Below are 57,671 nucleotides of genomic sequence, written 5' to 3' on the forward strand. Positions count from 1 at the left end.
TAAAAGTGAATTTGGACCGAGCGTCTCGACCTCTGCTTCCTTCTCTAAATAATTCATCGTATAAATTTGTGCTTCTACACTTAACTTTTCTAAAGAATTTGCCGCATTATGATACATATTCTTTTCTAACGTAATATAAACAACTGCGTACAAAAGGACAAAAATCGGGATTAACAGTCCAACGATTCCAAACACCATATTTCTTTTTAAAGACATACCATCACCACTTAACAATCCAGTTTATAGCCAACGCCATAAATCGTCTTAATATATTCCCCGCTCTTCCCGAGCTTCTTCCGCAGTCTTTGCACCATAATATCAACCGCTCTCGTATTTCCGATATACTCAAATCCCCATACCTTCTCAAGCAACTCATCTCTCATAAATACACGTTGCGGATTTGAAACAAACAACTGACATAAATTAAACTCTCGGTACGTTAACTGAACCTCTTGTCCACTCACATGCACCTTTCTTTCCTTAGGACAAATCGTTATCTCTCCCGCCCCGATTACTTCATGGCTTACCGTTACCTCTTTCTTCTTCACGCGGCGCGCCATATTCTTAACCCGAAGAATAAGTTCCGCATAATTAAATGGCTTCGTCACATAATCATCAGCGCCCAGCTGCAAGCCAAGCAATTTATCATTCATCTGACTCTTCGCAGTTAACATGAGCACTGGAATATCCCGATCCTTCTCCCGGAACAAACGAAGTAACTCATACCCATCTGTATCCGGAAGCATAACATCCAAAATCAAAACATCCGGCCCTTCCTTCCATCTCTCTAAAGCTTCTTTCCCATCAGCCGCCGTAAGTACTTCATACCCTTCCATCTCAAGCTGCATCCGAATCAAATTACGAATACTCGATTCATCATCAACTACAAGTATTTTCATTATTCTCCTCCTTCCATCTCGTATTATAAGTACATTTTAGTATAGCAAAAATCTTATAAAAAAAGAGAGGGTATTGTCGAACATATGTTGAACGACAATACCCTCTCCTTCACTTATTAGTCTTACTTATCATACCCATTAGGTTTCTTCTGATGCCAATTCCAAGCATGCTCAATGATTGTCTTCACATTTACATACTGAGGATCCCAACCTAACTTCTCTTTCGCTTTCTGAGAAGAAGCAACTAAACGTGCTGGATCTCCCGCACGGCGCGGTGCTACCTCAGCAGGAATTTCATGATTTGTAACCTCACGAACTGCATCAACGATTTCTTTTACGCTGAAACCATTACCATTTCCTAAGTTATAGAAATCACTCTCTCCGCCGTTCTGCAAGTCTTTAAGACCTAAGAAGTGAGCTGCTACTAAATCTTCAACATGAATATAATCACGGATACAAGTACCGTCTGGTGTATTATAGTCATCACCAAACATCATAATCTTCTCACGTTGACCTAACGCCACTTGCAATACAAGAGGAATTAAATGCGTCTCTGGACGGTGATCTTCCCCAATAATACCATTTGGAGTTGCACCCGCCACGTTAAAGTATCTGAAAATCTTATAACGTAAATTAGAAGCTTGGCTATACCAATGAAGCATCTTCTCGATTGCTAACTTCGTCTCTCCATACGTATTCGTTGGATTTGTCATCGTTTCCTCAGTAATAAGGTCTACATCTACCTCACCATACGTCGCCGCAGTAGAAGAGAAAATAAACTTATCTACCTTAAACTCATCCATTACCTCTAATAAACAAAGTGCACCATACACGTTATTATTATAATATTGAAGAGGCTTCTCCATACTAACTCCAACTAAAGAATCAGCTGCGAAATGCATAACAGCCTCAATATTTTCTTGTGTAAACACATCTCTTAAAAATGCTTTATCACGAAGGTCACCATTATAAAACTTCGCACCTTCCGTAATTGCATCCTCATGACCCGTTTGCAAGTTATCTACTACTACTACAGATAAACCTTCGTCTACTAATTTTTTCACAGCGTGAGAACCGATATAACCAGCTCCGCCGCAGATTAGGATTGAACTCATTGTCTTCCTCCTACTATATATTAGGATTTTTTATTCACTCTCTTATTATAAAAGGTATACGATTGCTCGTATACCTTTTGTGTACCTTTATTACTTAGCAACGAAATAATCCGTTACATATTGTGCCCAAACTTCATGACCTTTAGCAGTTGGGAAACCAAACTCTTCTTTTAAGTATGGTAGGATAGCCTTTGTTGTTGCATCTGGCCACGCTCCCCAATGATCAATATATGTATAATTATTTTGCATCGCAAATTGCTTTAACGCCTCAATTGCCTTCGGATAATTCTTCGCACCATACACTGGGTTTGGTGGCTGAATCATAATCGTAGCACCCTTCGCACTAGTAGAAAGTGCTTGTACAAATTTCTGCGTACTCGGAACTGAGTTTCCATTACCAGTCTTACCATTGTCGGTAATAAATGGTGGCTCGAATAAAATCACATCTGGATTTTCTTTCGCAATCTCTTTATCACGTTTATTCGCAATTAACTCTTCTGTACTTTCACCCTTATATTCCTTTACCGTCACATTCCATAACCCTTTACCATAAGAAGCATCTAGGTTAGCAGTTAACTTAGCTGCCCAAGCATCTTTTGCAGATGAAGAAGCTTCATCACCAACAATAACAAGATTTACTGCCTTTTTATCCTCAGCAGCTTTCTTTACCTTCTCTTTCACTTCATCTGGTAAATTCTTCGCATATGCTTCATTAAAAGATGACTTTGCATCTTGTTTCTTCTCTGCTTTCTTCGCCCCACTATCTTTCACTTCAGACTTCGTTACCTCACTCGTCTGCCCTGTCGCATTTGCAACCTTCTTATTCCAATATAATTTACCGCTCACAACCGAAGCGACAAACAATACAAAAATAACTAGGACAAGTACTGCTTTCTTATTCATCGATTCACCTCATCTATTATTCTCACAACATATAATACTAATATAAATTCACGCAAAAATAAACCCAACTCCTACCAAAGGAGTTGGGTTATTACATATTACTTAGTCACTTCAAGATGCGCTCTTAACTTATTCGTTAAATCTTGTTTCGCTGCATCTGGAACATAGTAGTACCAAATACCATCAGCGGCTTTGTGACCGTCACCTGGAATTTGAATATCCTCACTATTTTTCAAGCAATCTTTATAATTCTTTTGCATATCAAACATTTGATCTTGTGTTAAGTTTGTCTTCACATTCTTTTGAATCGCTGTTAACACATCACCGTAGCTTGATAAAGAAGAGAAGCTTGCACCTTTCTTAATAACAGCTTGCATCACTTGACGTTGACGCATTTGGCGTCCGAAGTCTCCGCGAGGATCTTCTTTACGCATACGTGTGAATGCTAGAGCTTGGTCACCAGTTAAGTGGATATTCCCTTTTTGGAAGTGCTTTCCTTCTAGAGAAAACTCTAAATCATTATTTACATCTACACCGCCTACTGCATCGACAATATCCTTAAATCCTTCCATATTCACTTCAATATAGTAGTTAATAGGTACATTTAAGAACTTTTCTACAGTTGCGACAGACATATCTACTCCACCAAATGCATAAGCATGGTTGATTTTATCACTTTTACCTTTTCCAACAATTTCAGTATACGTATCACGAGGAATACTTACAGTTTTCATTGAATTATTTTTAGGATTTAAAGTGATAACCATTAAAGAATCTGAACGCCCTTTATCTTCACCACGTTCATCTGCTCCTAATAATAAGATTGATACCGGTTCAGATTTATTGATTTTTTCTTCTTGTTTATTACCTTCATCACGCTTTAATGGTTTATGAACTTCATCTAATGTTTTTGAGACTTTGGAATATACATTATAGGCATATACTCCACCACCTATAATTATTACTCCTATAATCCCTAATATCCATAATAGGATTTTCTTTTTCATTGCTATAGACCTCTTCTTTCCGTTACTCTTAATTTTTCCAGATAACACAAATACTAATTTAGTCTATTATACTAGGAATGACATTCTATAACTAGCATATAAGGATTTTAATTACTTTACTTTATAATAATCTACATACCAATTGGTAAACTCTTGCAATCCCTTTTCAATAGATGTCTCTGGTTTAAAATCAACAGCTTTCTGCAATAAATCCGTCGATGCATAAGTAGCCGGTACATCCCCTGGCTTAATAGGTTCAAATTCTTTTTTAAACTCTACTGTTCTTCCTAAGGAGTTACTCAAGGCTTTCTCTAATGCTTTAATAAATACCATCAACTTTTCAGGGTTATTATTACCAATATTCAATACTGTATGCTTTACATCTTCTATAGGTGGATTGCTTAAAAGACGTTGAATCCCCTCAACAATATCATCTATATAAGTAAAGTCACGATATAAATCATTTTCAAAGTCACCATTATTAAATATCTTAATGGATTCATCATTGAAATATTTATTTGTAAAACCAAAGTAGGCCATGTCCGGACGCCCCATTGGCCCGTACACTGTAAAGAAACGCAATCCAGTTGCAGGAATCTTATACAAGTGACTATACGTATGTGCCATTAACTCATTTGATTTCTTAGTAGATGCATACAGTGATACTGGATTATCTACAAAATCTGTTTCCTCAAATGGAACCTTTTTATTAGCTCCATAAACAGAACTAGATGATGCATATACAAGATGATCTACTGGATAATGTCTACATGCTTCTAGGATATTATAAAAACCGATAATATTACTTTGAATATATACATCTGGATTTTCAATTGAATATCTCACACCAGCTTGTGCTGCTAAATTCACTACAATATTTGGCTTGTACTCTTCAAAGAGTTTATCAATTGTATCCTTATCCGAAATATCGCCTTTAATAAAGGTAAAGTTCTCATATGGTTTAAGGTTCTCTAAACGGGCGTATTTCAGATTCACATCATAATAATCATTTATATTATCAATACCTATTACTTGACAACCCTGTTCTAGTAGTTTTTTAGAAAGAAAGTATCCTACAAAACCCGCAGCCCCAGTAATAAGATATACTTTACTAATATCTAGAGGTTTGTAATTCAATATTCTTCAACTCCTTCATACGTTCTCTACTTGTTGATTTTCTGCCAATAGAATGATACTCTATCCCGGTTTCTTGCATAGTTTGAACATCATAAATATTTCTTCCATCATAAATTAATGGTGTTCTCATTAATTTTTTATAAATCTCTGGAGTTAGTGCTTTCACTTCTCCCCACTCGGTGAAGATAAAGCAAACATTCGCTCCTTCTAAAGCTTGTTCAATATCTGTAACGTATGTGATATTTCCGTTCTTATTTCTTCCCTCTGGATACACTTTCGCAAAGTTATTGACACCGACTGGATCAAATGCATAAATATCTGCACCTTGCTCTAGTAGTAGAGGAATATTTTCAAGAGAGGCAGCTTCTCTTAAATCGTCTGTACCGGGTTTAAACGTTAGTCCTAATACTGCCACCTTAAGACCATTAAAAGTAATTAATCTTTGACTCGCTTTTTTGTATAATAAAGTCTTTTGATCTTTATTCACATCAATTGCAGCCTTTATGGTTCTTAGTTCATAACCATTTTGTCGCGCTAAATACTCTAATGCTTTAGTATCTTTAGGGAAACATGAACCACCAAATCCAATGCCTGCATTTAGAAATTTACTTCCAATACGCTCATCAAAACTCATACCTTTTGCAACATCTTGAATATCCGCACCAACTAGCTCACAAAGGTTCGCAATATCATTCATATAAGAAATTTTAAGAGCTAAGAAATCATTGGAAGCGTACTTAATCATTTCAGCGGATCGTCTATTAACTGAAACGATAGGTAAATGAAAGGGCTTATAAAGATTCATTAATACTTCTTCTGCCCATTTACTTTCAGTACCGATAACAATTCTTTCTGCATATAACGTATCATGAACAGCGGAACCTTGTGCTAGAAACTCTGGATTTGATGCTACCTCTACTTTAACGTCATTAACTAAAAAGTCTTGAATAAACTGCTCCACTTTATCATTTGTTCCAATTGGAACGGTTGATTTTACAACAACAAGACAATCTCTTTCTACACTTTCAGCGATTTGTTTTGCCACGGTTGCAATATATGAAAGGTTTGCAGAACCATCAGCTTGTTCTGGAGTCCCAACTCCAATAAAAATAGCATCTGCATCTTTGTATGCTGATTTATAATCCGTTGTATAATTAATTCTTCCTGCAGTGTAATTTTTCTGCATCAGTTCTTCTAAATCCGCCTCATAAATGGGTGAAACCCCAGATTTCATTAATTTCACTTTTTTTTCATCTATATCAACACAAGTTACTTGATGCCCAACTTCCGCAAAACATACACCTGCTACTAAACCTACATAACCTGTGCCGGCTACTGCTATCTTATACATTAATAAACCCCCTTAGAATATAATTTGAAACAAGAAATTCCAGTTCAATGTTCACAAATTTATTGAAAAATTAAACCCTAACTATCCTGCTTATGCTGAATGCTTAGATTTTAATTTACCTTTCTTTTTTAGGACTTGCTGAATTTTTTCAGTGTTCACAATTTTTTTGATAATCTTCCTATTTGTTAAATATGCATATATTAGGTATAAAAGAAATATACATATCTTATAAAATAAGTTACTCCAACTAAATACCGTCATATACTTTGTGTAACTAAAATATAACCCTACTCCCATAAAAATAATGCTAGAAATGATAATCCGTAACATACCCTTAACTCTATAACCAATATCATCATATCTTTTACTTAATAAGACTACAATTGTGACAACTATCATTTTAGCAATTAAAAAAGAAATAGCCGCACCGTACATTCCATATTTCGGAACTAACATGTATGCAGATATTATATCCGCAAAACTCCCTATTATAGTTGCAATAAAAATAAATCTCACAGCACTTTTATGATAAAATAAAACATTAACATAAAAGTAATATATTGATTTCAAAGAAAATGCAATGACTAATATAGGAATTATTGTCCAAGCCAATATATATCCTTTATTCGTCATAAGTATAATCACTTCTTGTGAAAAAAGACCAATTCCTAAATATACTAGTGAATATAATAAAAGTAAAAAGCTTGAAAGGTTAACAACTTCTCTCTTACTATTCAAATTATCTTTATTCATCATTTCATAAAACCAGGGTTGAAAAGCCCTATTAACAGAAGACTGTACTGTATCTATTAGTGCCCCAAATTGTGATGCTACACTATACAATCCAACTGAAGCCAATGATCCATTCACATTTATAAAAATACGCGATGCAAAACTAGCAATCTGAGTTGATGAATCATGTGGGATAAGCGGTAACGAATACGCTAGTGCAGCTCTCAGTATTTTTACATCAATGCAAAAAGTTATTAAATTATTTCTTTTTAAATCAAATACCATATAAATAAAATAACCAATATTCAACAAACATGTTGTAAGCAGGACACCTATTGCTCCAAGCTTTAAAATCCCAATAAAAAATAGTGTCAGACATACTTGTAAACCAAAGAATATTAAATTTATCAACGTTAATTTTTTACCTTGCTGCATACCTTGTAACATACTATGATGTAAATTACGTAACGAAAAAAATGTTACAGATAACAGTATTATAAAAACTGCTGGATAAAAAGAAATACCATCAAAAAACCACGAAATTAATATTTCATTAAAAATCAAACCCAAACTAACTATTACCATACCTGAGATACCTGTAAAAGTTACAATAGTTCCGTAGAATCGTTTTACTTTTTCTATGTCATTCTTAAAATCCGCATAAAATCGGACAACTGCCGAATATAATGAAAAGGCAATAGCAAATATAGTAACTTGAATAAAATTATTGGCAAGGTTAACAATCCCATAATCCTGTGGAGTTAAAAATAAAGTATAGACAGGTAATAGAAAAAAGCTTACCGCGTTAATTAATAATGAACTAAATGTATATAAAAATGAATTTTCTAAAACTCTCTTTTTCGTACTCATTATAATTTTTCCTCACATTAATGGTTTAGATCTGTCATCTTTAATTTTGATTTATAAACTAACGATTCTATAGTAAGGAATATTAAATGTTTTCAAATCTAATATTCAATATTAACTACATTTAATAAACAAGATTTCCTTTTATAAAAATTAAACTTAATTTATATAAAATACATAAGGAAAATCTAAATTTTCCTTATGTGTTTCTATAAAAAATATTCCAAAGTAAAACAAGTTAAATTAACTCTATACAAAACTAGGAACACCCAATATATCCATCAAAATCTGCTTATCTAGTCTATTAACAGTTCTTCCACTCTTCCTAAAATCAGTTTTTAAGCATGCCGAAGCAATATCTATTAGTGAAGAACAAACTGGAGTCTTAACATTCAACACTTCCCCTAAAGATTCTAGTAATACTAATCCTTCTGGTACATCTTCTGTAATATATCTAGAATTACTAACGTTTGGCCCTGATGGGGAGTTATTCCTCGCATAATCAAAAAACACTTCTTTAGCATCAAGATTTAAATCCGCAGAATTTCTAAATTTACATGCCTCCACATATGGGACTGCTTTTAAATTTAATGCAGCCAAGATTTCTAATTTTTCATTATCTAAATTCTCAACTAAATTCCAGATGCTTGGTGTAAACACTTCACGATACATCCAGTACTCTCCTTCTGAAAATTCTATACGTGGTATACTCATGATTGCACCCACAGTATGGACTATTAAGTTTGGATTATGAAGTGCAGCTTCCACCACTGATTCTAGAGGTGTAAAATTATAATCTAGTTGGTTTAAAATGGACATTCCTTCCTCCCTACGATATCTAGGATAGATACCAATAGGATTACGGACATTTTTGAATAACACCTGTACCTCTCCTGGCGCTATTATCCTACAATCGATTGGGGAGCTCTCAGCTTCAGCAATAATTAAATTTAAGTGTCCACAATACTTCTTAAAGAAAGTTGTACTTAAATATCCAGGTTCTATTAATATTGTTTGATTATCTTTTAAATATGGAGCCATTTTTTTTATAACTTCTTCATGATAGTTGGTTTGAATAAATAAAATAATTAACTCTGTATTATCACAAAACGCTTCTTCAAAAGACGTAGTTACTGTATTAATTTTTATAGAATTTGTTTTATCCAAATCCTTAAACAATATCCTACCCTTATTGTTTAATAGATAATTAAAATTCTTATTATGAAGCTGATTTGAAGTTTTTAATAATGTTACCTCATGACCTTTAAGGGTTAAATCTGCTGCCATCGTAGTTCCACCATTACCGGCTCCAACAATAGTAATTTTCATTATATTAATCTCTCCCTCTCTAAGTTTTTATCAATCCACCTTTTCATCATTTCCTGCATCATTAACTCTTGTAACCAAAAACGCCCTGGTTCAAAGGTGAATTTTCCATCCTTTTCAATATACCGTCCAGCAACTTCATCTACGACTAGCTGCTCACACGAATCAATGCTAATAAAAATTGAGGTTTCTATAATATAATACTTATCGTTACGTGTATCTTGTAAAAAATCAACGGCTAATAAATACGAATCAGGAAGGCTCTCACGAACTTTTTTAGCCAACTGTAATACTTCCAACGGAATATCTTTTTTTGTAACAACTCCAGACCCAGAAGCCCTATAATCATTAGCTTTAGGGTATCTGTAGTAACCAAAATATGAGTCCCCTACCATAATAACCCGAAGATCGAACCCTTTATTAGGTACAAATTCTTGGAATAACACATAATTTTTTTGTCTTATATAAGAATTATTTAATTTTAGTCCATGGTGAAAAATTTTACGCCATAACTTCCTTGCTTGTCTTTTATTTTTTATTAAATGGACACCTTCTGAACCTGAGCAAGTTTTATCCTTAGATATAAAAGGATACTCGCAATTCTCAATATATTTCGCTGTTTCTTCTTTTGAATAGGATATAAATGATTTAATAGTAGGTAGTCCATTTAATTCAAGTAACCACTGCAATCTAATTTTATCTTCATACATCCATAAAGCCTCTTTGGATGGTAAAACAAGTTTATCAAGATAGTCTTGTATGTAATCAATTTTATCTGCAGCTTCCCATTGCTCAACATATGTTGATGGGGTTCGCCAAACAACAACATCAAATTTTTTACACTCTACTATAAAGTTTGATGCTTTAATATCTAGTTCATCATAAGGAATATTATTTTCTTTTAGAAACCGCTCAAATTTCGGCCAATATGCCTTATTCCCTTTTTCTGACTTTACTAACCCTACATATGGTTTAGTAATAGATGATGGCCATTCAAAAATTAATGGTGGTGCACTTTCTAAATACTCATTTTCTTGTAACTCCCTTTTTGATTCCCTATACTCACGATTTTTATCTATCCAACCAAATTTGTCATAAGGCTCACAAGCACTAAGAACTCTAGATATATTTTTTCTAAATTTGGAACGTCTCATATTGTAGAAATCCTCTCCTATACATTTCTGAAATTCACTTTAAACATCGATGATATACAAGCATTTGAAATATAGTCATACTTGTTTATATTTTAGACCTCTCATCCGTCTCATATAAAATATACAAACCAATTATCAAAGGATTAGTCTATTTTTTTATCAATTCAGCCCCATTTAATTCTGCTTTACTAAATATATACGCTAAGAATGCAACAGATACGATATTTAAATGAATTGGCGCTGCAAATCCACCTAAAATAATAGTCAAGCTACACATAATTGCAGTAGCATTCTTCTTTACACTATTTATAAAGAGAGAAGACATTAATACACCAAAGAAAATACAAAAACCTAATACTCCTGAGGTGTAAAGTATATTAATATACATAGAATCTCCAACAAATGCATCCCCAATTTTGGATGGCCCAACCCCAAAAATTAAATTCTGATTTATTATTTCGTACGTTTCTGTTAAAATCCCTGTGCCAGCATCATATCTTGTCCCAAAGGCTTCAAAAGGATTCTTTAGAAACCTAACGTACCAAGATATCGCGAAGCCTGCCTTCTCTAATAAATCCACCATAAAATAACCAATGGCTATTGTAAAAAATGGAATTATTAATACCTTTTTATTTTTAATTTCAATAACCCTAAAGATACCTAGTATAAATATAATTATCATTAACATCGGCATCCCTAATATAGCTGTTTTTGACAATGCAGTTAAACCACATGAAACTGCCATTAATATCTTTAGAATTAAAAAACGGCAGGGCCTTTTTTCTACGTAATATCCAAGATATAGTGCAAACGCAAACAATGCAAATACGCCTAATAATACTGGGGTACCAAATGTACCATATGCTCTATTAAAATAACCAAGGCTCAATACTTCTTTTAATGGTGTCATAGAATCCTTAAAATATAAATCATAAAATAACTGTACACTTCTGGGGGTCGATAACTGAATAACAGATACTATTAAGTTAATAATTAATATAGGTGAAATAATAGTATCTAGATGTTTCTCAGGTGTTTCTCTCAATACATACTGAAGCATATAAATAACACAAATAACCCTAAAATATCCAAAAATACCTATCCAACTTATCGCAATATCATACTTTATTACCGCTATCAGTGACGATATTATAATTAGGAAGAAATAAATCCATATCCACTGCCTATACGGCCAATTTTTATATAAGCTAAATATCTGACTTCTTTTAAATATTAAAATTAAAAATATCATAAAGAATGCCACTATTTCAAAACTTATTTGTATTCCTTTTAAATGAAGATTTGGTGAAACTAATGAAAAAATCACATATATAATAATGCCCTTTTTTTCATTTAAAAATCCTATTATTATTAGTGCTAATAATAATAGTATAAATATAACTATGCCAAACACTTGGAATCACTTCCTAATCTATTAAAAGAATATATCTTTTTCCTATCGCCAACCTAATACATTAGGTTTAAAAAAATATTACACGTTCTTTAAAAGAAAACCCCATTTTAATGGTGGATTATTTCCATTAACCGTTCTGCCTCAGAGGTAATGTCGTATCCCTTTGCAATAAATTCTTTTCGAACATTTTTTCTTTCATAGCCTTTTAAATAACTTATGGCATGTTTAGCCCAGTTTTCTGCTGAATCATTGATAGAAAGATACGTAACATCTCCTGTTATATCTGATTCCTTAGTAATTGTATCTGAAATAATGCAGGGCAATCCTGTCCCTTGTGCTTCAATTACTGTATTAGGCATTCCTTCATATAGCGATGGAAAAATAAATACATCCATTGCCATCATAATATCGGGGACGTCAGATCTAACTCCCGTGAAAACAACTTTTTCGACTAAACCCAGGATTTCTATTTTTTTCCTTATGTTATTCTCAAGCGAACCTTTTCCTGTTAAAACTAATATGCTATCGGCATTTCTTTTTACTATTTCTGAGAAAACATCGATTAAATAACTATGATTTTTCTGAGCATCAAATCTCCCCACATGACCAACAACAAACTTATCATCTAGGTTAAGCTCTTTCCTAAGTTTCTCTCTTCTTGCTTTATTAAATAGAAAAGAATCCAAAGGAATGGCATTTTTAACAAGTATTGCTTTTCCATGCTCCACACAATTTTCACCAAAAGTATATTCTGCAGCTTCTGTAGATGGTGCAATCTTAACATTGGGAATTGTCATGGGTAGCCATTTAAATAGATTATGTAATACTCTACCAATTTCACTAGCGGCATTAGAATTACTAGACCTTTGTACCAATGTTTTTGCTCCGCCCATTTTTGCTGCAATTAAATCAAATGTTGCCAATGAGTGCTGTGAGACTCTCATTACACATTCATACTTATTTTCTTTCACAACATTTTTTAATGTAAGAAAAGCCTTAATCCAGTTTTGAGATTTAGGTACTGCATAATAAACCTTTCCACCTAACTCCTTTATTTCTTCTTCATAATATCCTTTTTCTAAGGACATACAATAAAAGTCCATTTGATATTTTGTTTTATCCAACGCGCGATATAGCTTCATTAAGAAGGTTTCCGCACCACCTGCGTTAATTGTATTTACAATACATAAAAGTCTTTTAGGTTGATTTTCTTTTGTCATTCCAAACATGCCCCTTGCTCGATGCTTAATTTACCTTATATATGATCCGTCTAAATTAAATTTAACCTTAACAACACTTGATTTATCCTTTTGACATAAATACAGAATTATTTACATATTTCGGATAAAATCACCAATAACCTTTTCTGGTAAAAACTCCTCGGCTCTCTTCAAACAATTCTCTTTCATATTTTCCATATTTTCAGGGGCATCTAATGCTGAATTTAAAAGCAATTCTAATTCTGATAAATGCATAAAATTATATATATGCCCTGTTACTCCTTCAGTAATAACTTCATCTGCTGAATTCCATTTTGATGCTATCACTGGAATTCCAGCAGCATATGCATCAATAATAGTGCCTGGTATCCCTTCAGTTTTAAAATGTGTTGGAAATAGTAATACAAAATAATCTTTCAAAATCTCTACACTTTTATCAAAATCTACACTACCTTTATATGATATATAGTCTGGGAAACTATGTTGCAGCTCTTCAAATCTTTCTTTATAGCCTTCTTCAATTTGCCCATATATATCAAGTGTAAGCTTCACTTCCCCCCTTAAGGTATTAATATTCTTTACTACCTTTACCGCATCCTCAATTCCCTTTTCTTTCATTACCCTAGAAAAAGTACACAACTTTAATGGCTTTCCATTCGAGAAACAAAGTTCATTTTGTGGGAGAATATTTAAACGCTTAAAGTTCACAAGCTTTTGCACATTATTTAGACCTAGTTGCTGAAGCGATTTTATCATACTGTTTGTTTCTGCATATACTCCATCTAACTTGCTGACTTGGTTTTTAAGTTTTTGTTTTTCACTTAGCAAATTAGGTAACCATCCACCAATAACAACATAATGTAACTTCCTTTTATATAGCTTATTTAAAAATAAGAACAATGGCACAAAGATACTAACTCCATTTTGCGCAGGTAAAATGATTATATTCTCACAATTCCGGATTAAAAAATAACAATCCAAAAATAACTTAAAAGGATTTTTTTTCCACCCATGAGTATCAACTATGTTTACATCTTGTGTCCCAAGGGCTATTCTTAATTCTTTAGTTAATAATTTCGTTTTTACCGTCTGACCATTAAGGAGATTTTTTTCGCCCCCAAAGTGTCCACATACACCGACTTTATACATAAAAGCACCTCAATAGATAATTTCCATATGTCCCTAATTTTCTAAAGAAATTTTCACAAAAAATGTTTTTAAAAATAATGCTTTTTCACTGCATTAATCCCATAAAAAAAGAAATAGTAAAGACATTTGGGCAATGATAACTTCTCAATATTTCTACAGTTATTCCAATGATTTTTAGCAGCCTTAAATTTATCATTTGAAATTGAACCTTCAACTTTTCTATAATAAGCTAAGCTTTCATCTAAACCATATGCTAGGTTCCCTTCCCTGAGGATCTTAGCCCATGTCATCGAATCATGATCTTTCTTTACATTAACCAATCTTACTTCTCCTACAATGTCAACGTTAATCATAACAGTCAATGTACCTATAATTGTATTTTTCATAAATTGGCTATAATTGAGCTGAGAAGGAACCTTAATAACTTTATTTTCTTCTTCTTTTAAAATCTCATATCCTGTAAACGAAAATCCTATATTATCCTTAATCATGAATTCTAATTGTTTCTGCAATTTATCAGGCTTCCACATATCATCTGCGTCTAAGAATGCAATAAAATTTCCATTTGCTTTTTCTAAAGCTTTATTTCTTGCCACCGCAGCGCCAGCATTTTCATCCAACTTAAAGTATTTAATCCGCTCATCTTTAAATTGGCTTATAACTTCTGCAGTGCTATCTTGGGAACAATCATCAGCAATAAACATTTCCCAATTTTCATGTGTTTGCGATAGCACACTTTTGATAGTATCACCTATGTATTCTTCAGAATTATATACAGGGGTGATTATTGAAACTAAAACATCTTTTCTATTCGCATTTATCATTTCCGCACCATCTCTCTTGTCAACCTAATTTTCTGCTCTCTTCTATTTTTCTAATGTACATTTCTTTATCAATCTGACCTATTCTTAACAAATAATCACCAAGATCCTCAGCTGTTTCCATACCTTCAGTACTTATTCCATCCCTCTTAAACACCTTAGAAATTGTTATAAAAATTATTCTCCAATCTCCTAAAAAAGAAATACCATTAATATATTGCAAATCAAAATTCAATTTTTCTTCCCAAGTAACACAATTTCGACCATTAACCTGAGCCCACCCAGTAAGCCCTGGCAAAACACTATGTCTCTTTCTTTGCTCTGGAGTCATGAATACCATATCACGGACCAATTGGGGTCTTGGTCCTACAATTGACATATCTCCTTTAAGAATATTAAATAGTTCAGGTAACTCATCAAGGGAAGTTGAACGCAAGAATTTCCCAAACTTTGTTAGCCTTATATCATCTGAAAGCAGTTCACCATCAGCGTCTCTTTCATCCGTCATCGTTCTAAATTTATACATCATAAAAACTTCTTCATTAAGTCCTGGTCTTTTTTGTTTAAATAAAACTGGACTACCTAATTTCGTTTTTACAAGTATAGAAACTATAAGAAACACTGGACTTAATACTATAATAGCAATTAAAGATAGTATTAAATCCATTGGTCTTTTTATAAACCGTCCATAGATGCCAACTTTAGAACTCCTCATTACGCTATCCACAACCCTTTAATAATTTTCACAACTCTATCTAAATCTTTATCTGTCATTTTTGTATCACTTGGTAGGCAAACACCATTCTCAAAAAGTTTCTCCGACACATCTGTACCAACAAAATCATATTTCTCAAAGAATGGCTGTAAGTGCATTGGTTTCCAAACCGGTCTAGATTCAATGTTTTCTTTTTCAAGAGCTTCCATCACGTCAATTGGGCGAATCTTACCGTTCAACGTCATAGAACTTAACCAATAATTCGGTTCATTCCATTCATTGCTAGGCATAAATTCAATACCCTCAAGATTTCCTAATTCTCTCTTATAAAAATCAAATATATATCTTTTCTTCTGAACCCTTTGATCTAACACTTTAAGCTGTCCTCTACCAATACCAGCAACTACATTACTCATGCGATAGTTAAAACCTAATTCACTATGTTGATAATGTCTTGCTTGATCCCTACTTTGAGTAGCCCAGAACCTTACCTTTGAAACTCTTTCTTCATTATTAGAAACGAGCATACCACCACCAGAGGTTGTAATAATCTTATTTCCATTAAAAGAGAAAATACCATAATCACCAAAACTTCCAGTATGCTTACCTTTATAGTACGTTCCTAAAGATTCTGCAGCATCTTCAATTAAAGCCACATCATACTTTTTACAAAGTGCAACAATCTTATCCATATCCGCAGAAAGACCATATAAATGAACTACTATAACTGCCTTTACGTTCGGATATTTTTTAAAAGCTTCTTCTAAAGCTTTAGGACACATATTCCAAGTTTCATAGTCACTATCTATGAAAACGGGAGTAGCATTTTGATAAACGATAGGGTTGGCAGTAGCTGAGAATGTAAGTGTTTGGCAGAAAACAATATCTCCCTCCCCTACTCCCGCTGCTTTTAAAGCCAAATGAATTGCAGCTGTCCCAGAAGACAGTGCTGCAGCTTCTTTAGACCCAACTTTCTCGGCTAGTTCTCTTTCAAATCCGTTTACATTTTCCCCAAGTGGCGCAATCCAATTTGTATCGAAAGCTTCCTTAACATAATGCATTTCATAACCTTCGTCACTCATATGTGGTGATGAAAGAAATATTCTGTCTCCCATTTAAAAAACTTCCTTCCCTTAAATTAGTTTTTAAGATTAACTTTATTATTTGCAATATCTAATAATCGTTCTCTTATTTCTTCTTTACTAATTCCTTCAAAGTCATTCATAAACTGCCTTAAAATCTCTTGATCCATTAAAACAGCCTTTCCTATATGAATTTTAGGGAATATTTGCTCTGGATGGATCTCACCCTCATTTAATAGCTCTTCATACATTTTTTCGCCTGGTCTTAATCCAGTAAATTCAATTCCAATTTCTTCAATAGAAAAACCTGAAAGAGTAATTAAATTTTTAGCTAAATCCACAATCTTAACTGGATCCCCCATATCTAGTACGAACAATTCTCCACCTCTAGCTAGCGTTCCAGCCTGAATAACTAATCTAGAAGCTTCTGGTATTGTCATAAAGTAACGAATCATATCAGGGTGGGTAACTGTTACAGGTCCGCCTTTTTGAATTTGCTTCTTAAATAGCGGGATTACACTTCCCCTACTTCCAAGGACGTTACCAAACCTAACAGCTACAAATCGCGTACCTGTACTTACAGACGCCATATGTTGAACAAGCATTTCAGCAAATCGTTTTGTAGCTCCCATTACGTTCGTTGGATTTACAGCTTTATCTGTAGAAACCATAACAAACGTATTTACTTTAAATGTATCTGCAGCTTCTGCTACATTTTTTGTGCCAAAAATATTGTTTTTTACAGCCTCTTCAGGATTACGTTCCATTAAAGGTACATGTTTATGTGCCGCTGCATGATATACGATATATGGTTGGTGCTTTTTCATTATTTCAAAGATCTTATGTCGATCTTGAATATCAGCAATTTCTGTCGTAATTTCAACTGTATCTTTATAAGTAACTCGCATTTCCATTTCGATATTATAAATGCTGTTTTCACCATGTCCTAAAAGTACGATTTTTGCTGGTTTATATTTCATTACTTGACGGCAAATTTCTGATCCAATTGATCCACCAGCACCAGTTACTAAAATTGTTTTATCAGCAATTTTTTCTCCAATTCCTGCATCATCTAATTGGATTGGCTCTCTTCCTAATAAATCTTCCACTTGTACATCTCGGAATTCATTAACAGAAACTTTGCCATCTAAAAGATCTTCAAGCATTGGTACAATTTGCGTTTTCGCCTTCGTTTTTCTACACTTCTCAAAAATCTCGTTTATTTGATTTCTATTTAATGAAGGAATTGCGATAATAATATGTTCTATATCATTATCTTCTACAATTTCTTGAATATGATTTGTTGTACCAACAACCGGCACGTTATAAATCTCCAACTTTTGTTTATTACTATCATCGTCAACAAATGCAATTGGATATAGATCTGCTTCTTTATTATGTTGCAATTGACGTACCACCATTGTCCCTGCTGAACCTGCGCCAATAATTAATGTTCGTTTTTTATCAGCAGCTTTTGTAATATATGTATCGCGGAACATACGCCATACAAAGCGAGAACCACCAATTAATAATAAATGTAACATCCATGCAATTACTAAAATCCGAACATAAACATCATGATTTATGATTTGTTGAACAATTGCTGTTACAATAATAGAAAGTGTAATTGCTTTAAATATTTGTTTTAATTCTCCAATACTCGCATATTCCCACGCCTTGTTATAAAGCTTATAAATAGCAGCAAAAATATGATGACTACACAATAATGTAATAGAACTAATAATTACTGTCGTAGGAATTTTGCTTAATATATTTGGATGTATGAACCAATAACTTAAATACACGGCAGTTAATACAATAAATGAATCTAATAAAATTAATAATGAGAGCCGTTTTCGATAACTCAATATACATGTTCCCTTCTTTATATAATTCATATCTTATTGATAATAAAAAGGCCATTCTCTTATGAATGTACCTCTTCTTTTTCTACAAGTTCTTTCATATACTTCATTAACTCTACATTTAATTCTTCATTTTGTAGTGCCATCTCAATTGTCGTCTTAATAAATCCAAACTTCTCCCCAACATCGTAACGAATACCTTCAAAATCATAAGCAAATACACGTTGAATTTCATTTAATCGTTGGATCGCATCCGTTAACTGAATTTCTCCACCCGCACCTGTTTGTTGATTCTCAAGAAACATAAAGATTTCTGGCGTTAATACGTAACGACCCATAATCGCTAAATTAGATGGTGCTGTACCTTCTGCTGGCTTTTCAACAAATTGACGCACTTGATAACGACGTTCATTTTTTTCAATTGGATCGATAATACCATAACGATGTGTTTCATTTTCAGGTACTGTTTGTACACCGATAACTGACGACTGTGTCCCTTCATATTGATCCATCAATTGACGTAAACATGGCGTTTCAGCTTGTACAATATCATCACCAAGCAATACCGCAAATGGTTCATTTCCTATAAATTTACGCGCGCACCATACCGCATGTCCAAGTCCTTTCGGTTCCTTTTGTCTTATATAATGAATATTAATTCTTGAAGAAGCTTGTACCTTTTCAAGCATTTCATACTTTCCTTTTTCTAAAAGGTTTTGTTCTAATTCAAATGAATGATCAAAATGATCTTCAATCGCACGCTTTCCTTTTCCAGTCACAATAATAATATCTTCAATTCCTGATTCTATCGCTTCTTCTACTATGTATTGAATTGTTGGTTTATCAACAATTGGTAACATTTCTTTCGGCATTGCCTTTGTTACCGGTAAAAATCTTGTCCCCAGTCCCGCAGCTGGAATAATTGCTTTTCTTACTTTTTTCAAATCTAGTACCCCCAAATATATTATTTAATCCATATGTAACAATAACAAAAACCCTACTTATAGGGTCGTCTTTACAACTCCATAAGTAGAGTTTCTAACATAAATAAATTATGGGCATCTAACCCATCCTCACGTCATACTCCCGACGACAAGCGTCTAAGGTAGGTTCGAAATAAAAATTTCTACCCACAGCACGACCGAGTGCCTCCGTTGATAACGGTTAGGAGACATCACCAATTCTTTATTTAAAAAATACCAAACAATTTTTTACGACGAATTTGTTCTGGATCTTCTTTATAAATTGCTTTCCCGCTAATGATTAAATACGGATTCTCTCTTAAATCATTCATAACAGTTGCACCGAATTCTTTCTCTATTAGTTCATAACTTCCCGCTAGATGAAATCCTCTGGACGTTGTGTTATGTGCATCTGATGCAATCATATGTGTTAAATTGTGTTCAACAAGTTGTAGTGAAAATTTTTTAATTTTTTTCCCGAATTTACCTAGGAGACTTCCTGCCGTCACTTGTGTTAAAGCTCCCTTATTTACGAGATTATATAACTTATCTGGCCGCTCAATTAACTCGGCATTACGTTCGGGATGAACGATAATTGGGATCATTCCTTTTACACGTAGTTCATAAAATAGTTGTTCTGTATAACGAGGTACATGATTAGATGGAAATTCAATGAATATGTATTTGTTTGTTTCATTTAAAGTAACGATTTTACCAGCTTCATAGTCTTCTAATAAATCACCGTATAACCTGACTTCTTGTCCTGGTAAAACTTTCAGTGGGATTTCATGTTGCTCTAATTCATCATTTAATTGCTTCACTTGATGAATAATAGAAGTACGCTCATTTACATATTTCCCATTTTGGTGATGTGGTGTTGCGACAATTGTATGTATGCCTTCTGCCACAGCTTGCTGTGCCATTGCTAAGCTATCAGTTACTGTTTGTGCACCGTCATCGATACCAGATAAAATGTGGCAATGTAAATCAATCATTTGTTTTGTCCTCCCTCGCTTATAGTAATCTTTTTTCCCTTGAATATGAGGTATCCCTCATATTCAAGGGAAAAAAGGAGATATGTTCTTCCCATATCTCACTCTTTTCATTAATTTGCACCGTAGTAATAATATAAGCCATGTTCTCGTTCACGATCGTTCAGAACAACACCTAACAATTTACCTTTTGCAGATTCTAATAATCCTTTTGCTTTTAACGCCGTTTCCTTTTCTGTTGCTTCACTACGTACGACAAGAATAGAAGCATCACATACATTTGCCATAATTTGTGCATCCGTTACAGCTAAAATTGGTGGTAAGTCAAAGATAACTAAGTCGTACATACTATATGCTTGTGCAAGAAGCTCTTGCATCGATTTCGAACCTAACAATTCCGCCGGATTGGGCGGGATTGGCCCACACGCTAAAAAGTGTAGATTATCAACTGATGTTTTTTGTACACACTTATCGAAACGCTCACTATGTGTTAATACGTTCGTTAATCCGAAAATATTATCTACTTGGAACATTTGATGCATCGCTGGTTTACGCATATCTGCATCAATTAATAATACTTTTTTTCCTTGTTGGGCAAACACGACTGCCATATTCGCTGTCGTTGTCGTTTTCCCTTCGCTTGGATTCGCAGACGTTATCATTAATGAATGTATATTTTTATCAACAGCTGCAAATTCAATATTCGTTCGAATATTACGATATTGTTCTGAAATGGGTGATTTCGGTTGTTGATGAGCAATTAATTGACGACGTTGACGATGATTCTTTTTCTTTTTAAATAAATTAAGAGCCAATTGTTTGTCCCCTCACTTTTCTTGATGATGGAGCGTGCGATTTCACACTTGGTGTTTCTTCATCCATGCGAGCTACAATACCTAACACTGGTAAACCAAGTAAGGTTTCTACATCTTCTTCTTTCTTCACTGTGTTATCTAAGTATTCTAGTAAGAACGCAAGACCAACTGCAGCCATTAAGCCAACAACGAAGGCAATTGCTACATTTAACATTGGACGTGGTTTAATCGGAGATTGATTTTCTGCAACTTCTGCTTTAGATAATACTGTTACGTTATCCACGTTCATAATTTTTGCAACTTCACCTTTAAATACATCTGCAGTAGCATTTGCAATATCACGAGCTAATTTTGGATCTTTGTCCTCAGCTGTTACAGAGATTACCTGTGAATCTTTTTCATTCGCAACATTAATCTTTCCTGTTAACGCTTGCGCTGTCATATTTAAATTTAATTTTTCATTTACTTGATCTAAGATTACTGGGCTTTTAATAATAACCTTATATGTATTCGTCAATTGAATATTCGTTTGAACTTCACCAGCTTGAATCATTGCACCTTCTTGTTTCTTCTGGTTAACAAGAATTTGCGTCGAAGATTGATAGATTGGTGTCATAAAGAAGAAGCTAATGATAGCACTTACAATAGCTGCACCAAAGGCGATTACGAGGATCATTGCTAAACGTTTTTTTAAAATATGAAATAACTCTTTCAAACTAATTGTTTCTTCCATAAGTTCCTCCAACTTTCTAAAATTTGCACATAAGAAAAATTATAACATATAAATCTTACATTTTTTATTTTGATTGATTTCGTTCGACATTTATTCACATCAAGCACATATAATCTTACAAAATAATCTTAAATCTGACAACACATTCCAACAAATTTCCAAAATTTCCATTATATCATGATTTTTATATAATGCAATTATATACTTTGCAAAAATTCGAAAAAGCCGATAAAATTATTTATCAGCTCAGAATTTACTATTCTACACATTATTTCCTAATAATATCCATATTGTTCCTTTTCTTCTCTCTTATCGTTTAAAACGACACCAAGTTGTTTACCAGATGCCTTGTCTAATATTTGCTTCGCCTTTACGATTTTATCTTTTTCTGTTTTTTCACTACGTACGACCAGTACAATTCCATCACATTTATTTGCAAGTATTTGTGCATCGGTAACCGCAAGGACTGGTGGTGTGTCGATTAAAATAATATCAAACATGTTATATGCTTCTAGTAATAGCTCGTCCATTGCCCGGCTACCTAATAGTTCAGCCGGGTTTGGCGGGATTGGACCTGAAGTCATTAAGTATACATTCTCTATATCTGTTTTTTGAATACATTGCATGAATTTCGCTTGTCCTGATAATAGGTTCGTTAAGCCATTAGGGCTATGAACAGCAAATAAGTTTTGAATTGTTGGCTTACGTAAGTCTGCTCCAATTAACAATACCTTTTTCCCTTGTTGACCGAAAACAACTGCTAGATTGGAAACGGTCGTTGTTTTTCCTTCACCCGGATTTGCCGAAGTGACAACAATAGAACGGATACTGCTATCTATAGATGTAAACTCAATGTTTGTACGGATGTTACGGTACTGTTCCGCAATACGTGACTTAGGCTCTTTATGTGTAATTAATTGTCGTAATGGTTTTCTTTTTTTTCTCCCGAACATGGTATGATCTCCTCTTTTCAAAATGCGACACTTTCCCCTTTATCTCTCTATGTTCGATATGCTACGCTCATTTTTCATTTTTTTATACTGTTAATTTCCCCCATCACTTTCCTCTACACTTCATCATAACCAATCATAATAAGCTTTGTCCTAGCTCATACCCTTTATAATGTGACAACCGCGTCTCTATTTTTATCGCGCTATCATTTATCTTAGTTTCAAGATATTTATAGCGTCATTATATACGAACTTCCATTCATTTACAACAAGAATTCTGATTAATCTGTATTTTAATATTTCGGATAAAAGATATATAAATTAAAAAAATTCTCCTGCATGTTGCAGAAGAATTTTTTTAATTCACATCTATTCTTTTTTATCACCAATCGCAAATGTAATTTCAGCTTCACAAGCAATTTCACCATCTACTGTTGCGATTGCTTTTCCTTTTCCGATTGGACCACGTACACGTGTCATTTCAACCTCTAGGCGAAGTTGATCACCTGGACGTACTTGTTTTTTGAAACGACAATTGTCGATACCTGCGAAGAAAGCAAGTCTTCCGCGGTTTTCTTCTTTCTTTAATACAGCAACTGCTCCAACTTGTGCCAATGCTTCTACAATAAGTACACCAGGCATAACTGCATAGTCAGGGAAGTGCCCGTTAAAGAATTCTTCGTTTGCGGATACATTTTTAATTCCAACCGCTCTTTTCCCTTCATCTACTTCTAATATTTTATCAACAAGTAAAAATGGATAGCGGTGAGGAATGATTTCTTTAATTTGTTCTATATTTAGCATATAACAATCGCCCCTTTTGTAATATTGGTCTTACCACTTGGACATATTGTCTATTATCCCATTTTGTTTATTGTTTGTCATTATAAAGTGAAACTTTACTTCCTATTTATAAAAAAATGCATACACTCTATTCTCTTAAAATAGTTGCATATCCTTGCAACTGACACGGAGGTAGAAAAGAGTGTATGCCCAGATTAGGGAAAGGCAATATGTATTAACACATGATTTGCCTTAATGTCGTATTCGACTCATTATATTATAAACGTTTTCAAATACGGAAATATTAAATTTAACCATATATATGAATATTTTACCTATATTCTTCGTTTTTCTTTATTTTTCTTCTATTTTCTCAAAAAATCGAAATAAAAAAATAAAAATACAAAAAAAAGAACTAAGGTTTACACCTTAGTTCCTTTCACTTTATCGTAAAGCACGCTTTGGTAATCTATCGATATTCTCTAACATAATACCTGTACCAACCGCAACGCAGTGCATTGGGTTTTCAGCAATTAATACTGGTACTTTTAGTTCTTCTGCTAGGAGCATGTCAATGCCGTGTAGTAAAGCTCCACCGCCTGTTAGAATGACACCGCGGTCGATGATGTCCGCTGATAATTCTGGTGGTGTGCGCTCTAGTACGCCTTTTGCAGCTTGTACAATAACAGCTGCATTTTCTTTTAATGCTTCTGTAATTTCTTCTGAGCATACTGTAATTGTGCGTGGTAAACCTGTTACCATGTCACGTCCGCGAATTTCAAGTTCTTCGCTACGTGCACCTGGGAATACTGTACCAACTTTAATTTTAATATCTTCTGAAGTACGTTCTCCTATTAATAGCTTATACTTACGTTTAATGTAGTTTAAGATCTCCATATCAAACTTATCGCCAGCCATTTTGATAGAGGAAGAGGTAACAATATCACCCATAGATAGTACAGCGATATCTGTTGTACCTCCACCAATATCAACAACCATGTTACCGCTTGGTTGGAAGATTTCCATACCAGCACCAACTGCGGCTACTTTTGGTTCTTCTTCTAAAAATACTGTTTTACCACCTGAACGTTCAGCAGCCTCACGAATTGCTTTTTGTTCTACTGATGTGATATTTGTTGGACAACAAATTAAAATGCGAGGTTTTGAAAAGAAGCTCTTTACGTCCAATTTGTTAATGAAATACTTTAACATTGCTTCTGTAATTTCGAAATCTGCGATTACACCATCTTTTAGTGGACGAATGGCTACAATATTACCAGGCGTACGTCCCACCATACTTCTTGCTTCTTCACCTACTGCTAATACTTTACCTGTGTTACGATCAATAGCAACAACAGATGGCTCATTTAATACAATACCCTTACCTTTAACATGGATTAATACGTTAGCCGTACCTAGGTCAATTCCGATATCTCGCGCAAACATTCCCGTTTTTTCCTCCTCGATATTCAAAATCAGGTTACACCCGAATTCTTTTACACCTAATTTCTGATTTTATCATAAATTTAACAGAAACGTAATATTCGCAAAAAGAATTCTTCTGAAAAATATTACCGAATTGAAACGGAATGTTTGCGATCGCATACTTATTGACGTACCGGCTTTTCTACATCTTCTTTTCTATACTTTTGCTTTGTTGCTTCTCCGCCTCTTAAATGACGAATAGACTTATGATAATCAAGAATTTCTTTCACTTCATTTGCGAGCTCTGGATTAATTTCTGGTAGACGTTCCGTTAAGTCTTTATGGACTGTACTCTTTGATACCCCAAATTCCTTTGCAATGACACGCACTGTCTTTCTTGTCTCCACGATATACTTACCAATCTTGATAGTTCTCTCTTTGATGTAATCGTGCACACCACTCGCCTCCCTAAATTGGATGTGAGAAGGGTGAAATGAGCCTCGCTGCATACGACTAAGAAGTAAGTGTGAGTGCTGTTTGTAAGCGTTAAACATTCTTGGATTTATAATGAAATGATTCACGATTTCTCACCTCAAACACTCTCTTTGCTTTGGTTTATACCATTGTATTGCCCGCACTACTGATATATGCTACATGTTCACTATTTTTGCGGACTAAGTTAAGAAAAATTACGTTTTTTTGTGAGAAATACGTTAACAGTGACTATTTTGGCGAAAAAAATGACACCTTGTATACAAGGTGTCATTCTTCTCGTTCTAACTCTTCTTCTAACAATTGATGGTGGGGAACCTCTTTCTTACCGGCAATGTAATAATATAAAGTAAATAAAACAAACAATAAAATAATAGCAGTCGACAGAACAAACAAAAATGACACAGTATCCCCTCCTTTTTGTAATATATATTCGAGAATCTCGTCATTTTTCCTTGTTATTGCAACTTTTTTCTCGAAATTGAGTATTTTTATATGGAAATAAAAAAATCAGCTCTCCTAGTGAGAACTGATTTTTTCACTTTCTTATTCTTGTGAAGAAGAACTGTTAGATGATTCTGTAGAACCATTTGTTGATTTTTCTTCTTTCTTCGGTTCTTCTTTTTTGTCACTAGTTGAACCGCTAGTTGATTTCTCTTCTTTTTGAGACTTGTCTTCTGTTTTACTTTCTGGTTTCGTGCTCGTTGACTTTTCTTCTTTTTGAGATTTGTCATCAGCTTTTTTACCAGAAGCGTTCGTTGCCTTTGCAGCACCTGCATCAGCTTTAATTTCTGCTACTGACTTATTTAAGTAGCGCTCAGGGTTCACAGCCACATTGTCTTTACGTACTTCAAAGTGAACGTGAGAACCTGCTTCTTTATTCATGGCACTTAGACCGGATTTTCCTAATACTTCACCTTGTACAACTCGTGCACCTTTTTCTACTTTTACACTGCCTAAGCTTTGATAAGAAGCTGCTACACCATTTCCGCTATCAACTGTTACAACATAACCAAGAAGTGAATCTTTTTCAGCTTTCGTTACTGTACCACTTAAAGCAGCTGTAACATTGAATTCTTTTCCATTCTTCGCAGCAATGTCAATTCCTTTGTTCGGGGAATATGTGTTGTTATAAAAGACAAGTGCTTTTTCTTGTTCCGCCTCAGTTGCTGCATCTTCATAGAACTTCTTCTGTACAACTACTTCCGCATTAGCAGGAGCTGGCATTTTCACTACTTCTGAAGACTTCGTTACTGGTACTGCTGGATCTTCCGTTTGTGTATACGGCGTTGCTTGATCTTGGTTCGGAGTCTTCTTCGGATTAGCTCCTTGGAACCATAGCGCAACCATTAAGATTACCGCTGCACAAGCAATGTATAGTGCCGGAAATACCCATCTTTTTTGAAATAAATGTACTACCTTTTGCGACTTTTTATTATTTCTTCCTCGCATTCCATCATCACCTCAGCAATCATTTTGAACAATATTCACGCATCCTATACAACGTATAACTAATTACTTTTCGACAAAATCTGTAAAAATATGTATAGGAATTACAAAATTTCCGAGGAAATGATAGAAAAAAGAAAAAACTGAGCGTTTCAGCTCAGTTTTTAGTCCATTTGTTTCTTTTTGTAAATTACAATACAAAGAATAATTGAAAGCACACACCAAATTATAATATTGATTAAATCACCACTAACAGTTGAAAATCCTTTTCCAGCTAGCAATTTCGGCATTGCATCTGCAAGATGTTTCGTTGGGAGAAAATCGATTGCTTTTTTTACAAAATCACTTTTAATAAATTGCCCGAACATTGGAGCTAAAAGAAAAACAAATAGAATCGGCATACCTACTACTGATGTTGACGCCGTTGTTTTAGCTATTAATCCAATCGCCGTACCTAACATAAGGAAGAAAAATATACTAACAAGTAAAAATAGAGTGATTAAAACCATATTCCCCTTCATTACACCTAAAATAGCAAAGTTACTAATACAAATTACAAATGTAATAAGAGCTGTTAATGCACTTTTCCCTAATAATACTTCTAACGATGATGCTGGTGATAACATCATCACACGTAGTGTGTGCTTTTCTTTTTCTTCCGCAATTAAAGCCGCTTGAACAAAGCTTCCTACCATTGTTAAGGCCATTAAAGTTACCATATTAGCGATTTGTTCTTTCGGTCCATCCATCTGTTGATAAACAAAAGAAAATACAAGTGGCAGTGCTGCCATTACGAGTACAGATGCATTTGCTTTAATATCCTGTACCTCTTTCCGAAAAATAGCTGAAAATCGTCTCATTGAAAATGTCATTATAATCCCCTCCCAGTAACTTCAATAAAGATATCGCCTAGCGTTGGTTCGTGTGAATGAATCGATAGTAACTCGCCTTTTTTCATCCATTCTGAAATGCGTTTTGCACCTAATTCGTCTTTTTGCACGACTTCTTTTTGCTTATCTTTTAATACGACCTGTATTTGATCTTTCGCGTACTGCAAGCGAAGATTTTCTGGTGTATCAAGCGCTACAATTTCTCCGCTACATAGAAAGGCAATGCGGTTACAAAGCGTCTCTGCTTCTTCCATATTGTGCGTCGTTAAAAAAATTGTCGTTCCTTCTTTATTTAAATCTTTTAAGACTTTATGAATGTTTTGTACGTTAACTGGATCAAGTGCAGATGTCGGTTCGTCTAAGAAGAGGATATCTGGTTTATGAAGGATTGCTCTAGCTAATGTGACGCGCTGCTTCATTCCTTTTGATAATTTCTTTACTAATGTTTTTTTATCATCTAATAGATTCACTTGCGCTAGCACTTCATCGATTCGTTCTTTTTTACAATCGTATAAGTCACAAAATAATAGTAAGTTATCATAAATGCTAAGCCTTTCATATAAGCCACTGTTGTCTGTTAAAATACCAATTCGTTTATAATCGATGCTGCTTGGCCCTGTAATATCTTTCCCTAATACTTTTACCGTTCCAACGCTATGAAGTAATTGAGAAGTTAATATTTTTACTGTCGTCGTTTTCCCAGATCCACTCGGTCCGAGGAATCCAAAAATTTCTCCTTGCTTCACCTCAATATTTACATTTCGAAGTGCCGTTTTTTCGTTGAAACTTTTCATTACATCTTTCATTTCAATTGCCAATGTCATCTCGTCATCCCCTTTGTTTTTTGCTTTTATAGATGAAAGTCGCTTTAGCGCTTTTCGTTTGTTTGTTTCGCTTTTCTTGACTCCATCATATGAAAATCAAAGGGTTTACGCAGTAAAATACCGGTAAAAGGAGTATTTTTACCAGTGAATGAATCGTATTTTGAGCTTATTGGAGTACTTCTTATAGCCCAATTACACCTTTCAACTCATCCATTCGTCCTTTCGAAAGCGGAATTGAACTTTTTCTTTCGTCGTCTAAAATTAAGCTGAAACTGTTACGAGTCCAAGTAATTACTTCTCGTACTCTTTGTAAATTCACAAGGTAAGAGCGATGACATCTAAAGAAACCAAAACCTGTTAATCTTACTTCTAGTTCACTTAATGTTAATGCGCATACGAAATCCCCTTCACGAACATGAATATGTGTCACTCCGTTTTGCGTTTCAATGAAATGAATTTCCATTGGGTCTAATAAAATGATTTTATCGTTTACTTTCGCTGGTATTCTTTCTAACTTCATTTGCGGAATCATTTGAACGACTTTTTCTTCATCGACCTCTTCTGCTTCCTCTTGTTCGATTTCTACTTTTTTCACACCATCATTGTTTAATATGTATACATCTTCTGTTAATGAAAGGGCGTCCGATAGAAACGATGATGTAATAAAAATTGCCTTTCCTTGCTCTTTCATTTTCATAATTGCTTTTCGAATCATAATCGTACTCTCTGTATCTACATTTTGCTCCGGCTCTTCCAAAATAACTAAATCCGGATTATGGATCATAACTCGTCCAATATGAAGACGACGTTTCTCTGAAAATGATAATTTTTCTATTTTAACGTTTAACTTATCTAAGAGACCGACATATTGTACTACTTCTTCCGTACTCATATTTGATTCATAAAGCCCTATTAAGAACTTGAAGTATTCCTTTACCTTCAAACGATCATATGCCTCATCTTTCAAAAAACAAAAACCGATGCGGGAATAATTTCTCTTTCCAATCGCTTCACCTTCAAATAGCACATTGCCAGTTGAAGCTTCTTCCTCACCAATAATAATGCGGTGCAATACTTTAGCTGTATGGTTATTACATTGCAAAACAACACATTGCCCCTTCTCAACCTTTAGTTCAACTGCCGGTAACTGGTTCGTCTTACCTAACTGTTTCAACTCCAGTAACGCCATTTTGTCTCCCCCAAATACTTTTTATCTTATTATACCAAACAATTAATGGAAAATTATGATATTTTAAACAAAAAGCAGGTGCCAGGAGACCCTGACACCTACTTCTTCACCATCAACTTACCTTCATAATCGTTCATCGTCTTTATTTCAACGCCTTTGTAGTAATGAGCGACGATATCTGTATATTTCTTGCCTTCTGCTGCCATGCCGTTCGCGCCGTATTGGCTCATGCCAACGCCGTGACCGAAGCCCTTCGTCGTAACAACGATTTTATCTCCCTCTTGTTTCCACGTGAAATCAGAGGAGCGTAAATCTAATTTGTCACGCACATCTCTTCCGGTTAATGTTTTCCCTTGAAATGCTACATCTTTTACACGTTTTCCTTCCGTACGCCCTTTAATGTCGCCAACTTTTCCGTCTGCTAACACTTTCACACCGAGACGTTTTTGAAAGTCAGCTACGGTAAAGGTTTGCTCACTCGTAAATTTCGGAGAAGCTTGATCCCACGGACTATCTACACTCTTTAAGTACGGATAATCATTTCCCCAATAATCGGCTGCATTTTCTGTCCGGCCATTACTCGTTGAGAAGAAGGATGCTGAGATTGGCTTTCCGTCATACGTTAAAACTTGTCCTGCGGTTTTCGAAACAGCTTCTTCGATTTTCTTCAAATTATTTTCGTAGTTATTGCCCCATTGTTTTTTCAATTCTTCTTTGCTTTTGTACACTTGATCTTTCACCGTATCTGTCACGTCCGCATTGTTTTTCTTACCTCCGCTTAGCATACGCTGCACGACAAATGTTCTCGCTGCTAATGCCTGCGCCTTTAGCGCCTCTATTTCAAAATTGGCATTCATCTCAGAAGCTACTACACCGGTCACATACTCCTCCATAGGTAATGACTCTACCTTTTTCTGTTTCTCGCGATATACAGCAACTTGAACCGCTGTATCCACTTTCCCTGGAGCTGGTATACTTTCTATCGCTGGAGGAGTTTTAGAAGCTGCTTTTTCCTCTACTTTTGCTTTCGCAAACGGAATCACAAGAGCAGCAGGTACAATGATAACGAGCGCTATGAGAAGCGCTACTGTAATAAAAAGTGGCTTTGAAAATTTCATCTTATTTCCCCCAATATGAAAAAGCTTTACTCCATTCATTCTTATGGAACAACTCTTTCTTTTAGAACATACTTAAGGGGAACCATATAAAACGAAAATTTTCTAAATATTTTTACTGGTACGTGCATAAGTATAGAATTTCTTGACTATAACAGTAATAAGCCCAAAAAAAATAGCCTCTATGTCAAAAGACATAGAGACTATTTCAATTAAGCGTGAAGATCAGAAACTTCTTGTTCTTTCACTTCTTCTACTTTTTCGTTTACACGTTCAATAGTTGCACCTAATGCAGCTAATTTCTTATGGAAGTTTACATAGCCACGGTCAAGATGTTTTAACTCAGTTACACGAGTGTAACCTTCTGATACTAAACCAGCTAAGATTAATGCAGCTGCAGCACGTAAATCAGTTGCTGCTACTTCAGCACCTTGTAAGCTGTTTGGACCGTTCATAATAACAGAACGACCTTCGATTTTAATATCAGCATTCATACGACGGAATTCTTCAACGTGCATAAAGCGGTTTTCAAATACCGTTTCTGTAATCATACTTGTTCCATCAGCTTGTAGTAATAATGCCATCATTTGTGATTGCATGTCTGTTGGGAAACCTGGGTGAGGCATAGTTTTAATATCAACCGCTTTTAACTTATCTGGGCCGATAACACGTACACCTTCATTTTCCTCAATAATTTTAACACCCATTTCTTCCATCTTCGCTGTAATTGAGCGTAAATGTTCAGGCACAGCATTTTCAATTAAGATGTCTCCACCAGTAATTGCCGCTGCAACCATGAATGTTCCCGCTTCAATACGGTCAGGAATAATAGAGTGGTTTGCACCATATAATTTATCAACGCCTTCGATACGAATCGTTCCAGTTCCAGCTCCGCGTACTTTCGCTCCCATCGCATTTAAGAAGTTAGCTAAGTCAACGATTTCTGGTTCTTTCGCTGCGTTTTCAAGGATTGTTGTCCCTTTTGCTAATGTAGCTGCAGACATAATGTTTTCTGTCGCGCCCACGCTTGGGAAGTCTAAATAAATTTTAGCTCCTTTTAGTTCTCCCTCAACGTATGCCTCAACAAAACCGTTACCAACCTGTACTTTTGCTCCCATTGCTTCGAAGCCTTTTAAATGTTGGTCAATTGGACGTGAACCAATTGCACATCCACCAGGAAGTGCAATACGAGCACGACCGTTACGTGCTAATAAAGGTCCCATTACTTGAACAGATGCACGCATTTTACGTACATATTCAAATGGTGCTTCAATGTTTAGCTCTTTAGAAGCATCGATTGTTACTTTGTTATTTTCAAATACGACTTCAGCATTTAAATGACGTAATACCTCATTAATTGTGTATACATCAGACAAAACTGGTACTTCAGATAGTACATTCTTTCCATCACTCGCTAATAGGGCTGCAGCGATTATAGGTAATACAGCATTTTTTGCGCCCTCAACACGCACTGTGCCGTTTAACCGCTTTCCGCCACGGACGATGATCTTTTCCAAATTATTCCCCTCCGTGTCCTTTTTTCAGTATCTATTCACTCAATACTCAGAAGTTATGATCGGTGTGCCAACCACAATTGTATCTTTGTTGTCTGTAGAACGTATTGCTATTTGCACATTTATTTTCTCTCTATTTGTTGAAAGAGCGTCATCCCACTTTTTATTGTATGCGGAGACTGACACAAATGCTCTTTCTTCTATCTGTTCGATCGCTCTTGCTGAAAGATCTTTCAAAACCTGATTGGTTTTATTTTGCAAAACACCTTCAATCTTATCATTCAGTACACCTTGAACACAAGTGTAAATTATAGGTTTTTCACTAAAAATTTTATTCGTTTTCTGAATATACTTCGGGTCCCATTTTGCCCCGCTTACTTCAAAGATAATGAAAGTGTTTTCTTTAGTATTTTCCTTACTCCAAGTTACTACTACTCGTTCTTCATAGGAAGAAAATTTTTTATAGGATGTAGCTTTATATCCATCTGGAGATTGCTCTAATTCCCACTTTTGAATATTCGCCTTATCCTTCACATCGTTTAACAACTTTTGAAACGTATGTATATTAGAAATTGTTTTTGTTTCTCGTGCTAACCATGACCATTTCTCTACTTTAGCATCATTTTTCTCTACAGCTGCGATCATGTTCTCCATCTTCTGTTCATCGCTTATCGGTTTCATCTCTCTATATCCAACCAAAAATAAAACAACACTAAGTGCAACAATAAGAATGGCTTTAAGCTTCAATTTCATCCCCTCCTATCCCCATTGTTAACGGAGATTTGAGGTTCTATACACTTACTTTACTAAATACGTTAAACTCTTTGAATAGCCTAAATAATCAAGGAAAAAGTTACTTACAGATGTCCCAATTGCAATTGTAATTAAGATGAGTAATACTCTCGTCTGCATCACCTTTCCAGGCTTCATTAAACGCTCAATGTGAATACCTTGTAAGGCCCACCACGTAATGGTAATAAACAATAAATGCGAAACAATGGCAATCAGTGCTTGTTGCCCTAAAAGATGTGCCAAAAAACCGACCCCTTTTTACCTAGCTACTACTTACGAAATCTTATAAAAACGATACCATAATAAGTAGAAGCCACACTTTTTCAAATACAAATAAGCATCTTACATGTTACATCGTAATTTTTCTCTTTAAAAGCGTATACTTATATGCATTTTCAATTGTAATTCACACAAAATAAAAAGCGCAGAGTAACGACTCCACACCTTTTATTTTCACTATTGTACCACGTTCCCTAAGAAGAAGAAATCTTTCATTAATGGAAAATATTCATAAAAGAAATTGTATCCAATCATCGGCATAATCCCTAGTATTACAATCGAAATTGCGCAAAGGCTCATCACAACCTTTATATTGAGTGGCAACCGAATTTTCTCTTCTACTTCTCCCGTACGGAAAAACATTTGCTGTAAAATACGGAAATAATATACGAATGAAATGACTGTCGTCCCCATCATAATAGAAGCTAGTACGTAATGAGCTGGCTCTACATGAAGGGCCCCTAAAAAGATGTTAATTTTCCCAATGAAACCAGCTGTTCCTGGTATCCCCGCTAGCGATAAAATAAAAATCGTCATCACGATTGCTGTAAATGGCGATCTTTTATATAATCCGGTGAAAATGGTGATATTTTCTTTGTCGCTTTGTAAGATTAAGGCGTGGATAATTGCAAACGCGCCTATATTCATAAGCATATACGCAAGCATGTAAAACCACATGCTATCCATCGTAAATGGCGATAATGCTACAAGCGGTACGAGTAAATATCCTGCATGCGCGATTCCTGAATAAGCAAATAAGCGTTTTACGTTATATTGCTTTAATGCGACTACATTTCCAATAATCATCGTAATACTAGCTAGCACAGCGATGTATATGCTCATACGTCCGTATAAAGATTGCATGTCTCCTTGCACCGATACACTTGCAAAAACCATGAGGAACAGACGCATAATGAGTAAGAACCCAGCAATTTTAGAAATCGTTCCAAGAAAAGCAGTAACAGGTGTAGCCGCTCCCTCATACACATCAGGCGCCCACATATGAAACGGCACTGTCGCAATTTTGAATGAGAGCCCAACGAGTAAGAGTAGGAATGCGAGAGCTAGCAATAACTGAATACCACCAGCCAGTTCCCCGGCAAATACTTTTTGCATATCCACGATATTAGTTGACCCTGTAATGCCGTATAAGTAACTCATTCCAAAGAGTGTAATTGCCGTTCCAATTCCTCCATTAATGACATATTTCATGGCCGCCTCATTTGATGCACGGTTCTGTTTTCGTATTCCTACTAAAATGTAGGAAGAAAGTGAAAGCAATTCTAAACCGACGAAAAGTGTAACGAAATCAACGCTAGAAGCCATAAACATCGCCCCAAGAAGCGCCATTAAAAATAAGTAATAATACTCTCCCTTATCTTCAATTGGATTTTTCTTATCATCGCTCATTGCGGTGCACAAAATGAGGGCCGCTCCGCCTAATAACAACGTTTTAAATCCTTTTGAAAACCCATCTAACACAAACGAGCCATTTAAAATATCTCCCGCTGGTTCACCGTATAGCATAATTAATGATACGATCGCTAATACGATAGCTGCGATTGCACCAAGCGCTACATACCTATGGTTCAGCTTAAAAAACAAATCACATATGGAAAGAAGGATGGCAGCCCCGAGAATGATGAATTCTGGCACCATGAGATACCATGATAAGCTAAGTAACGTATTCATATCCACCCTACTTCACCCCCAATGTTTTCAATGTATTTTGAAGCGGATCCCCTAGTATTTCTGGCATTACTCCAATTGCAATAATGCAGAAGATAAGTAGTAAAATCGGGACATACTCCCATCCGTGTATATCAGCTTTCGCTTCCCACTCTTTCTTACCAAATGTTACTTGAAGGGTTGCTCTTAATACGTATACAGCAGTTAAAATGATGCCAAGTACTCCGGCCGCAGCAATAACTGGCTCCCCTTGGAATAAACCGAGAAAGGCAAGAAACTCGCTAACAAATCCAGACATTCCCGGCAATCCAAGCGATGCCATTCCTCCCGCTAAGAAGAAACCGCTAAGTACTGGTACACTTTTTGCAAGTCCGCCAAGCGCTGTAATATTTGATGTTCCAAAGCGCTGTTCTATAACACCAAGTAAGAAAAAGAGTAAAGCTGCAATTAAACCGTGCGAAACAACTTGGAATAAAGCGCCTTGTGTACCTGGTGCATTTAACGCCCCAAGGCCCATTAATACAATACCCATATGCGAAATACTAGAATAAGCAAGCACCTTCCGAAAGTCTGTTTGAATGAGCGCTAAGAAGGCTCCGTACAATAAATTGATAACTCCTAAAATCGCAATGAGCGTTGCAAACTCGCGAAAGTATTCCGGAAATAGTCCCTGTCCGAAGCGGATTATACCGTATGCTCCAATCTTCAGTAAAACACCTGCATGAAGCATAACGACAGCCGGATGTGCTTCAATATGTACATTGACCATCCAGCGATGTAACGGGAAAACGGGTAGTTTAATCGCAAAAGCGATCATTATACTAAGAAACAAGCCGAACTGTAAGCTATTTGGGACAGCCATTCCTCCGCCAGCACCTACACTCGTTAATATTTCTTTAAGCTCTGTAATATTGGTTGTACCTGTTTTCGCAAATAAAACCGAGAAAACGATAAGCAAAATAGCGGAGCCAATACCGTTATATATTAAATAACTATAAGCAGCCTTTTCACTCGACAATTTCCCCCACTTCCCAATTAATAAAAACATCGGTGGCAATGTAATTTCAAAGAAGATAAAGAACAACATTAAATTTTGAGCAGCGAAGACACCGAGCATCCCTATTTCTAACATGAGTAACAGCATATAAAATGCTTTCAAATTCCTTTTAATCGTAAATGCCGCAATTGCTGCAAGCATCGCTAGAAGGGCCGTCAGTACCATCATAACGAGCGATAAACCATCAATACCAAGTTCGTAATAAATGGAAAACCACCTTTTATCCACCGCTGCAAAATCCCCAAATGTAATCCATTTCACTTTTTCATCAAATAGAGACAAACTCTTTCCAGAAGCATATGTACAAGCGAGGACGATAGCCATTCCGAATGGAAGCACCGTTCCAAATAAACCGAGCGCTCGCACTGTACGTGATTCTTTTTTCGGTGTTAATGTAAGTAAGAGAATTCCTAAAAGCGGGGAAAAAATGAAGAACGTTAATAACAAATCATTCATCGTAAATCCCCTCCCGTATAGAGCAAAATAATGAAGAGTACTGCAAGTGAAACAGCTGTTACAGTCCCGTACACTTGTACATTTCCGTTTTGGAGTCTAGAGCCAATTGCACTTATCCCTTTCACTAAACTCCCTATTAAAACGGCAATTCCTTCGACTACATACACTTCAAATAGGCGAAGCACATGAGCGATTCCTTTCGTAATAGGAAGCACCGTCATATTGTATAGTTCATCCACATAATATTTTTCTTTCAAAAGTTTATAAAGAGGCGAGTCCTCGCCACCAGCCCAATCTCTAGCAATAGATTTCTTGCCATATATGAAATATGCAAGAGCAATCCCTGTCAAAGAAACGAGCGTCGCAACAATCATAATCCAAACTGGTCCGTGTGCCTCTCGCACTTTAAATGCTACATCTTTCGTAAGCCAATCCCCGAGAAACGTTCCAAACCACGGTGTATTTATATAACCTGCCACGACTGCAAGAACGCCAAGGACAATCATCGGATACGTCATGATGCGGGGCGATTCATGCACATCTTCCTTCGTCTTCGCTTCCCCAGTAAAGACAAGAAAGTATAGGCGGAACATGTAGAACGCTGTTAGGAATGCTGCAATTATCGCTAAGACGAATAAAACATAATTGCCGTTCATCCAAGCTGCCGCTAAAATTTCATCTTTACTAAAGAAACCGGAAAGGAGTGGCACACCACTAATTGCAAGAGTACCGATTAAAAATAAGGCACCTGTTACTTTCATCTTCTTCTGTAAACCGCCCATTTTATTAATGTTTTGCGTATGCACGGCATGAATGACACTTCCTGCCGCCAAAAATAGCAACGCTTTAAAAAAAGCGTGTGTCGTTAAATGGAACACACCAGCTACATAACCGGCAGATCCTAATGCAAGCATCATATACCCGAGCTGGCTAACTGTAGAATAAGCAAGTACTCTCTTTATATCCGTTTGTACAAGACCGATGGAAGCTGCAAAGATTGCAGTAAAGGCGCCAACAATTGCTACCGTCTGCATCGCCACCGCACTTGCTGAAAATAGCGGAAACATCGTTGCCACTAAATATACGCCAGCTGCTACCATCGTCGCCGCATGAATAAGTGCCGAAACAGGCGTCGGCCCTTCCATCGCATCCGGTAACCACGTATGAAGCGGGAACTGACCTGATTTCCCCATCGCCCCGATAAAAATTAATATCGCCGTTATTGTAATCATTGTCGGAGTCAGATCACCCGTATGAATCGCTCTAAAAATTGCGTCATATTCAAAACTACCTGCATGCCAGAAAATTAAGATCATCCCAATAAATAAACCGACATCGCCAATACGTGTCATAATAAAAGCTTTTTTCGCAGCAGCCTTCGCTTCTTCTTTAAAGAAATAAAAACCGATGAGTAAGAACGAACCAAGGCCGACTAACTCCCAAAATATATAAAGCTGTAATAAATTCGGTGATATAACAAGCCCGAGCATCGCAAATGTAAAGAGTCCTAAATAGGCATAAAAGGTTGGTAATCTTTCCTCACCTTTCATATAACCTTTCGAATACACGTGTACAAGTAAACTCACAAGTGTAACGATAAACAACATTAAAGCCCCTAATGCTGTCACTTCAAAGCCAAATGATATATCAATATCTCCAGCTCTAAGCCATACCCACTTATGCTTCACTGGTACTGTCGTAAATCTTTCTATTAATACAAGTACCGCACATATAAAGGAGAGAAAGACGAAGAAAATACTAAGTACACTGCTTCCTTCTCTAATTTTCTTCCCGAATATAATTAATAACAAAAACGAAACAAGCGGGAAAAGCGGTATGAGCCATGCATAATCGATCATTGTTTCCTTCCCCCTTTTCGGTCACAATGTTATCCTTTGAGCGTATCCATTTCATCTACATGAACTGTCGTACGATTACGATATAAAGCAATTAAAATGGCGAGTCCTACCGCCGCCTCCGCTGCTGCTACAGCCATCGTAAACAGAGAGAAAATTTGCCCTGTTACATTTGGGAACAAACCTAATTTACTAAACGCTACTAAGTTTAAATTGGCTGCGTTCAGCATTAATTCAATACAAACTAATACAATCACTGTATTGCGCTTCGTTAAAGCTCCAAACAAACCGATGCAAAATAAAATAATCGCAAGCGTTAAATACGCAGAAGCAGGAACGCTACTCATTGGAATCCTCCTCTTTCTCATCCTTCTTCGCAAGAATAATTGCGCCAACAAGTGCTACAAGTAAAATAACTGAGGTTAACTCAAATGGAATGATATATTTTGAATAGAGAAGCGTACCGATTTGAAGTGTGTTTTTTTCATGGAGAGGTAAACTTCCTTGTGTGCTTTCATTTGCGAAATCAATATTGTTAACAGCGAAATACATAACTGCCCCAAATGCTACAACCGCAAAGAAGATAATCCATTTTCGAAGAGTAAGACGCGATTCATTTTCCGCGTTATGTTTCGTTAACATAATGCCAAAAATCATAATAATTGTGATCGCACCCGAGTAAAGTAAAATTTGTGCAACCCCGATAAATTCAGCTGATAAAAGAAAGTACAAACCTGCAATGCTGAGAAATGTTAGAACGAGAGCTAGCATCATATGCATGACCTTCGTTAAGTTCAACATAAGAACGCCGCCGATAATTGCAGACAAGGATAGTATAAAGAATGCTATAAACTCGCCATTCATGCTTTATTCTCCTTCCTAACGTTTTCGTCGTTTTCATCAAGCCACTGCAAATTTTTAAATAAGTCATCCCGTGAATATTCCGCGAGTTCAAAGTTATTTGTCATAACAATCGCCTCTGTCGGACAAACTTCTGTACATAAATCACAAAGAATACAAATTTCAAAATTAATATCGTACGTGTCAATAATTTTTCCTTTTTTCGTAGGATCCGGATGTTTTTTCCCCGTTAACTGAATACAGTCTGTCGGACAAATATTGGAGCACTGGTTACAAACGATACACTTTTCTGGATAAAACTTTTGAATCCCTCGAAAACGATCTGGCAATGGCAACGGTTGATTCGGATAATCATACGTCACTTTCTTTTTACTCAAATTGCTTAATGTATATTTTAATCCTTTAAATAGCCCTTTCATCTCTTACTGGCACCCCCTTCATAGATTAGAAGAATAACTCCTTAATCAATGCCGTTAAGAAAATATTTGCAAGTGCAATTGGCAATAATACTTTCCAGCCAAACTCCATTAACTGATCACCTCTTATACGCGGAAACGTAACGCGGAACCAAATTAATAGAAAAACTACACTGCTAAACTTTAAAGCAAACCATACGGCACCTGGGATAAATCCAAGGAACATAACTGGATTCCATCCGCCTAAAAAGAGCACTGTAATTAAAGATGCCATCCCGAAGAAATATACGTACTCTGAAAGCATAAAGAACGCCCAGCGAAACCCTGAGTATTCCGTATGATATCCAGAAACAAGCTCCGACTCAGCTTCTGGTAAATCAAACGGCGTCCTATTTAACTCTGCTACTGCTGCGATTAAAAATACGATGAAACCGATTGGTTGCACGAAAATGTACCAAACATTTTCCTGTGCTGCTACGATTTCATTTAAATTTAAGCTACCAGCTAACAAAACGATCCCAATTACACTCATTACGAGCGGAATTTCATAAGAAATCATTTGCGCCGCTGCACGCATCCCTCCTAAAAGGGAATATTTATTATTCGATGCCCATCCTCCGGTTACGACACCAATCGTCGTAATACCAGAAACAGCAATGTAATACAGTAAGCCTACGCCAATATCCGCGAACTGAAATTTATCAGTAAATGGGATGACTGCAAGCACCATAAATGCTGGTGCGAACGCAATGACAGGTGCTAATATAAACAACGGTTTATCTGCCGCCTTCGGAATACTATCTTCTTTCAATAATAGTTTTAAAACATCGGCTACCGTTTGCAACAGACCAAACCGGCCCCCGACTTGGTTTGGCCCAATCCGCCCTTGCATAAAACCCATCACTTTCCGTTCTGCCAAAATACCATATGTAACGAAGCCAAGGACTGCAAATAATAGGAGCACCGCTAATCCGAAAAAAATGAAGAAATTCGTCCAGCTAGAAGGTGATTGTAAGAGCGTTTCAATCATTAGCCATCAACCTCCCCAAGTACAATATCCACTCCACCTAAAATCGTAATTAAATTGGCGATGTTTTCGCCTTTCAATAACTTCGGTAAAATTTGCAAATTGTAAAAAGACGGCCTGCGAAACTTCAAGCGGTACGGCTCTTTCTTTCCGTCACTAGCAATATAGCAACCAATCTCTCCTCGCGGCGACTCTATACGGACGAATGCTTCCCCTTTAGGAGCCTTAATAATTTTCGGTACTTTCGCAAGTACTGCTCCTTCTTTCGGGAACTGCTGGACTGCTTGCTCGACAATTTTTAACGACTCCTCAATTTCCTTCATGCGGCAAACGTAGCGATCCCAAGCATCCCCCACGCTCCCAACAGGAATATCGAAATCAAAACGGTCGTAAATGGAGTACGGTTCATCCTTGCGAAGATCCCAGTTTACTCCGGTGCACCGCAAATTCGCTCCGCTTAAAGAATACGAAATCGCTTCCTCCGCGCTATATATACCAACGCCTTTTACACGATTTAAGAAAATCTCATTGCCGCTAACAAGATCATGATACCCTGCCAATTGTTCTCTCATATACGGAACAAATTCTTCCACTTTTTCAATCCAACCATCCGGTGCATCCCACTTTACACCGCCGACTCTCATATAGTTAAAAGTAAGCCGGGCACCGCATAATTCGTTTAATAAATTTATAATCATCTCTCGTTCACGAAACGCGTACAAAAACGGGCTAACCGCTCCTATATCAAGAAGATTTGTCCCCCACCAAACGAGGTGGCTCGCAATCCTTCCAAGCTCCATTGCAAGTACTCGCAAGTATTCGGCACGCTCCGGGATTTCAAGCCCCATCATCGTCTCTACAGCATGGCAAATGACGTAATTATTCGTCATAGCCGATAAATAATCCATCCGATCTGTATAAGGGATAATTTGCGTATACTGTAAGCTCTCTGCAATCTTTTCGGTCCCGCGATGCAAATATCCAATAACCGGTGTAGCTTCTTTAATAATTTCCCCGTCAATTTTAATAACGAGCCTGAACACACCGTGCGTACTCGGATGCTGAGGACCTACATTCAAAAGCATTTCTTCCGTACGGATCATTTAGCTACACCTCCACATCATACGGTTCATAATCTTTCCTAAGCGGGTGCCCTACCCAATCATCAGGCATTAAAATACGTGATAAATTCGGATGCCCCTTAAATACGATACCAAGCAAATCATACGCTTCCCGCTCTGGCCAATCTGCCCCTTTCCAAAGCGCTGTCACCGATTCCACTTGCGGTGCTTCCCTATCCAACTTCACCTTCACCGCTACTGACTGTTTCTTTCCATATGAAAATAAATGAACATACACTTCCATATGTGTCATAAAATCCGTCGCATGTAGCTCTGACATATAATCAAATGCAAGTCCCTCATGGAATCGCAGTAACTCCATTACTTCATAATATTTTGAGGGCTCCACTACAAGAGTTGGTACATCTTTGGAAAGTTTATTAATGTAGCAATCTACTAAAGCATCCTCTCCTACTTTTCCCTTAATAACTTCAACATACTGATTTAAATACGGTTGATTCACAGATGGCTCTTCCTGCTTCGTCTCTTCTTCCTTCTTACCTTCAGCACCCTTCATCTTCGCCCTTACAGCCGCTGCCGCTTTTGCCTTCGCTGCTGCAATTGCCTTCGCCTTTTCATCCCCCGAATCCCCATCACCTTGCGATGCTTTCTGCTTCGCTAACGCCGCTGCTTTTGCTTTCGCGGCGGCGACTGCCTTCGCTTTCGCCTTGGCCTTTTCTTCTTCCGTCACTTCTTCTGTTCCTTCTCTTTTTTGCTTCGCTAACGCCGCTGCTTTCGCTTTTGCGGCTGCTGCTGCCTTCGCCTTTGCTTTTGCCTTTTCTTCTTCTGTTCCTTCTCTTTTTTGTTTCGCTAACGCCGCCGCTTTCGCTTTTGCAGCCGCTGCTGCCTTCGTCTTCGCTTTGGCCTTTTCCTCTTCCGTTACTTCTTCTATTCCTTCTCTTTTCTGTTTCGCTAACGCCGCCGCTTTCGCTTTTGCAGCCGCTGCTGCCTTCGCCTTTGCTTTGGCCTTTTCTTCTTCCGTCACTTCTTCTGTTCCTTCTCTTTTTTGTTTCGCTAACGCCGCTGCTTTTGCTTTTGCAGCCGCTGCTGCCTTCGCCTTTGCTTTGGCCTTTTCCTCTTCCGTCACTTCTTCTGTTCCTTCTCTTTTTTGCTTTGCTAACGCCGCTGCTTTCGCTTTTGCCGCGGCTGCCGCCTTCGTCTTCGCTTTGGCCTTTTCCTCTTCCGTTACTTCTTCTATTCCTTCTCTTTTCTGTTTCGCTAACGCCGCTGCTTTTACTTTTGCCGCCGCGGCTGCACGTCGTTTTGCTTCTTCTATAGTCATATCGTCATTTTTTGGTAGCGCTTTCTCTTTTTCGCGATTTTCTTCCTCAAGTTTACTTATTTCCACACCATGTTTCGCAACAAGGCGCTTTCTCGCCTCTTCTTTCGCACGCCTAGCCGCTTCTCTTTTTAAATCCTCTAAGTCTTTGTTAGGATCACTCATTTATTCGTCACCTGCTTTCCAGTCTTTGCTTCGTAACGAATTTTTTCTTTTAATTTATTAATTCCATAAATTAAAGCTGCAGGATTTGGTGGGCAACCAGGGATATACACGTCAACTGGCACAATTTGATCTACACCTTTCACAACAGCGTACGAATTTACATATGGACCACCTGCTGTCGCACAAGATCCCATTGCAATAACCCATTTCGGTTCAGGCATTTGGTCATATAAGCGCCGAACAATAGGAGCCATCTTCTTCGTTACCGTTCCCGACACAATCATAACGTCCGATTGCCTTGGTGAAGTCCGAAAAAATGACCCAAATCGATCTAAATCATAATGTGATGAACCTACTCCCATCATTTCAATTGCACAGCATGCCAGTCCGAATGTCATCGGCCATAAAGAATTACTTCTCGCCCATCCTTTCAACTGTTCCAATGTAGAAAAAAAGATATTTCGTTCTAATTCCGCTCGCTCATTTGGATGTAATTCCTCAAAATTTATAACCATTGTAACACCTTCTTTTTCCAAGCATACGCTAATCCAACTAGCAACATTACAACAAAGATGAGCATTTCAATCAGTGCAAATAAACCGAGGTTGTCATATGCAACAGCCCATGGATATAAAAATAAAGTTTCTACATCAAAGATGACAAACAATAAAGCAAAAATATAATAACGAGCATGAAACCGAATATTCGCATCATGAAAAGGCTCAATCCCGCTCTCATACGTCGTCGCTTTCGCTGCACTTGGTTTATTTGGGCGCAGCATCCTTCCTAATGTAAGAGCCACTACCGGCAGCAATATGCCTAATAGCAAGAAAATCAAAACGATCATATAACTATTTTCATATACACTTGCCATTGTGAAACCCTCCCCCCTAAATTAAGAACAAGTTCACTTAGTAAACAATATGTCCTAGTTGCAGTAATTATTATTTTTAAATTTTTCTAAATAATGCAACTATTTTAATCATTATAGCAAACTTCAAATTCCTATGTCGATATGTTGGGGACAGAAACGAGAATTATTAAAATCTGTTTTTATAACTTGCTATACTTGCGCAAAATAAGTATATAGGTTATATATGTTTTTTAAGAAACTATAAAAAATACAAAAGAGGAATTTATATGTATATACCGTGGGTGAGATAGATGAAAAAACAAACACATGTAAGTATTCTTATAAGCATTACATTGCTATCTATAGTAATTCATTACGTGGCAATGCCTTTTCTATATGAATACTCATTTCCCTTTCAAATATTAATTGGAATGAGTACTTTATTCATTGATATTATCGCTTGTAGTTATATACTTTATTTTTCAAATATGAAAGAAGGGTTACCTCGTTTATTTTGGACGATATTATGCGTTGGAACTCTCTCTTATTTCATCGGGGATATCGTCGTTGCCTATCAACGTTTAATTTTAAAGGACTACTATACATTCGTTGATCCGTCCGACTTTTTTTATTTACTTTTTTTAATTAGCTTTGCATTCGCCTTTCTATATGAAATCATTTATAACCGAGATTTATTAGAAAAGCTTTTTATGATATGTGATATTTGTATTATTGTTACAGCACAATTCACTTTAAGTTACTACTTACTTATTGAAAGAACCATTCACATTTCTTCAACATCCTATATCGACATATTTGTTCAACTTACTTATCCAATGACCGATTTACTCTTTTTCCTCATAGGAATTAATCTGTTATTCAAGCCTTTATCTTTATTATCCAAAAAGGTTGGCGCACTTCTTGGCAGTGCTTTACTTTTATATGCTACTACAGATGCGATTTATGCTTATATCAAATACTTCATACCCGAGTATTCTATGTTTACAGTTACTCCTCTTTATCAAGTAACTTTAGTACTAGTAGCAATCGCATGTATTATTCATACAAAAGAACCTGAAAAACAAGAACAAGTGCTATTAACACCTAAATTTGGGGAAGCGATCAGATTATCATTACCTTATATTTCTGTCGTAATGCTTATTGTTTTCATATTAGTCGAATATGTTTTCGCGCCTATTGTAGTAATTGGGCTTATGATAACTTTCTCCTTCGTTCTCATACGCCATAGTTTAGTTCGAAAACAAAATAAAATATTATTATTAGCCCAAATGCAATTCAACTCAGAACTCGAAAAACAAATTGAACTGCGTACAGAAGATTTAGTAGAACAAAAAAATGAACTGTATCATAACCAACAAATGTTTAAATCTTTATACGAGCATCATCCAGATCCAATCTTCACATTAGATTTATACGGTAATTTTCTTAACGTGAATAACGCTGGTACGACTTTACTCGGTTATCAAACGAATGAATTATTAAATCAGCCCTACTATTCACTTACGTATGAAGAAGATTTGGAAGAAATCATTAATGCCTTTCATCGCGTAAAAAAGGGGAAATCTATTTCTTTAGAAATACGGGCATATCATAAAAATAGAGATATTTACTACTTGCATGTGACAGCTGTTCCTATCTTTTTAAAGGATCATATTTCCGGAGTTTATTTAATGATTAAAGATATTACGGAAAGCAAACAACAACAAGAACAAATTAATTTTTTAGCATATCATGATACACTAACAGAGCTTGCAAATCGACGTGCATTTCATCAATATGTAGAACAAGCAATTGCGCGATCCAAAATATCAAAAATGCCTTTTGCTGTTATGTTTCTTGACCTAGATCGCTTTAAAGTTATTAACGATACCCTCGGTCATAGGGTAGGAGACCTTCTATTAATTGCAGTAGCAAAAAGACTCGAAAGTATAGCGACACCAAATATGAAGCTTGCCCGATTAGCTGGAGATGAGTTCACAATCCTTATCGAAAATTATAAAAAGAGGCCAGACGTAAAAAAAATAGCTGATACAATTGTAGCAGCCATGAACGAACCATTCGAAATTGAAAATCAACATTTACAAATCTCACCGAGCATCGGGATTGCAATATATCCTGAAGCAGGTGAAGATCCGTTATCAATTTTACAACATGCTGATATGGCCATGTACGAAGCAAAAAATAAAGGAAAAAATGGTAGCTCTCTGTACACGAAAGAATTGTATAAAAAAACGGAACGAAAAGCCCGAATTGAAAAAGATTTACCACTCGCTTTAGTAAACGAAGAATTTTATCTCGTCTATCAACCACAAATTGATATTACTACGAAAAAGATTATTGGTGCTGAAGCATTACTACGCTGGAAACACCCACTCCTAGGTGACATTCCGCCATGTGAGTTCATTCCAATTGTAGAGGAGACTCCTCAAGTCATTCCACTTGGTCATTGGGTATTAAATGAATCTTGTCGTCAGCTAAAAATATGGCATACTTTTGGCTACAAAGATTTAAAAATAAGTGTTAACTTATCAGCTAAAGAGTTCCAGCAAAATAATTTAATCGAGAACATTTTACAAATAATAACAGACGTTAAAGTCGATCCAAAAGATGTAACACTTGAATTAACAGAACGAATTGCAATGATCGATGAAAAGGAAACGTTATCCAAGCTAAAACAATTAAAGGAATATGGTATTCAAACGTCCATTGATGACTTCGGCACCGGCTATTCTTCTCTCGCTTATTTATCTATTTTCCCTATCGATACATTAAAAGTACCGAGAGAATTTACACAACTAGCTGATCATCGACCTGAAGAGAGAGCCATCGTGTCCACTATCCTTTCCCTTGCAAATACGTTAAACCTATCTGTCGTTGCTGAAGGAATTGAAACAGAAAAACAACTTAAGTTTCTACAAAAGAACAACTGTAAATATATGCAAGGTTACTATTTCAGTAAACCACTTACTAGTCATCAATTTATAAAATTTCTACAAAAAACACCTAGTATGAACCAATAACTCATACTAGGTGTTTTTATCATGCTATTTGCGGACTACACAGCTATTCATCGACGCAGAGTGTCCGACTCACTTTATAATGTCGGAATTTTTTTTTCGTAATATTCCTCTGCAATCTCTTCATAAAAAGCTGCTGACGTCGTATAAAAATATGGAATTAGCCATAAGAATCCAATCCCGAGTGTAATACAACTTAATATAAACCAACCAATAAAACTCAAACATAAAATGAAATACTCCATCTTATGTCCATCCATCATACGACGGCTTTCTGTAATCGCTTGATTTATAGAATACTCCGGGTGATCATTTATAATAAAGTACGTCATCGCATAAGAAAATGATTTAATAATGCCTGGGATAATGAACAGTAACGTCCATAAGAAAAGATAAAAATTTACTAATAAATATAATAAAAATGACTTTAAAAATCTCTTTCCCTCTGAAAACCAAATGAACACATTACCGATACTAGCTTGCTTTTCACGAAGGATATTTAAAGCAAGATAATATCCACCTAAAGTTAAAGGCCCAGTAACAAAAAATGTAAGGATATTTATTGAAATTGAATTTTTCGTTTCTTTCCAATCAAAAATTGAAGAAAATCCCCACTCAATACTAAAACTAAAAATCATGATTAGAATTGAAATAAGTAATGTCGCCCCGACAGCTAATCCCCATTTCCCTTCTAATGAATCTAATGCTTCTCCTTTTAAATCACCAATCATACGTAACCTCCTATACACAATAACTCTATTAGTATAGCATGTTCCTACTACAATTCATCTTTTGAAATATAGCGGTAAAAATGCGCTGTCGTTGTACTCACGTACGGACTAAGCCATAGAAAACCTATTCCAAGTGTAAAAATCGCTAAAATAGCCCACCCTATAAAGCTTAGCCATAAAAGAAACAGATCTAATTTATGCCCCTTCATCAGATTCTTACTTTCTTTCATTGCTTGCGAAACACTGTATTCCGGTTTTTCAACCATCACATAATATGTCATCGAATATGAAAAATACAAAATAGCCATTACAATAAACGAAATAGCTAATAAAATAAAGAAAACAATTATAAATGATGGATTTGCATTCTCATCAAGAAAACCTAATAGCCCAAATACAATCGTTCCTAACATCGGAACCCATATACCTGTATATAACAAAATTGCAAGCATAGCCCACATTGTTTTCATCATTCTTTTAAAGCCACGAAATCCTTCAAATAAATAATCCACTCTAGCATCTTCTCGTTTGCTTATTTGTAGAAACAAATTCGTATGACCATATGTGGTAATGCCATAAGCCGCATAACTTAAAATTATCATAAGGCAGTAAAAAACCCCAAACGTAATAGCAGCTCCAATTGCCATTGTTTCTTCTTCAATTGAACCAGTTAAAATAGATGCTAAAATAAATATTATAACTCCTGGAATTAATACTATAAGCATTACAGCCATTGAAACGACGTAACTTACAATATGATATAAAATCGTTGATCCAACACCTAGTCCCCATTTTCCTTTTAAAGAGTGCAATGCTTCTCGCTTCATTTCACCGATCATTTATTCATCCCCTTTATAAATTGTTGTACATTCTCTACTTATACGAGCACCAATATAATTATACCATTTTTGTAAAATTATCCATTAACTACATAAAAAAAATCCGTAAAGGCTTTGCCTTTACGGATTTTTTTATTTCATATCGGAAACGTTTAAACGGTTCACAGCGCGTTGTAATGCCATTTCTGCACGTTTAAAGTCAACATGTGCTTGTTTATCTTGCAGACGTTGCTCAGCACGACGCTTCGCTTCATTTGCACGATGGATATCGATATGGTTTGCTTCTTCAGCAGATGATGATAATACAGTTACTTTATCTGGACGAACTTCGATAAAGCCACCACTTACCGCTACATAATCAGTGTGTCCACCATTTTTCAGACGAACTGCACTAATTTTTAATGGTGCAACAGTTGGAATGTGACCTGGTAAAATCCCCATTTCCCCACTCTCTGCTTTTACACTTACCATTTCTACTTCTTTTTCGTAAACCGGTCCATCAGGAGTTACAATACTGACTGGAAATGTCTTCATACTTCGTCCCTCCTAAGGCCTTACGCCATCATTTTCTTCGCGTTTTCAATAACTTCTTCAATGCCACCAACTAAGCGGAATGCATCTTCTGGAAGGTCATCATATTTTCCTTCTAGAATTTCTTTGAAACCACGAACTGTGTCTTTTACAGGTACGTAAGAACCTTTTTGACCTGTAAACTGCTCCGCTACGTGGAAGTTTTGAGATAAGAAGAATTGAATACGACGAGCACGATGTACAACTAACTTATCTTCTTCAGATAACTCATCCATACCTAAGATAGCAATGATATCTTGAAGCTCTTTGTAACGTTGTAAAGTTTGCTGTACTTGACGAGCCACTTCATAATGCTCTTCTCCTACGATTTCTGGAGAAAGTGCACGAGATGTAGATGCTAATGGATCTACGGCTGGGTAAATACCCATTTGTGTTAAACGACGCTCTAAGTTTGTTGTTGCATCTAAGTGAGCGAACGTTGTAGCTGGTGCTGGGTCAGTATAGTCATCGGCTGGTACATATACCGCTTGGATAGACGTGATAGACCCTTTATTTGTAGATGTAATACGCTCTTGTAATTGACCCATTTCTGTTGCAAGTGTTGGTTGGTAACCTACCGCAGATGGCATACGGCCAAGAAGGGCAGATACTTCAGAACCTGCTTGCGTGAAACGGAAGATATTATCGATGAACAGAAGTACGTCTTGTCCTTGCTCATCACGGAAATATTCAGCCATTGTTAAGCCTGTTAATGCAACACGTTGACGTGCTCCAGGTGGCTCGTTCATTTGTCCGAATACCATCGCAGTTTTCTTAATTACGCCAGAATCGCTCATTTCGTGGTATAAGTCATTACCCTCACGAGTACGCTCACCTACACCAGCGAATACAGAGATACCACCGTGCTCTTGTGCGATGTTGTTGATTAACTCCTGAATTAATACTGTTTTACCTACACCGGCACCACCGAATAGACCGATCTTACCACCCTTAATGTAAGGAGCAAGTAAGTCTACTACTTTAATACCAGTTTCAAGAATTTCTACTTTAGTAGATAATTCTTCGAATGCAGGTGCTTGACGGTGAATTGGATCACGGCGTACATCCGAAGGAACCTCACCATCTAAGTCAATAGCATCACCTAATACGTTAAATACGCGACCAAGTGTTGCATCACCAACTGGTACAGAGATTGCTTTACCAGTATCTTCTACTTCTGTGCCACGAACAAGTCCATCTGTGGAAGACATCGCAACTGTACGAACTGTATCATCACCTAAATGAAGTGCAACTTCAAATGTTAAGTTAAGTTCACCGTTTTCGTTGCTCTGTTTTACCGTAAGGGCGTTGTAGATTTCTGGTAGCTTTCCGCCATCAAACTTAACGTCTACAACCGGACCCATGATTTGCGTAACGCGCCCTTTATTCATCGGGTTCCCTCCTAGCTTTCTTTTAATTAGCTAACTTTCTACGAGCAGCTAGCTTTTCATTTTTTATTAGTTTATAGCTTACGCGACTCTTTTGACAGAGCCGCCTACGCTTTTTATTGAATCTAGCTCCAGCGGTTAGAATGTTCGGTGGCTTCGCTTTTTCCTGCGAGGCACAAATCGCCTCTACGTCAAAAGCTCCATCCCCCTCTCATTCTGAACGAACCGCCTACGCTTTTTATTACTATTCTAACGCTGCTGCTCCACCAACGATTTCCGTAATTTCTTGCGTAATCGCTGCCTGACGCGCACGGTTGAATGAAAGTGTAAGTGAATCGATAACTTCCATTGCGTTGTCTGTAGCACTCTTCATTGCTGTCATACGCGCTGCGTGCTCACTTGCTTTACCGTCTAGTAATGCACCGTACACTAAGCTTTCTGCGTATTGTGGCAATAGTACTTTTAAAATTTCTTCTTCAGAAGGTTCGAATTCATAAGCTGTCGTCGGTTTATCAGACGCCACATCAGTAAGCGGTAAAATTTTATTTTCCGTTACTTCTTGTGAAATTTTACTTACGTAATGGTTGTAGTAAATATACAGCTCATCATAAGCACCATCTGCGAACATCGCAATTGCTCGAGAAGCAAGGTCTTTAATATCAGTAAATGATGGGTGGTCAGATAATCCAACTACTTCATCAATGATGTTAAAGCCGCGACGTTTTAAATAATCACGTCCTAGTCGTCCAAGCACAATAATTGAATATTGGTTTGAATCCATATTATGACGTTCACGAATTACGTTACTTACTGTACGTAATACGTTACTGTTATAACCACCTGCTAGTCCGCGATCAGATGTAATAACGATGTATCCTGTACGCTTTACAGGACGCGCATTTAGCATTGGATGATTAATTCCTTTACTTCCTTGCGCAATGCTCGCTACTACTTCTTGAATCTTTTCCATATACGGAACGAAAGATTTAGCATTTTGCTCTGCACGGTTTAACTTAGATGCAGATACCATCTCCATCGCTTTCGTAATTTGACTCGTTTTCTTTGTCGAGTTAATCTTCGCTTTTATATCGCGTAAAGATGCCACAGGTTTTCACCACCTTTTTTCCGGAAGTTGGCACGATTAGTAAGAATCCTCTTCCTAATCTACGTTGCAAGATATTCTTGCTCATGATTGAAGGAAAAGAATAGGTGCACCTACTCTTTTCCTTTACATAACCGTCAGCAATCTCAGAAATTGAGATGCCTTTATATATTATCTAGCTCCGCCTCTTAGCCGATGGGGCTAAACAGTCGGCTTCACTTTTTATTATTCAGAAGCTACGAATACTTTTTTAAATCCGTTAATTGCTGCTGCAAATTTGTCGTCATCCGCAAGTTTCTTAGTTGTGCGGATTTCTTCTAATAAGTCAGTCGCATTAGAATCTAACCAAGCATGGAATTCTTCTTCGAAACGAGTGATATCTACTACTGGGATATCATCTAGGAATCCACGTGTTAAAGCGTAAAGAATGATAACTTGTTTCTCTACACGTAACGGTTTGTGTAATCCTTGTTTTAATACCTCAACAGTACGAGCACCACGGTTTAGTTTCGCTTGAGTTGCTTTATCTAGGTCAGAACCGAACTGAGCGAACGCTTCTAACTCACGGTAAGATGCAAGGTCAAGACGAAGTGTACCTGATACTTTACTCATTGCTTTAATCTGAGCAGATCCACCTACACGAGATACAGAAGTACCCGCATCGATCGCTGGACGTACGCCAGAGAAGAATAGGTCAGATTGTAAGAAGATTTGTCCATCCGTAATTGAGATTACGTTTGTTGGGATGTAAGCTGATACGTCCCCTGCTTGTGTTTCGATGAAAGGTAATGCAGTTAAAGAACCGCCGCCTTTTGCATCACTTAATTTTGCTGCACGCTCTAATAAGCGAGAATGTAAGTAGAATACATCCCCTGGGTAAGCTTCACGACCTGGAGGACGACGTAATAGTAATGACAGCTCACGGTAAGCTGCTGCTTGTTTTGATAAGTCATCATATACTACTAGTACGTGTTTACCATTGTACATGAACTCTTCACCCATTGTTACACCAGCGTAAGGAGCTAGGTATAATAATGGAGCTGGTTGAGAAGCAGATGCAGTTACAACGATTGTGTACTCTAATGCACCATGCTTACGTAGTGTTTCTACTACGTTACGTACAGTTGATTCTTTTTGTCCGATAGCTACGTAAATACAAATCATATCTTCATCTTTTTGGTTAATGATTGTATCTAGTGCAACTGCTGTTTTACCTGTTTGACGGTCACCGATGATTAACTCACGTTGACCACGGCCAATTGGTACAAGAGCGTCAATCGCTTTAATACCTGTTTGAAGTGGCTCATGAACAGATTTACGATCCATTACACCTGGTGCTGGACTTTCGATTGGACGAGTGTTTGTTGTATTGATTGGGCCTAAACCATCAACTGGTTGACCTAATGGGTTTACAACACGACCAATTAGTTCTTTTCCTACTGGTACTTGCATGATGCGACCAGTACGACGAACTTCGTCACCTTCACGGATTTCTGTGTAAGGTCCTAAAATGATAATACCTACGTTGTTTTCCTCTAAATTTTGTGCTAGTCCCATAACGCCGTTAGAGAACTCTACAAGTTCACCAGCCATAACGTTATCAAGACCATGAGCACGCGCGATACCGTCACCAACTTGGATAACTGTACCAACATCACTAACTTCGATTTCAGACTGATAGTTCTCGATTTGTTGCTTTATCAGTGCGCTAATTTCTTCAGCTCTGATGCTCATGTGCTTCACCCCTATCTATTCTTCATTAATTCACGCTGAATACGTGCTAATTTTCCTTGTAAACTTCCGTCATAAATGCGATTTCCAATACGTACTTTAATGCCGCCTAGTAAATCTTCATCTACAACATTTTTTACGCGAATTGCATCTTTTCCTGTTCTCTTTGCAAATGCTTCTGCAATGTTAAGCTTCTCTTCTTCCGATAGAAGACGAGTAGAATATACAGTTGCGTCCGCTACGTTACGTTCTTCATTAGCAAGAACAACATATTCATCTGCAATTTCAGGTAAGATATCAATGCGCTTGTTATCAATTAAAATATATAACGTATTTAAAATAGATTCAGAAACAGACCCGAATACGTTTGCAAGAAACGTTTTCTTTTGTTCCTTTGAAATGTTCGGTTGCGTTAAAAAGCTATGTAGTTCTCCGTTCTTTACATAAACGTTTTGTACAAGGCGTAATTCCTCTTCAAACATTTCTAATACGTGTTTTTCTTTAGCAATTTTAAAAAGAGCGACAGCATAACGTTTTGCTACAATCCCATTGCTCATCGCGCTTCTCCTACTTCTTTAATATAATCGCGAATTAACTTCACTTGATCTTCTTCTTTTAATTCTTTTTCAATTACTTTAGAAGCAATTTGAACAGATAAAGAAGCAACTTGTTCTTGTAAAGCAGCAATCGCTTGCTCTTTTTCGCGTTGAATTTCTTGTACAGCAGATGCTTTAATTGATTCTGCTTCTTCTTTCGCAGCAGCAACAATAGCATCTTTTTGATCTACAGCTTGTTTTTTCGCTCTTTCGATTAACTCTTGTGCTTCAACACGTGATTGTTTTAACATTTCACGTTGTTCTTCTACTAACTTCTTCGCTTCAGCATTACTTCTTTCTGCAGCGTCGATTTCATTAGTAACATGCTCTTCACGTTCTTTCATAATCCCCATTAAAGGACCCCACGCGAATTTGCGTAGCATTACTAATAGAAGTAAGAAAATGAACAATGTATAAGCAATCGTTCCAAATGGAATGGCAGCCCCTAATAATAAAGTTGGCACAAGGATTCACTCCCTTCAAAATATCTAAATTGATCATATGAAAAAAAAAGACATACGTTTCGTTCATAAAGCAATGGCGAAGAAAGTTCGAAAAAACACTCTTCGCCATCTATGTAAGGGGAGTCTCCCTTATTTGTTCATTACGATGAATGCAATAACTACACCGATGATTGGAAGTGCCTCAACTAAAGCAACCCCGATGAACATAATTGTTTGAAGTGCGCCTTTTAATTCTGGTTGACGAGCAACACCTTCGATTGTACGTGATACGATAAGACCGTTACCAATACCTGCACCTAATGCTGATAAACCAATTGCAATTGCAGCTGCGATTACACCTAAACTCATTTAATTTGTCCTCCTTTGTATTATAAAAAAATAAATTTTTTCTTACTTAAATTATATTAATGGTCATGACTTACTTTATGAGCCATATAAACCATCGTTAACATAACGAAAATAAATGCTTGGATTGATCCAACGAATACACTGAATCCCATCCATGCTAACATCGGCACAAGTGCACCTAATGCTCCAAGGAATGATGCTCCGCCCAACTTAGCAAGTAATCCTAATAAGATCTCACCTGCATAAATGTTACCAAATAAACGAAGACCTAACGTTAATGTGTTAGCAAACTCCTCAATAACCTTTAATGGGAATAAGAATTTCATAGGTTGGAAATAACCTTTTACGTATTCTTTCGTACCCTTCATCTTAATTCCATAATAATGGGTGAGGGTAACTACCATCACGGCTAATGTTAATGTAACTGCTGGATCAGACGTTGGTGATCTCCACCATGCAATATGTTCGCCAGCTTCAGTTGCTGAATACATGAATGGTAAACCAAGGAAGTTCGATACGATGATAAACATGATAAGCGTAACGCCAAGCGTTAAGAAACGTCCACCTGTTTTCCAGTCCATCGTACTATTGATAATCCCTTTCACGAAGTCAAACACCCATTCCATGAAGTTTTGCATTCCTGTTGGGCGAAGAGCTAAGCTGCGAGTTCCGATAACAGCGATTAAGAAAACAACAACTGCTGCTACAGTAACCATCATAACTGATGACAAATCGAACGTTAAACCTAGAAATTCAACTAATTTACCGTGTTCCACTAGTAATTCACCTCTCTTCCCTGCTCTTATACTCTAAATAAAGAAAATCTATGATCATGACAAGGTATCCTGTCAGCAATCCTACACCTAAGCCCCACATCGCAATTAACTCTTGATATTTGGCTGCAAATAAAATTAATAACCCAATCGTGGCGAATCTTGAATATGTACTTACCGCTGTCGCCTTAAACTTCACGTTTTCTCCATTTGTCACGCGATCCAACAGCTTGTCTGTCCTACGTGCAATGATGCGCAAACTAAGAAAACTGAAAATCGTTCCGATAATCAGTCCAAGAAATACATCCTTGTAAGAGGTGAATCCCCATCCTAGCACTAGAAGCGCAAGCAAGTAGTACATATATTTCTTTTGTCTTTGGACAAGTCCATGTACGTCTATCATCATTGCTCTCCCGAATAGTAATGTCGAATGAGTCGAATCATTGCGTATACCCCTGTTCCTAATCCGAGTAATAACCCTATAATAAGAAACAATGGAAACGTTCCAACCTTATTATCAATCCACTGCCCACCAAAGATCCCAACAAGAATAGAACCGACTAACTGAGCAAGAATACCTGACATTAAAGCATAAGCTTTTATATGGCTGCGATCGTTTTTTTGCAAGGATTCATCCCTCCAATATGTAGCCCTCATTCACGATGTGTTAATAATAACTCATTTTTTTGCATAAATCCTATACAAAATAAAAAGTTTACATTTTCGTCACGGAATAGATGTATTTTTGTCACTGAAAGCCCTACCATCTATCCCCGTTGTTAGCATACAATAGGGTATTAACAGTGTCAACGAGAAATCGTAAAAAATCAAAAAATTTGAGTATTAGTCATTTCCTCCCAAAAATGAAAACGTTCCCCTTCTAAATACTGGTTAGAGATATGAAATTTCTAACAGTTTTCTCTTTATAATAGAAGGAAATGTTCACAAGTTTGTCACTATTATATTTTTACGATATAACGCTTTCCTTCCATAATATAGTGCTCTTTAGACGTAAGACTTCTATATTATATGTGATGTGTATGCAACTTATGTTGTATATACTATGTATATTTATCCTCTCCCCTCCCCTACTTGCTTACATCAAAAAAAGACGAGCTGAGGAATCCCCCTGCTCGTCAGTTGTCTTACTTCGTTCCGAATAAACGGTCACCAGCATCACCAAGACCTGGTACTACATATCCGTGGTCATTTAATTTCTCATCTAATGCTGCTACATAAATATCAACATCAGGATGTTCTTCTTGTACTACTTTTACTCCTTCTGGAGCTGCAACGATACACATTAATTTAATTTGTTTTGCGCCGCGCTTTTTCAGAGAGTTAATTGCT

General features: G+C 36.5%; 60 protein-coding genes (2 of these 60 running past the window's edge). 1 reads left to right on the plus strand and 59 read right to left on the minus strand.

The window, feature by feature from the left end:
* The 45 genes from PQF83_RS17995 to nuoA all read right to left on the minus strand — a co-directional run.
* Positions 1-216 carry the beginning of a HAMP domain-containing sensor histidine kinase gene (locus tag PQF83_RS17995; RefSeq protein ID WP_000054049.1) on the minus strand. The gene continues 1,215 nt to the left of window position 1, outside the view, so only the first 216 of its 1,431 coding nucleotides appear in the window; it begins with the start codon at positions 214-216; its stop codon lies off the left edge, out of view.
* An 11-nt stretch (positions 217-227) separates the two neighbouring features.
* A complete protein-coding gene (locus tag PQF83_RS18000; RefSeq protein WP_000699558.1) occupies positions 228-899 on the minus strand; it encodes a response regulator transcription factor in 672 nt (223 codons plus the stop codon).
* 122 nt (positions 900-1,021) lie between these two features.
* Positions 1,022-2,014 carry a UDP-glucose 4-epimerase GalE gene (gene galE / locus PQF83_RS18005; RefSeq protein WP_000095013.1) on the minus strand — a complete coding sequence of 331 codons (993 nt, stop codon included), beginning with the start codon at positions 2,012-2,014 and terminating at the stop codon, positions 1,022-1,024.
* A gap of 90 nt (positions 2,015-2,104) precedes the next feature.
* Positions 2,105-2,917: an SGNH/GDSL hydrolase family protein gene (locus PQF83_RS18010; RefSeq protein ID WP_001034197.1), complete on the minus strand. Its 813-nt coding sequence runs from the start codon at positions 2,915-2,917 to the stop codon at positions 2,105-2,107.
* A gap of 98 nt (positions 2,918-3,015) precedes the next feature.
* Positions 3,016-3,924, minus strand: a complete 909-nt coding sequence (gene tagU / locus PQF83_RS18015) for a polyisoprenyl-teichoic acid--peptidoglycan teichoic acid transferase TagU (protein WP_000727146.1) — start codon at positions 3,922-3,924, stop codon at positions 3,016-3,018.
* Positions 3,925-4,035: 111 nt separating this feature from the next.
* Positions 4,036-5,061, minus strand: coding sequence for a GDP-mannose 4,6-dehydratase (locus PQF83_RS18020; protein WP_001107054.1), 1,026 nt, complete (start codon positions 5,059-5,061; stop codon positions 4,036-4,038).
* Positions 5,036-6,412, minus strand: coding sequence for a UDP-glucose dehydrogenase family protein (locus PQF83_RS18025; RefSeq protein WP_000276550.1), 1,377 nt, complete (start codon positions 6,410-6,412; stop codon positions 5,036-5,038). The genes PQF83_RS18020 and PQF83_RS18025 overlap by 26 nt, the downstream gene beginning before the upstream one ends.
* Before the next feature lie 90 nt (positions 6,413-6,502).
* Positions 6,503-8,014, minus strand: a complete 1,512-nt coding sequence (locus PQF83_RS18030; protein WP_000104886.1) for an oligosaccharide flippase family protein — start codon at positions 8,012-8,014, stop codon at positions 6,503-6,505.
* Between the two features lie 246 nt (positions 8,015-8,260).
* The gene (locus PQF83_RS18035; protein WP_000704913.1) at positions 8,261-9,340 is read right to left on the minus strand and encodes an NAD/NADP-dependent octopine/nopaline dehydrogenase family protein; all 1,080 of its coding nucleotides are present in this window, start codon (positions 9,338-9,340) and stop codon (positions 8,261-8,263) included.
* Positions 9,340-10,491: an ATP-grasp domain-containing protein gene (locus PQF83_RS18040; protein ID WP_001254618.1), complete on the minus strand. Its 1,152-nt coding sequence runs from the start codon at positions 10,489-10,491 to the stop codon at positions 9,340-9,342. Before PQF83_RS18040 ends, PQF83_RS18035 begins: the two co-directional genes overlap by 1 nt.
* A 148-nt stretch (positions 10,492-10,639) precedes the next feature.
* Positions 10,640-11,905, minus strand: coding sequence for a hypothetical protein (locus PQF83_RS18045; protein WP_000467080.1), 1,266 nt, complete (start codon positions 11,903-11,905; stop codon positions 10,640-10,642).
* A gap of 107 nt (positions 11,906-12,012) precedes the next feature.
* On the minus strand, positions 12,013-13,125 hold the full coding sequence (locus PQF83_RS18050; protein ID WP_000159723.1) for a glycosyltransferase family 1 protein: 1,113 nt from the start codon (positions 13,123-13,125) through the stop codon (positions 12,013-12,015).
* A gap of 111 nt (positions 13,126-13,236) precedes the next feature.
* Complete coding sequence (locus PQF83_RS18055) at positions 13,237-14,274, minus strand: glycosyltransferase (protein WP_000278728.1); 1,038 nt, start codon at positions 14,272-14,274, stop codon at positions 13,237-13,239.
* 68 nt (positions 14,275-14,342) lie between these two features.
* On the minus strand, positions 14,343-15,098 hold the full coding sequence (locus PQF83_RS18060; protein WP_000606280.1) for a glycosyltransferase family 2 protein: 756 nt from the start codon (positions 15,096-15,098) through the stop codon (positions 14,343-14,345).
* A gap of 19 nt (positions 15,099-15,117) precedes the next feature.
* The gene (locus tag PQF83_RS18065) at positions 15,118-15,810 is read right to left on the minus strand and encodes a sugar transferase (RefSeq protein ID WP_001257887.1); all 693 of its coding nucleotides are present in this window, start codon (positions 15,808-15,810) and stop codon (positions 15,118-15,120) included.
* The gene (locus tag PQF83_RS18070; protein ID WP_000502777.1) at positions 15,810-16,925 is read right to left on the minus strand and encodes a DegT/DnrJ/EryC1/StrS family aminotransferase; all 1,116 of its coding nucleotides are present in this window, start codon (positions 16,923-16,925) and stop codon (positions 15,810-15,812) included. Before PQF83_RS18070 ends, PQF83_RS18065 begins: the two co-directional genes overlap by 1 nt.
* 23 nt (positions 16,926-16,948) lie before the next feature.
* Complete coding sequence (locus PQF83_RS18075) at positions 16,949-18,760, minus strand: polysaccharide biosynthesis protein (protein ID WP_000122129.1); 1,812 nt, start codon at positions 18,758-18,760, stop codon at positions 16,949-16,951.
* A gap of 59 nt (positions 18,761-18,819) precedes the next feature.
* Positions 18,820-19,701 carry a UTP--glucose-1-phosphate uridylyltransferase GalU gene (galU, locus tag PQF83_RS18080; RefSeq protein ID WP_000757829.1) on the minus strand — a complete coding sequence of 294 codons (882 nt, stop codon included), beginning with the start codon at positions 19,699-19,701 and terminating at the stop codon, positions 18,820-18,822.
* Positions 19,702-19,946: 245 nt separating this feature from the next.
* Positions 19,947-20,714, minus strand: coding sequence for a tyrosine-protein phosphatase (locus tag PQF83_RS18085; protein WP_000566218.1), 768 nt, complete (start codon positions 20,712-20,714; stop codon positions 19,947-19,949).
* 110 nt (positions 20,715-20,824) lie between these two features.
* Positions 20,825-21,526 carry a CpsD/CapB family tyrosine-protein kinase gene (locus PQF83_RS18090; RefSeq protein WP_001207158.1) on the minus strand — a complete coding sequence of 234 codons (702 nt, stop codon included), beginning with the start codon at positions 21,524-21,526 and terminating at the stop codon, positions 20,825-20,827.
* Positions 21,516-22,259, minus strand: coding sequence for a YveK family protein (locus PQF83_RS18095; protein WP_000393146.1), 744 nt, complete (start codon positions 22,257-22,259; stop codon positions 21,516-21,518). The genes PQF83_RS18090 and PQF83_RS18095 overlap by 11 nt, the downstream gene beginning before the upstream one ends.
* 275 nt (positions 22,260-22,534) lie before the next feature.
* The gene (locus tag PQF83_RS18100) at positions 22,535-23,212 is read right to left on the minus strand and encodes a CpsD/CapB family tyrosine-protein kinase (protein ID WP_000467927.1); all 678 of its coding nucleotides are present in this window, start codon (positions 23,210-23,212) and stop codon (positions 22,535-22,537) included.
* 366 nt (positions 23,213-23,578) lie between these two features.
* On the minus strand, positions 23,579-24,013 hold the full coding sequence (gene fabZ / locus PQF83_RS18105; RefSeq protein WP_000931956.1) for a 3-hydroxyacyl-ACP dehydratase FabZ: 435 nt from the start codon (positions 24,011-24,013) through the stop codon (positions 23,579-23,581).
* A 423-nt stretch (positions 24,014-24,436) separates the two neighbouring features.
* Entirely contained in the window at positions 24,437-25,438 is a 1,002-nt protein-coding gene (locus tag PQF83_RS18110) for a rod shape-determining protein (RefSeq protein WP_000457987.1), read from the minus strand.
* A 161-nt stretch (positions 25,439-25,599) separates the two neighbouring features.
* A complete protein-coding gene (spoIIID, locus tag PQF83_RS18115; RefSeq protein ID WP_000544012.1) occupies positions 25,600-25,872 on the minus strand; it encodes a sporulation transcriptional regulator SpoIIID in 273 nt (90 codons plus the stop codon).
* A 307-nt stretch (positions 25,873-26,179) separates the two neighbouring features.
* Positions 26,180-26,314 (minus strand): hypothetical protein, encoded by a 135-nt coding sequence (locus tag PQF83_RS18120; RefSeq protein WP_000008903.1) that lies wholly within the window; start codon positions 26,312-26,314, stop codon positions 26,180-26,182.
* Positions 26,315-26,455: 141 nt separating this feature from the next.
* On the minus strand, positions 26,456-27,361 hold the full coding sequence (locus tag PQF83_RS18125) for a M23 family metallopeptidase (RefSeq protein WP_001214941.1): 906 nt from the start codon (positions 27,359-27,361) through the stop codon (positions 26,456-26,458).
* A 161-nt stretch (positions 27,362-27,522) separates the two neighbouring features.
* The gene (locus PQF83_RS18130) at positions 27,523-28,230 is read right to left on the minus strand and encodes an ABC transporter permease (RefSeq protein ID WP_000144424.1); all 708 of its coding nucleotides are present in this window, start codon (positions 28,228-28,230) and stop codon (positions 27,523-27,525) included.
* Entirely contained in the window at positions 28,230-29,072 is an 843-nt protein-coding gene (locus PQF83_RS18135; RefSeq protein ID WP_000170843.1) for an ABC transporter ATP-binding protein, read from the minus strand. Before PQF83_RS18135 ends, PQF83_RS18130 begins: the two co-directional genes overlap by 1 nt.
* A 181-nt stretch (positions 29,073-29,253) precedes the next feature.
* The gene (locus PQF83_RS18140) at positions 29,254-30,261 is read right to left on the minus strand and encodes a LytTR family transcriptional regulator DNA-binding domain-containing protein (RefSeq protein WP_001185951.1); all 1,008 of its coding nucleotides are present in this window, start codon (positions 30,259-30,261) and stop codon (positions 29,254-29,256) included.
* Positions 30,262-30,359: 98 nt separating this feature from the next.
* Complete coding sequence (gene spoIID / locus PQF83_RS18145; RefSeq protein ID WP_000672634.1) at positions 30,360-31,379, minus strand: stage II sporulation protein D; 1,020 nt, start codon at positions 31,377-31,379, stop codon at positions 30,360-30,362.
* 209 nt (positions 31,380-31,588) lie between these two features.
* On the minus strand, positions 31,589-32,893 hold the full coding sequence (gene murA / locus PQF83_RS18150; protein WP_000411259.1) for a UDP-N-acetylglucosamine 1-carboxyvinyltransferase: 1,305 nt from the start codon (positions 32,891-32,893) through the stop codon (positions 31,589-31,591).
* 39 nt (positions 32,894-32,932) lie between these two features.
* Positions 32,933-33,637 carry a YwmB family TATA-box binding protein gene (locus tag PQF83_RS18155; protein ID WP_000767902.1) on the minus strand — a complete coding sequence of 235 codons (705 nt, stop codon included), beginning with the start codon at positions 33,635-33,637 and terminating at the stop codon, positions 32,933-32,935.
* Between the two features lie 51 nt (positions 33,638-33,688).
* Positions 33,689-33,925: a DUF1146 family protein gene (locus PQF83_RS18160; RefSeq protein WP_000940742.1), complete on the minus strand. Its 237-nt coding sequence runs from the start codon at positions 33,923-33,925 to the stop codon at positions 33,689-33,691.
* Positions 33,926-34,138: 213 nt separating this feature from the next.
* Positions 34,139-35,653: an NADH-quinone oxidoreductase subunit NuoN gene (gene nuoN / locus PQF83_RS18165; protein ID WP_002163458.1), complete on the minus strand. Its 1,515-nt coding sequence runs from the start codon at positions 35,651-35,653 to the stop codon at positions 34,139-34,141.
* Positions 35,654-35,660: 7 nt separating this feature from the next.
* Positions 35,661-37,163 carry an NADH-quinone oxidoreductase subunit M gene (locus PQF83_RS18170; protein ID WP_000998918.1) on the minus strand — a complete coding sequence of 501 codons (1,503 nt, stop codon included), beginning with the start codon at positions 37,161-37,163 and terminating at the stop codon, positions 35,661-35,663.
* A complete protein-coding gene (gene nuoL, locus PQF83_RS18175) occupies positions 37,160-39,022 on the minus strand; it encodes an NADH-quinone oxidoreductase subunit L (protein ID WP_000568201.1) in 1,863 nt (620 codons plus the stop codon). The genes PQF83_RS18170 and nuoL overlap by 4 nt, the downstream gene beginning before the upstream one ends.
* Before the next feature lie 29 nt (positions 39,023-39,051).
* Positions 39,052-39,366 (minus strand): NADH-quinone oxidoreductase subunit NuoK, encoded by a 315-nt coding sequence (gene nuoK, locus PQF83_RS18180; protein ID WP_000100082.1) that lies wholly within the window; start codon positions 39,364-39,366, stop codon positions 39,052-39,054.
* Positions 39,359-39,883 (minus strand): NADH-quinone oxidoreductase subunit J, encoded by a 525-nt coding sequence (locus PQF83_RS18185; RefSeq protein ID WP_001012803.1) that lies wholly within the window; start codon positions 39,881-39,883, stop codon positions 39,359-39,361. The genes nuoK and PQF83_RS18185 overlap by 8 nt, the downstream gene beginning before the upstream one ends.
* On the minus strand, positions 39,880-40,299 hold the full coding sequence (gene nuoI, locus PQF83_RS18190; protein ID WP_000677191.1) for an NADH-quinone oxidoreductase subunit NuoI: 420 nt from the start codon (positions 40,297-40,299) through the stop codon (positions 39,880-39,882). The genes PQF83_RS18185 and nuoI overlap by 4 nt, the downstream gene beginning before the upstream one ends.
* A gap of 25 nt (positions 40,300-40,324) precedes the next feature.
* Complete coding sequence (gene nuoH / locus PQF83_RS18195) at positions 40,325-41,326, minus strand: NADH-quinone oxidoreductase subunit NuoH (protein WP_000573429.1); 1,002 nt, start codon at positions 41,324-41,326, stop codon at positions 40,325-40,327.
* Entirely contained in the window at positions 41,326-42,426 is a 1,101-nt protein-coding gene (nuoD, locus tag PQF83_RS18200) for an NADH-quinone oxidoreductase subunit NuoD (RefSeq protein ID WP_000621432.1), read from the minus strand. Before nuoD ends, nuoH begins: the two co-directional genes overlap by 1 nt.
* A gap of 4 nt (positions 42,427-42,430) precedes the next feature.
* A complete protein-coding gene (locus PQF83_RS18205) occupies positions 42,431-43,888 on the minus strand; it encodes an NADH-quinone oxidoreductase subunit C (protein ID WP_001283210.1) in 1,458 nt (485 codons plus the stop codon).
* Positions 43,885-44,403 carry an NADH-quinone oxidoreductase subunit NuoB gene (nuoB, locus tag PQF83_RS18210; protein ID WP_000236331.1) on the minus strand — a complete coding sequence of 173 codons (519 nt, stop codon included), beginning with the start codon at positions 44,401-44,403 and terminating at the stop codon, positions 43,885-43,887. Before nuoB ends, PQF83_RS18205 begins: the two co-directional genes overlap by 4 nt.
* The gene (gene nuoA / locus PQF83_RS18215; protein ID WP_000179275.1) at positions 44,394-44,762 is read right to left on the minus strand and encodes an NADH-quinone oxidoreductase subunit NuoA; all 369 of its coding nucleotides are present in this window, start codon (positions 44,760-44,762) and stop codon (positions 44,394-44,396) included. The genes nuoB and nuoA overlap by 10 nt, the downstream gene beginning before the upstream one ends.
* 290 nt (positions 44,763-45,052) lie before the next feature.
* Between nuoA and PQF83_RS18220 the strand changes: the two genes are divergently transcribed.
* Complete coding sequence (locus tag PQF83_RS18220; RefSeq protein WP_000744988.1) at positions 45,053-47,782, plus strand: putative bifunctional diguanylate cyclase/phosphodiesterase; 2,730 nt, start codon at positions 45,053-45,055, stop codon at positions 47,780-47,782.
* A gap of 74 nt (positions 47,783-47,856) precedes the next feature.
* On the opposite strand, the gene PQF83_RS18225 is transcribed toward PQF83_RS18220, so the two are convergent.
* The 14 genes from PQF83_RS18225 to upp form a co-directional block, all read right to left on the minus strand.
* A complete protein-coding gene (locus PQF83_RS18225) occupies positions 47,857-48,510 on the minus strand; it encodes a DUF975 family protein (protein ID WP_000578699.1) in 654 nt (217 codons plus the stop codon).
* A gap of 47 nt (positions 48,511-48,557) precedes the next feature.
* Complete coding sequence (locus PQF83_RS18230) at positions 48,558-49,349, minus strand: DUF975 family protein (RefSeq protein WP_000578798.1); 792 nt, start codon at positions 49,347-49,349, stop codon at positions 48,558-48,560.
* A gap of 132 nt (positions 49,350-49,481) precedes the next feature.
* Positions 49,482-49,883 carry a F0F1 ATP synthase subunit epsilon gene (atpC, locus tag PQF83_RS18235; RefSeq protein WP_000847211.1) on the minus strand — a complete coding sequence of 134 codons (402 nt, stop codon included), beginning with the start codon at positions 49,881-49,883 and terminating at the stop codon, positions 49,482-49,484.
* 20 nt (positions 49,884-49,903) lie between these two features.
* The gene (atpD, locus tag PQF83_RS18240) at positions 49,904-51,310 is read right to left on the minus strand and encodes a F0F1 ATP synthase subunit beta (RefSeq protein WP_001032592.1); all 1,407 of its coding nucleotides are present in this window, start codon (positions 51,308-51,310) and stop codon (positions 49,904-49,906) included.
* A gap of 241 nt (positions 51,311-51,551) precedes the next feature.
* Complete coding sequence (gene atpG / locus PQF83_RS18245) at positions 51,552-52,412, minus strand: F0F1 ATP synthase subunit gamma (RefSeq protein ID WP_000157696.1); 861 nt, start codon at positions 52,410-52,412, stop codon at positions 51,552-51,554.
* 222 nt (positions 52,413-52,634) lie between these two features.
* Positions 52,635-54,143 (minus strand): F0F1 ATP synthase subunit alpha, encoded by a 1,509-nt coding sequence (atpA, locus tag PQF83_RS18250; protein WP_000027518.1) that lies wholly within the window; start codon positions 54,141-54,143, stop codon positions 52,635-52,637.
* An 11-nt stretch (positions 54,144-54,154) separates the two neighbouring features.
* Complete coding sequence (gene atpH, locus PQF83_RS18255) at positions 54,155-54,697, minus strand: F0F1 ATP synthase subunit delta (RefSeq protein WP_000064683.1); 543 nt, start codon at positions 54,695-54,697, stop codon at positions 54,155-54,157.
* Entirely contained in the window at positions 54,694-55,200 is a 507-nt protein-coding gene (gene atpF / locus PQF83_RS18260) for a F0F1 ATP synthase subunit B (protein WP_001142617.1), read from the minus strand. Before atpF ends, atpH begins: the two co-directional genes overlap by 4 nt.
* 129 nt (positions 55,201-55,329) lie before the next feature.
* A complete protein-coding gene (gene atpE / locus PQF83_RS18265; RefSeq protein ID WP_000052064.1) occupies positions 55,330-55,548 on the minus strand; it encodes a F0F1 ATP synthase subunit C in 219 nt (72 codons plus the stop codon).
* Between the two features lie 56 nt (positions 55,549-55,604).
* Entirely contained in the window at positions 55,605-56,324 is a 720-nt protein-coding gene (gene atpB / locus PQF83_RS18270; RefSeq protein WP_272792305.1) for a F0F1 ATP synthase subunit A, read from the minus strand.
* A 7-nt stretch (positions 56,325-56,331) separates the two neighbouring features.
* Positions 56,332-56,724 (minus strand): ATP synthase subunit I, encoded by a 393-nt coding sequence (locus PQF83_RS18275; protein ID WP_000567600.1) that lies wholly within the window; start codon positions 56,722-56,724, stop codon positions 56,332-56,334.
* Positions 56,724-56,948: an AtpZ/AtpI family protein gene (locus PQF83_RS18280; RefSeq protein WP_001171223.1), complete on the minus strand. Its 225-nt coding sequence runs from the start codon at positions 56,946-56,948 to the stop codon at positions 56,724-56,726. The genes PQF83_RS18275 and PQF83_RS18280 overlap by 1 nt, the downstream gene beginning before the upstream one ends.
* 26 nt (positions 56,949-56,974) lie before the next feature.
* Complete coding sequence (locus tag PQF83_RS18285; RefSeq protein WP_000232961.1) at positions 56,975-57,088, minus strand: DUF4024 domain-containing protein; 114 nt, start codon at positions 57,086-57,088, stop codon at positions 56,975-56,977.
* 378 nt (positions 57,089-57,466) lie between these two features.
* A protein-coding gene (gene upp / locus PQF83_RS18290; RefSeq protein WP_000517539.1) for a uracil phosphoribosyltransferase crosses the window boundary here: on the minus strand, positions 57,467-57,671 show its 3' portion. Its footprint extends 425 nt past the window's final position; the window shows 205 of its 630 coding nt (coding positions 426-630); its start codon lies beyond the right edge, outside the window — the gene reads right to left on this strand; its stop codon occupies positions 57,467-57,469.

It is taken from the genome of Bacillus sp. FF-1, assembly GCF_028548245.1.
Taxonomy (GTDB): Bacteria; Bacillota; Bacilli; order Bacillales; family Bacillaceae_G; genus Bacillus_A; species Bacillus_A paranthracis.

What these genes read in the sequence shown, in the direction of transcription:
- PQF83_RS18070 (WP_000502777.1), bottom strand. Translation starts at nt 16,925, where the DNA reads ATGGGAGACAGAATATTTCTTTCATCACCACATATGAGTGACGAAGGT.
- PQF83_RS18040 (WP_001254618.1), bottom strand. Translation starts at nt 10,491, where the DNA reads ATGAGACGTTCCAAATTTAGAAAAAATATATCTAGAGTTCTTAGTGCT.
- nuoI (WP_000677191.1), bottom strand. Translation starts at nt 40,299, where the DNA reads ATGAAAGGGCTATTTAAAGGATTAAAATATACATTAAGCAATTTGAGT.
- PQF83_RS18030 (WP_000104886.1), bottom strand. Translation starts at nt 8,014, where the DNA reads ATGAGTACGAAAAAGAGAGTTTTAGAAAATTCATTTTTATATACATTT.
- PQF83_RS18185 (WP_001012803.1), bottom strand. Translation starts at nt 39,883, where the DNA reads ATGAATGGCGAGTTTATAGCATTCTTTATACTATCCTTGTCTGCAATT.
- spoIID (WP_000672634.1), bottom strand. Translation starts at nt 31,379, where the DNA reads ATGAAATTTTCAAAGCCACTTTTTATTACAGTAGCGCTTCTCATAGCG.
- PQF83_RS18285 (WP_000232961.1), bottom strand. Translation starts at nt 57,088, where the DNA reads ATGGTAGGGCTTTCAGTGACAAAAATACATCTATTCCGTGACGAAAAT.
- PQF83_RS18000 (WP_000699558.1), bottom strand. Translation starts at nt 899, where the DNA reads ATGAAAATACTTGTAGTTGATGATGAATCGAGTATTCGTAATTTGATT.
- PQF83_RS18275 (WP_000567600.1), bottom strand. Translation starts at nt 56,724, where the DNA reads ATGATAGACGTACATGGACTTGTCCAAAGACAAAAGAAATATATGTAC.
- atpA (WP_000027518.1), bottom strand. Translation starts at nt 54,143, where the DNA reads ATGAGCATCAGAGCTGAAGAAATTAGCGCACTGATAAAGCAACAAATC.
- PQF83_RS18230 (WP_000578798.1), bottom strand. Translation starts at nt 49,349, where the DNA reads ATGATCGGTGAAATGAAGCGAGAAGCATTGCACTCTTTAAAAGGAAAA.
- PQF83_RS18010 (WP_001034197.1), bottom strand. Translation starts at nt 2,917, where the DNA reads ATGAATAAGAAAGCAGTACTTGTCCTAGTTATTTTTGTATTGTTTGTC.
- PQF83_RS18035 (WP_000704913.1), bottom strand. Translation starts at nt 9,340, where the DNA reads ATGAAAATTACTATTGTTGGAGCCGGTAATGGTGGAACTACGATGGCA.
- PQF83_RS18100 (WP_000467927.1), bottom strand. Translation starts at nt 23,212, where the DNA reads ATGTTCGGGAGAAAAAAAAGAAAACCATTACGACAATTAATTACACAT.
- PQF83_RS18220 (WP_000744988.1), top strand. Translation starts at nt 45,053, where the DNA reads ATGAAAAAACAAACACATGTAAGTATTCTTATAAGCATTACATTGCTA.
- nuoD (WP_000621432.1), bottom strand. Translation starts at nt 42,426, where the DNA reads ATGATCCGTACGGAAGAAATGCTTTTGAATGTAGGTCCTCAGCATCCG.
- atpD (WP_001032592.1), bottom strand. Translation starts at nt 51,310, where the DNA reads ATGAATAAAGGGCGCGTTACGCAAATCATGGGTCCGGTTGTAGACGTT.
- tagU (WP_000727146.1), bottom strand. Translation starts at nt 3,924, where the DNA reads ATGAAAAAGAAAATCCTATTATGGATATTAGGGATTATAGGAGTAATA.
- PQF83_RS18025 (WP_000276550.1), bottom strand. Translation starts at nt 6,412, where the DNA reads ATGTATAAGATAGCAGTAGCCGGCACAGGTTATGTAGGTTTAGTAGCA.
- PQF83_RS18125 (WP_001214941.1), bottom strand. Translation starts at nt 27,361, where the DNA reads ATGCGAGGAAGAAATAATAAAAAGTCGCAAAAGGTAGTACATTTATTT.
- nuoL (WP_000568201.1), bottom strand. Translation starts at nt 39,022, where the DNA reads ATGATCGATTATGCATGGCTCATACCGCTTTTCCCGCTTGTTTCGTTT.
- galE (WP_000095013.1), bottom strand. Translation starts at nt 2,014, where the DNA reads ATGAGTTCAATCCTAATCTGCGGCGGAGCTGGTTATATCGGTTCTCAC.
- PQF83_RS18170 (WP_000998918.1), bottom strand. Translation starts at nt 37,163, where the DNA reads ATGAATGATTTGTTATTAACGTTCTTCATTTTTTCCCCGCTTTTAGGA.
- nuoN (WP_002163458.1), bottom strand. Translation starts at nt 35,653, where the DNA reads ATGAATACGTTACTTAGCTTATCATGGTATCTCATGGTGCCAGAATTC.
- nuoA (WP_000179275.1), bottom strand. Translation starts at nt 44,762, where the DNA reads ATGGCAAGTGTATATGAAAATAGTTATATGATCGTTTTGATTTTCTTG.
- fabZ (WP_000931956.1), bottom strand. Translation starts at nt 24,013, where the DNA reads ATGCTAAATATAGAACAAATTAAAGAAATCATTCCTCACCGCTATCCA.
- PQF83_RS18085 (WP_000566218.1), bottom strand. Translation starts at nt 20,714, where the DNA reads ATGATTGATTTACATTGCCACATTTTATCTGGTATCGATGACGGTGCA.
- PQF83_RS18055 (WP_000278728.1), bottom strand. Translation starts at nt 14,274, where the DNA reads ATGTATAAAGTCGGTGTATGTGGACACTTTGGGGGCGAAAAAAATCTC.
- nuoH (WP_000573429.1), bottom strand. Translation starts at nt 41,326, where the DNA reads ATGATTGAAACGCTCTTACAATCACCTTCTAGCTGGACGAATTTCTTC.
- PQF83_RS18135 (WP_000170843.1), bottom strand. Translation starts at nt 29,072, where the DNA reads ATGACATTGGCAATTGAAATGAAAGATGTAATGAAAAGTTTCAACGAA.
- PQF83_RS18140 (WP_001185951.1), bottom strand. Translation starts at nt 30,261, where the DNA reads ATGGCGTTACTGGAGTTGAAACAGTTAGGTAAGACGAACCAGTTACCG.
- atpC (WP_000847211.1), bottom strand. Translation starts at nt 49,883, where the DNA reads ATGAAGACATTTCCAGTCAGTATTGTAACTCCTGATGGACCGGTTTAC.
- PQF83_RS18060 (WP_000606280.1), bottom strand. Translation starts at nt 15,098, where the DNA reads ATGATAAATGCGAATAGAAAAGATGTTTTAGTTTCAATAATCACCCCT.
- nuoB (WP_000236331.1), bottom strand. Translation starts at nt 44,403, where the DNA reads ATGGTTATAAATTTTGAGGAATTACATCCAAATGAGCGAGCGGAATTA.
- nuoK (WP_000100082.1), bottom strand. Translation starts at nt 39,366, where the DNA reads ATGAGTAGCGTTCCTGCTTCTGCGTATTTAACGCTTGCGATTATTTTA.
- atpE (WP_000052064.1), bottom strand. Translation starts at nt 55,548, where the DNA reads ATGAGTTTAGGTGTAATCGCAGCTGCAATTGCAATTGGTTTATCAGCA.
- PQF83_RS18095 (WP_000393146.1), bottom strand. Translation starts at nt 22,259, where the DNA reads ATGGAAGAAACAATTAGTTTGAAAGAGTTATTTCATATTTTAAAAAAA.
- atpH (WP_000064683.1), bottom strand. Translation starts at nt 54,697, where the DNA reads ATGAGCAATGGGATTGTAGCAAAACGTTATGCTGTCGCTCTTTTTAAA.
- PQF83_RS18065 (WP_001257887.1), bottom strand. Translation starts at nt 15,810, where the DNA reads ATGAGGAGTTCTAAAGTTGGCATCTATGGACGGTTTATAAAAAGACCA.
- PQF83_RS18050 (WP_000159723.1), bottom strand. Translation starts at nt 13,125, where the DNA reads ATGACAAAAGAAAATCAACCTAAAAGACTTTTATGTATTGTAAATACA.
- PQF83_RS18225 (WP_000578699.1), bottom strand. Translation starts at nt 48,510, where the DNA reads ATGATTGGTGATTTAAAAGGAGAAGCATTAGATTCATTAGAAGGGAAA.
- PQF83_RS18205 (WP_001283210.1), bottom strand. Translation starts at nt 43,888, where the DNA reads ATGAGTGATCCTAACAAAGACTTAGAGGATTTAAAAAGAGAAGCGGCT.
- PQF83_RS18110 (WP_000457987.1), bottom strand. Translation starts at nt 25,438, where the DNA reads ATGTTTGCGCGAGATATCGGAATTGACCTAGGTACGGCTAACGTATTA.
- PQF83_RS18130 (WP_000144424.1), bottom strand. Translation starts at nt 28,230, where the DNA reads ATGACATTTTCAATGAGACGATTTTCAGCTATTTTTCGGAAAGAGGTA.